Consider the following 56,921-nt stretch of genomic DNA (forward strand, 5'->3'; position numbering starts at 1 on the left):
TCAATCACCAATCTCCAATCACCATTCACCATTCACCAATCACCATTCACCATTCACATTATGGCTTAGTCGCAGGTTCACTGTTGCCTTGCTGCTGGTCATTGTTTTCACGGTTGCGCTTCCCTCCAAACACACGGTTAAAAATATTCTGTCTTGGCTTTTGTTCCGCCTGACCCTGGTTTGGTGACTGGCCTGATGATGGGTCGGTTTTCTTTTCTACTTTGGCGCCGCCCACTGCAGGCTGGTTGCTGGTAGCACGGTCCATTGTATCGCTTTCTCCGCCTATTTCAGGTATCGAAGGAACGGCTTCATGAAGGAAAGGATCTTCAAAGCCTTCAATCTGTATCACAGAATCCGGCACAGGATCAAATACCCAGTCATAGAAGATAGACCTGTTATCGCTGTAGTATTCATTAAATGTAAGCGTATCTGTAATGCCTGTTTGCTTATCTTTCGTTGCTTTTTCATAGAAATATGCCCAGACAGGCATCGCCAGCCTGGAACCCTGGCCGGAAGTATTGCTTGATATTCTTATAAACCTGTCGTCGCAGCCCGTCCATACACCTGCGATCAGTTGCGGCGAGTAGCCAATATACCAGGCATCACTGTTGTCGTTGGTAGTACCTGTTTTTCCCGCGAGCTCGCCCTTTACCCCATAGCCCCAGATACCTCTGGCCGTACCTGAATTTACCACCTGCTGCATCATGGTAACGGTTTGTGTAGCTGCCATATCACTCACTACCTCTGTACGTTTAGGTGTATTTTGAAACAATACGGTGCCGTTGGAAGATTCAATCCTGGTCACCAGCATGGGGGCTACATTAAAACCTCTTCCCGGGAATATGCTGTACGCCTGCATCATTTCATACAATGAAATCTCTGCCGCTCCCAAAGCAATAGACGGGTATGGCTCCAGCTTTGATTTAATGCCGCAAAGCTTCAGGAAGTTTACAAACATTTTGGCTCCCTCATTTCTTTCAGGGTTCAACTGTTTCATGATGTAAGCCGTGGCACAGTTTCTGGACCATGCCAGTGCACTGGTCATACTCACTGTTCTGCCGGTACAGGTACTGCCTGTTGCAGGCACGGCGCCAAAGCCTTTAAAATATTGCTGCACATCCTGCACGCTGGTAGAAGGTGTAAAGCCTCCCTGGTCAATAGCCAGGCAATATAACAATGGCTTGATGGTAGATCCCACCTGCCTTTTGGTTTTTACATTCACGTGGTCGAAGCCGTAAGTTTTAAAATCAATACCGCCCACCCATGCTTTTACCGCTCCGCTGAGGGGTTCCATAGCCATGAAGCCTACCTGCAACATCTGCCGGTGGTATTTGATGGAGTCAAGCGGCGTCATTTCCACTCTTTCGCTCCTGTCTTTATTCCAGGCAAAAACGGTCATGGGTACTTTTACGGTAAAAGTTTTGGCATTATCTGCATCGCTCATGCCCCGGTCTTTGTTATTGCGCCAGCGTTCACTACGCTTCATCCAGTGGTCCAGTGTTCTTTTGCCTACGGATGTTTTCCATACGGAGCCGCTTTTGATATTTTGCTGGCTGTTGAGTATCTTCTGAGCGTAACTTAAATGTTTACTCACCGCCTCTTCTGCATACAACTGTAGCTTAGGGTTGATGGTGGTATAGATCTTAAGCCCGTCTTTGTAAACGTCATAGTTGGTGCCGTCTCCTTTCTTATGGGTGGCACACCATTCATTTACTTCGTTCAATAGCACTACCCTGAAGTAAGGAGCGATACCAGTAGCATCCGTTATTTTTTTATAACGGCTCATGTCTATGGGTTTAGATTTAAACTTATCGGCTTCCGCTTCGGTGATGTATTTATTGCGTGCCATCTGGTTGATCACCGTGTTTCTCCTGCGTAAAGAATTTTCAGGGTTCTTTCTCGGGTTGTAGTAAGTTGAGGCTTTGAGCATACCGATAAGTACCGCTGATTCGTCTATAGATAGCCTGTCGGGATTTTTCTGGTAAAAAGTACGGGCTGCGTTCCTGATGCCGTATACATTATCACCAAAAGGTACTGTATTTAAGTAAAGTGTAATAATCTCTTCCTTAGTAAAATTCCTTTCCAGTTTTATAGCAATGATGGCTTCTTTTATTTTCTGAATAAGCCTGGTAATTGTTTTTGTGCTATAATCGGTGAAGAGGTTCTTGGCTGTCTGCATGGTGATAGTACTACCACCGCCTTCTCTTCCGAGCGAGAACAAAGCTCTAGCCAGCGAACGCATGTCTATGCCGCTGTGATCGAAGAAGCGCTCATCTTCTGTTGCTATTAGAGATTGAATCACATATGGGCTGATCTCCTTGAAATCTACATTCACCCTGTCCTGCCGGTAAAATTTCCCCATCAGTGTACCGTCGTCTGCCAGTACCTGGCTGGCCTCTGATGCTTTTGGATTCTGCAATTCTTCAATGGATGGCATGCTGCCGAATGCGCCGAAATTTGCCAAAAGCAGTAACAGTATTACCGAGATAATACCTATAAAGAAAAGTTTCCACAACCACGATACAGCTTTGTTCGAACTGGTGGAGTTCTCCCTCAATTCATGCTTCATCTCTTTTGCCAAAGAATTTATTTTATGTGTAAAAATACGAACCTAACCGCAAAAATATCAATAAAATACCAGCCGCAAAGATAGAACTTAGTTTTTAAGAAAACATTGTTGCGCTATTATATGGCTTTAATTATAAATTGTTGACATACAGGTGCGATCGTACTATTTTACGAGAAAATACGCGCAAAAATTTGCCGGAACAAAATTAATCTTATATTTGCAGCCCGAATTACCGTTCGGACAGGTTCTTTACCAGGCGGATGTGGCGAAATTGGTAGACGCACTAGACTTAGGATCTAGCGCCGCGAGGCGTGCGGGTTCGACTCCCTCCATCCGCACTTACACATAGGGCTTCTCTAAAGAGAGGCCTTTTTTATAGCTCCAGCCAAATTTATCTTACTGATTATTACCAATTTTAATGGTTGCAGAATCACTCAATTCAATTCTTACATCCTCTGCAGGTTTTAAAATTTTTTGAAATTTGTTATTGCTGATTACCACGTTCCTCACTTTTTCAAAAAAGAACAGGTGCTTATTCCAGTGAAAAGGCGCAAATTCTTTGTTGTAAACAATAGTGTTGTTCTCAAAACGCAGGCCATTCGTAGACTTTGCATACAGAACCGGGCGGTCAAACATATCAAATTTGTTGTCTTTGATCACAATGCCTGAGTGGAAGTATTTTCGCTGGTTTTTTAAATCCGGTATTTCAGGATAAATAGAGATCACCGCATTGGTAAACTGATAATTTGCCGTAAGTGCATTGATAAACGTATTATTGCTGATCTCCACATCCTTACACGCGCCCGTCTCAAACCAGCCGTTGCAGTCGCCGCAAAGCAGTATGGCCGTACCGTGTGTATGATCAAAAATATTATCACTGCAAACCACTTTCTTAGGTGTACTGAACAGCGCTCCGCGTGCCCTGTTGTTTCTGATAATGTTGTTGGTAAAATAAACCTCAGGCGTCCAGGCAAGGTTTTCCAAACCGTATGTGCCATCTGCTGAAACCTGTGCAGGCAGAGGTTTTTCAAATACTATTTCAAATTCCCTGGCGCCAAAGTCGTCGGGCTTATCCAAGGGTTTTATGATTTTTATTTTATTGGTATAGTTATCTCCTACCAGTTCCATTTTTGCTGACTCTATAAATTGCACGTTATCTCCTGCTTCGCCCCATTTAAAGCCCCATGCCTGGGGGTGCATATACCTGGCATGAAGTGTATGGCCGTTTACTATTTTTACTACCCGCAGGTAGGTGCCGTGCACATTAATGGCATCATCTGCCATGCCTTCGTACAAACCATTCCTGGAAATGATCTTTCCCTTACAAGCAGAAAAATGGGTAGCATCTGCCTGTGTAGTAAAATAGCGCGGATCATCCTTTCCTTTCAGGGCTACTGCAAAACTATCCAGTGTAATGTTCTCACTCATTTGCGCGAGCATCCCCATACCTTCAGCGTAGTGTACTTTTACATTGTGCAAAGTAATGTCTTTGCTTTCGCTGACAAATATCCCCGGCGTTGGCCGGTAATAGGTGCGCAGTACATAGCGCTCACCGGGAGAGGTGAATGCGGCTTCCTTCCAGCCACTGATCTTCAGTACATCCGGCCTGACCTCCTCAACCGTGCGCGGTGAAAAACCTACATCCCTGCGTATGTAAGTGAGCCGTTTATTTTCATTGAAAGCCATTGCCACTGAGGGCTCAAATTCATAGCCCTCTCCCAGGACCACCAGCTTATTGTTTTTAATCTGGTAGTTGGCTTTGGGGTAAATCTCTGCAATTACTTCGCCCGTATTTTTATTTGCTTCCAATACATTCAGCTGCCGGAGCGCCGGCAGTTCAAAATCAAAAGAAATATTTTTTATGGTAATGTTCCGGCTATGCAGAATAGCCAGTGGTATCATGCGCCCGTGAAAGATAAATGTAGAGCCGTTCCCGTCTATCGTAATATTTTTTAATTGCTTCAGTTCTATACCAACTTTTTTAGGATTGTCCTGGTCATGATTGGAAATGTAGTATTCTCTTACCAACGCATCTGTCTCATAAAAATGATAAACACCTTTGGGAACATGAACGGTTAATGGTCCGGCATCTTTATGCGATTGCAAGAACTGCACCAGCTTTGCGGCGGCAACGGCAGTATTTTGCCTGCTGTCCGGCATCGCACCGAAATCTTTCAAATAAACCACATTGGCGGTTTTACAACCCGCAAGCAAAAACAACAGGAATATTAACCCGGAAAAAATATTCTTTAAAACGTGCATGAGCGCTAAATTATTAAGACATAGAATGAGCCGCAAAGATAATGGTTTATTAAAACTTGTGCCCGAAACTGAAAAACCCGCGCCATCCGCCAATAGCATTGGAATAGCTGAAATTTAATTTTACAGGGCCGATGATAGACAGATAGCCGAAATCAATGCTCTCGCCCGTGATACGGTAATCGTACTCACCGGAAAGCAATAGAAGATAGCAAAGGATAATTTTTGAGCGCATTCTGATGGCTTGTTACAATGTTTTGCAAAAATATGCGATAACTGCAATTACACAAGCATGTTTTAGCCTTCCGTTTTATTCGTATGTATTTGTCTGAATTAAAACATTTCTTATATTTGCACCGAAATCAAATAACATGCTTTCCAAAACCTGTGAATATGCCCTCAGGGCCATGATATACCTGGCACAGCATTCCAAAGACGGCAACATGGTAAACATTAAGGAGATATCAGAGAATATTGACTCGCCGGAACTTTTTATAGGGAAAATTTTACAGGGCTTGAGTAAAAAAGGTTTCCTTCAGTCGTCAAAAGGCAGGTATGGAGGATTTTATGTTAATGAAGAAAATGCCAAAGCTTCCCTTGCAGATATAATTATAGCTATCGACGGGGATAAGATATTCAAAGGTTGCGGCGTTGGCCTCAATTATTGTTCTGAGAAGAACCCGTGCCCCATACACCATGAGTACAAACACACCCGCAGGGAATTGTATAACATTTATAAGAAGGCAAATCTAAACCAGTTTAAATCAGGTCTGGAAAACGCAAAATTATTTTTGAAAAGGCAATAAAAAATTTTTTGAATTAAAATAGGACAAAAGGATACGAATATATAAATTTAAAGAAAATGTACAATTTTCAACCGCTCCATATATTACTGATATTATTGCTGATAGTAATAATCCTGATCGCATTGTGGATGCAGCAAAAAACAAAGAAAATGACTGATATGGCCAAAAAAGCACGTAAAGGTTTTGATGACCGCACATTCAAAAACCAGTTGGCAAAAATGGATGCAGATCAGGTAAATAAACTGCTGGCCTCAGTCAAACGTAAAAAACATGACCGGTCACATACAGCATCCATTTGGCTATTGCTTACGGGCATATTGGCTGCTTCCATACCGGCCTCTGCCCAGGCAACACAAGATACAAAGCCATTGCTATCAGAAACGGGCATACTTATCACGATATTTTTACTGATAATTCCGGTATTATTCGCGCTGATATTCATGGCCATTAAAATAAAGAAAGTAGCAGCCAGGCATAATGCAGACATCAATGAAAGAAAGGCGCGCAAGCTGGCAGAATATTTAGATTCCCTGCCGGCGGTGGAAATAGAGCAGGAAGCAGCAAAACGAAACGCTGCCATCAGCTACCGGCTTTCTCATAAAGAACTCTCCGGCGAACTGGCACCGGAAGACAGTAAAGGCTTAATCAGCATCCAGGAAGAAAAAGGTCTGCCGTTCGTTGCCATCAAAAGAAAAGCTGCATTACGTACAGCAGTGGCGCCTGAACTGAGCAGGCTGGTGATCTGGTACCTGATCACAGCTACCTTCTGGCTGATATTCGGTACCACGGTAGGTGAATACCTCGGGATAAAGTTTGTAGCGCCTGACGCTGACAGCCTTAGCTGGCTTAGCTTCGGGCGGTTGCGGCCGGTACACACAAACACGGTTTTCTGGGGGTGGGCGTCGCTGGGCATGCTGGGACTGGGATACTATTCCGTACCGCGGGTGGGCAATAAACCTTTATTTAGTTACAAGCTTGGCTGGTATGCCTTATACCTCATCAATGCCACAGTATTATTGGGAAACATTGCGCTGATGGCCGGCATCAACAATGGCGGCGGCGAGTACCGGGAATATATCTGGCCAATCATGTTGCTGTTCGGCATAGCGCTGGCGCTTACGCTGTACAACTTTTTAAAAACAATTGCACGCAGGGAAACCAAAGAGATTTACATTTCCAACTGGTATATTGTAGCAGCCATTATGTTCGGCATAACCATTGCAATCGTGGCTTATGTGCCTGCGTGGCAAAACGGGTTGGGAGAAACCATTATCCAGGGATACTACATGCACCAGGGCGTAGGCATGTGGTTTATGATGTTCACGCTTGGATTAGTGTATTACTATCTTCCACAGCAGCTAAACAAGCCGATCTATTCTTACAGCCTCGGTATTCTTGCATTCTGGACACAGATACTTTTCTATACGCTGATAGGCACGCACCATTTCGTTTTCAGCTCAATCCCCTGGTGGCTGCAGACAGTAGCTATCTTCGGAAGCGTAGGCATGGTAATACCTGTAGCAGCCGGCACCACCAACTTCCTGATGACGCTGAAAAGCGGCTGGTACCAGTTAGCCGACAGCTACACATTGCCTTTCTTCCTGGTAGGTACCATTTTTTACTTCACCGGTTCCATGCAGGGCACAGCAGAAGCATTCCGTTCCACAAATCTCCTGTGGCACTTCACAGACTTTACGGTAGCACATTCGCACCTGACCATGTACGGCATTATCAGCTTCTTCCTGTGGGCTGCCATCTATACTCTACTACCGCGCCTTACCAGGAATGAAGCGCCGCAGATCACCGTGGGTGCACACTTCTGGTTGGCGCTTATCGGCTTGCTGTTTTATACAGTGCCGCTGATGTACGGTAGTACCATCAGGGGAAAAATGTGGATGGAAGGCTTACCGTTTATTGATAGTGTGGTATTAATGGCGCCTCACTGGCTTTGGCGTGCTATCGGCGGCACACTGATGTGGATATCCCACTTCTTCTTTGCCTACAATCTCTATAAGATGATGCCTTCTACGCAGATAGTGGATGTAAACGAAAAAGCAATTGAAATATTACAGACAGAAAATAATTCTTCAAATTCTAAAACAATGGGGTAATGGAATGGTTCAATGATCATAAAAAATTATTTATAACAACAATTTTATTCTTTTTATTCTTAACTGTATTTGTTGCCATTCTTCCCGCACTCAACAATGAAAAAATAAACAGGCCTTTGCCCGGCGCCGAGCCATTAAGCAAAGAAGCTGTTGCAGGGAAAAAAATATACATCGCCAACGGTTGTGTAGCATGCCATACACAACAGGTGCGCAACGTGGATATGGATAAAGTATGGGGGCAGAGGCCTAGCGTGGCTGCCGACTATGCAGCCATTACCAGGACTGATTTATGGAGCAATACGGCAACACTCATGGGCACTGAACGTACCGGTCCTGACCTGACAGATGTAGGCAACAGGCAGGGAAGCCTGGAATGGAACCTGACGCATCTGTTCAACCCACGTATCTTGGTGAAAGAATCTATAATGCCAGCCTACTCCTGGCTGTTTGAAATTAAAAAAGAACCTGCTCCTGATGACGTTGTGGTGAATGTACCGGCGGGATATATAAAAGGCGAAGGAAAGGTGGTAGCCAAAAAAGAAGCGTTGCAGCTTGTTGCTTACCTGCAATCATTAAAGCAAACAAAGCTGCCCGACGGCAATGCAATACCTGAATTTCTTTACAAGCGGAAACCAAAAGCGGCAGCAGGCGAAAGCGGCGAAGCGCCCGCACTGGATGGCAGCGTGCTATACACCACACATTGCCAGGCCTGCCACCAGGCCGGCGGCGAAGGATTGCCCGGCGCATTTCCGCCATTAAAAGGCAGTAAAGTAGTAGTGGCTGACAGCATTGAAGTATTTGTAGACATCATACTCAACGGCTACAATGCCAGGGCAGGCGAAGGCTATGGCGCTATGCCGCCCGTAGGCACCACAGCTAACCTTACTGCAGAAGAAATTACCGCCATCATGAACCACGAAAGGACCAGCTGGGGCAACAGCGCGAAAAAAGTAACGGTGGAAGAAGTTAAAAAAATTATGGAATTTATAAAATCTCAACCTGCTAAAACAAAATAAAATGAAACAATTATTCCTACTTTTCCTACTGGCATGCGCACACACAGCCGGCTATGCCTGTAGCGCCTGTGAAAAACAGCAACCGAAAATGTTGCAGGGCATCACCCATGGCACCGGGCCGCAAAGCAACTGGGATTATGTAATCATCTGGTCAATAGCAATCATTGTGCTGATAACACTTTTTTATTCGCTGAAATTCCTGATCAGCCCGGGAGAAAAATCCGCAGACCATATTAAAAGATTAATGCTTAAAAAGGATAACAATGGACTCCAGTGAAGTAATCATATTTATAGACGATGATAAAGCGCCGATAGCACAATTGAAAGCGCCGGTAAACTTTGAGCTGGACACCCGTAAGCTGGTGGATGGCAAACATATGCTGCGCGTTGTAAGCAAAGATGCCACCGGTAAGGAAGGCATAAGGCTGATACCGTTCGAAGTCAGAAACGGGCCGGCCATTTCGGTGGAAGGCATAAAAGACAATGCAATTGTAAACGGTGTAGTGCCGATTATGGTGAATGCCTACAGCAAAGGCGATACAGAAAAATTCTACATCAGCGGGAGCGAAACGCCGCAAAGCATTCCAACCTGGATATGGGTAATCATCATTCTATTTACCGGCTGGGGGCTTTTTTTCCTGATCAGGTACTGGAGCATTACAGGAATTCAATAAATCCATAAGCAAAGAAATAAAACATATAGACATGCAAATAAAAATTCATGATATAGAATGGAAAACGGGCAAGGTAAAAGGCTTCCTGGCAAAAGAATTATTAAACCTTGAGAATGGCAGCCTGAAGCTGATCAGCGCAGAGCCGGGCAACAGCTATCCCATGCATACTCATCCGGATAAAACGGAGTTTGCTTATGTGCTGGAAGGCCACCCGCAATTTAAGATCGGTAGTAGCACCTACGAATCTTCACCGGGAGACTGCTTTATATTTCCTCAAAAAGAACATCATGCAATTATAAATCACACAGGCGGTAATTGTCTGATGCTTATAGGCGCTATCAAATCGGTATAACATTCACTTAATTTCATAACTTAAAAATTTAAAAAAATGGCAACAATAGGTACACTGAATGTAACAGTCATAGAACCAAGACTGAAACATCCGACTATCTTTAAACACTTCGATGAGCTGGAACCCGGCGAAGGCTTTGTAATCGAAAACGACCATGACCCGAAACCCTTGTACTATCAGCTTCTGGGCGAACGCGGTACGATCTTTACCTGGGAATATTTAGAGCAGGGCCCTCAATGGTGGAAAGTGCGCATAGCCAGGAAACAACAGGAGGCAAACGCAGAAACTGTAGGAGAGATCGCCGCAAAAGATATTCGCAAAGCGGAAATCTTTAAACAAAAAGGAATCGATTTTTGCTGCGGCGGCGATAAAACACTCAAAGAAGCCGGTGAAGAAGCAGGCATCAGTGAAGAAGAATTAAAAGCTGCCCTGCAAGCAGTAGAAGACAAGCCGCTCTCTGCTTCCCAGGACTACAACAAATGGGAGCTCGACTTCCTCGCAGATTATATTGTGAATACACATCACCGCTATGTAAAAGATAATGCCCAAACCATCAGCGGGCTGGCTGAAAAAGTAGCGCAACATCACGGCGAAAACCACCCGGAACTAAAAAAAGTAGCCCAGGCTGTAAATCATTTCCTGCAGGACCTGATCAACCATACTGAAAAGGAAGAGAAAGTCCTGTTTCCTGCCATTAAGGAAGCGGTAGCCGGGAAACGCAATGGCAGCAATGGCGCAGCACAAGACTCCATCAAACAGCCGATACTGATGATGCAGAAAGAACATGAAATAGCGGGCGAAGACCTTACGTATTTCCGCAAGCTTACCAACGACTATGCATTACCGGCAGATGCATGCAACTCCTACAATTACCTGTTTGAGAAAATGAAAGAGTTTGAAGCCGACCTGCATCAGCACATTCATCTGGAAAACAACATCCTTTTCCCCAAAGCTGCAGCGCTCGAAGCCAAATGATACAAATCAAACGCGTTTACGAGCAGGCAGAAAATAATGATGGCTACAGGGTTTTAGTTGACAGGCTCTGGCCGCGCGGGATGAAAAAAAGTGAGGTATCAGCAGATGAGTGGCTGAAAGACATAGCACCATCTGCTTCACTCCGCCAATGGTTTAACCATGATCCTGCCAAGTGGAAAGAATTCAAGAAGCGGTATAAAGCAGAATTGAAAAACAACGAAGCAACCAAACGCCTGAAGCAGATCATTAAAGAGCAACCCGTTGTAACACTGGTGTATGCTGCAAAAGATACAATACACAACCAGGCAGCAGTGTTGCAACACCTGTATACATTTGAAGATTAAATAAAATCCATATGGAGATTAATAGCAATACCAAAATATCCGAGCTCATCAAAGCCAACAAAGCAAGCATAGAGGCTATTGCGCGCATAGCCAAACCGCTGGAACGTTTAAAAAATCCTATTCTGCGGAAGGTGATGGCATCGCGGGTGACCATTGCTGAAGCTGCAAAAATGGGCGGCACCACAGAGGAAAAAATAGCAGAAGCATTGGAAAACATCGGCTTTATATTTGAGAAATCCGCAGATAATATTTCCGCTCAAAACCCCAAGCCTGCATGGCTGTTGCAGGCCGGAAGCGATGATATCATCAGGTTTGACGTAAGGCCGATCATAGAGAACGGCACAGACCCGCTGAAAGAAATTCTGCACCAATTCAAGGAAACGCCGGATGGAAAAATATTGTGCATCATCAACAGCTTTGTGCCTACGCCGCTGATACACCTGCTGGAGAAAGAAAAAGCAGCAGGCAGCTATGTTGAAACTATCTCAAACAATGAGTTTCACACATATTTCTTAAAGAAACAAAAGCATGCCCAAACACAAACGGCAGATGATGATGTAATGATGGATGATGCTCAAAGTTTTGAAAAAATATGCAGCAGGTTCCCCCGGGAAAAAATCAAAGAAATTGATGTGCGCCATCTGGAGATGCCACTGCCTATGCAAACCATTTTAGGTAAACTGGAAATACTGCCCGGCGGCGAAGCCTTGTACGTGCATCACAAGCGTGTACCAGTGTACCTACTGGAAGAATTAGCGGATAAAAATTTCCGGATACATGTGCACAACATCAGTGAGGGAAATGTAAAGATGCTTATATTTAAAAATTAATCAGAACGCAGAAACTCCATTATGAGCCATATAGACATCGGCAAGGCGCCGCCGGGCACTGCAGTATTACCTTTTTACTTCACAGGTGCATTGGCATTTTTTATACTGTGCCTGTTGATGTTCCTGAGCGCTGAAAGCCTTACAGCACATTATTTCAATCCTCACTTGCTCACCATGGTACATACAGCAGCTATCGGCTGGGGAACCATGGTCATATTCGGTGCGGCGCATCAATTGCTGCCCGTGATCTGTGAGCGCGACCTGTATAGCCCGTCAGCCGCGGGCTTTAGCTGGTATACACTTGCCACCGGAGCTGCCTTGCTCGGATTTTCATTCTGGAACTTTACCACAGGCTGGCTGATGATATTGGGCGGCAGCCTGGTTGTTTGTTCATCCCTGCTCTATTGTGTAAATGTGTTTTTTACAACCCGTATCTGCAAAAAATATTCTGTACAGAAGCTGTTCCTAATTTCATCGGCAGTGTGGCTGCTGTTTACCACCACAGTGGGCCTGCTCTTAGCCATAAACCTGAGTAATTCTTTTTTCGAAAAAAATCATTTAGACATTTTGAAACTGCACGCCCATGCGGGTTTAGCAGGTTGGTTCCTGCAGTTGATAGCCGGTGTAAGCAGCAAGCTGGTGCCGATGTTCCTATTGGGCAAATCAGGCAAAGAAAAGTTATTGATCTATGCTTTTGTATTGCAGAATGCCGGACTTTCAGCTTTTTTATTGGACGGCTATTTCTCAGCAAGCAGCGCGCGCTTCATGGTATATGCGCTGATTGTGCTGGCCGGCATTGCCTGCTGGATGGCCTACCTCGCAGATACTTATAAAAACAGGATCAAAAAGAAAACAGACATACAGATGAAGCATACTTTTATATCTATGCTTTGCCTGCTTGCAGCTGTCTTGCTAATACCGGTGATACATTTCTTTAAAGGCAACCAATGGACAATACTGTACGGCACACTTTTATTTATGGGATGGATCACTGCTATCATACTCGGCAAAACCTTTAAAACATTGCCTTTCATTGTGTGGAACGAACATTACAAAAACCTTTCGGGCAAAGTAAAAGTGCCGCTGCCTAAGCACCTGTACAATGAAAAGCTGGTAGCAATCCAGTTCCGGCTGTTTATAGCGGCATTGCTTTCGCTTGCAGCAGGCATTGTATTCAATCATATTTTTGTAATACGTTGCTCGCTGGCAATATGGATAGCGGTATCTGTTTTATATTTGTATAATGTTGTAAAGACTTTAATGCACAAAACAACTACGACGGATTTATAAACAAAACTAAGATGGTAATACTGCCGACAGATAAACACTTCAACGAGAAAAACAAAGCCCTGGAAGCGCTCTACAAAGTAATCGACCCGGAGCTGTTCATTAATATTGTAGACCTGGGACTGATCTATGACATTGAATTTAAAGATGAAAAGAATATCGTGGTAACAATGACTTTATCTACACCTCACTGCCCGATGGGCGAAGCTATTACAAACGGTGTAAAGAATGCCCTGGAAATTGCCTTTCCGGCCATGACGCCGGAAATTAACTTAACCTTCGATCCGCTGTGGAGCTTTGAAATGCTTACACCGGAAGGCAGGGAACAATTGGGCATGTAACTATCTGTTTAAGAAAATTATCATGTAAAATTCAAAACAGGGGAACGATGTAAGCTGGAACTCAGAAGCCGGAAGGCTTCCAGGAAAATCATCAAAGTGCATACAAAAAATTTCAGGTATAAAGGCTACCACCCTCTCGCCAGTGAGGAAGATCAGCAGTATGAAATTAAAAGCCACAAGTCAGATCACATTGCCGCACACAAAGCCAGAGCGCTCACCAAATTAGCAAAGGAGGATTAAAATTTGTTCGCCCAACGAAAAAAGGTGTCTCATCCGTTGTGGTACAATTTTGATAAGGCACCTTTGAAATTATACAGAACTACAATTAGAAATTCCCTGGATTGGCAAAAACGATCCGCAACACTTCAGATGTGCGAGCTGCCACGTTCTGTCGGATATTTACTTCTTCCTGAGCTATGAGGTTAAACATGCCGTTCATAGCCTGTTGCGCCACGAATTCAGAAAGATCAGTAGAAATTTTTGCGTTGCCGATCGGCAATGCGTTAATGGTATTAGCTATCCTGGAATAAGTTGTCAGTGCTTCGCTGTTGCCAAGCTTTTCAGACACAATCGGCAAAAAAGCCTGTATTAACTGGCCGGAAGTTTTCTGCCTGAAAAAGTTTGTGATGGAATGTTGGCCCCCATTCACCAGTTGGATGGCATCTGCGATAGTGATGTTCTGGATGGCGTTTTTAAAAATAGGTTCAGCGGCATTGATAGCCATTTTAGCTCCCTCGTTGATCTGTGAAACTACGTTGTTGACAAGGCTGCCCATACCAAGCTGCTCCAGGGTATTTACTACGTTCGCCAGGTCTTTGGGCAGGAAGAGCTTATACAATTCATTAGAGTTTCCGTTGTAGGAGGTAATACCTCTTAACACACCGTTTAAAAGCACTTCACGGATAGCTCTTGAAGCTAATGATTCTTTACTTTGCCCCAGTACAGAGCCTAAAATACCCGGATTATTCATAGTGCCGCAAGAGGTCACTGCCAACATAGAGACAAGCGAAAGGCCTACTAATAACTTTTTCATGACGTTGTTTTTTGTTTTTAATGGCCATATGTAACGTGTAACAGATGCCGGTAACGCGCAGGCAGCCGCAACAGGCGTTTCATATGCTGTTTAAAGGGTTAATTTTCTATTCATTGACAATGTCAATTATTGAAAGATTAAACATTAATCGTGCCATTAAATACACATTCTGCAGGGCCGCAAAGGCGGATATTGGTAAAACGATTATCTGATTTTACAAACTCTATAGCAAGGCTGCCTCCTAAAGTTTCCACGTACACTCTGCTGAAGCCCTTTGTATGTGGCTGAAACGTAAGCGCTGCCGCAGTTACACCAGTGCCGCAGCTAAGTGTTTCATCTTCTACACCACGCTCATAAGTCCTTACGAATATAGCGTTATCACTGATTACTTTTACAAAATTTACATTTGCTCCTTCGGGAGCCACAGCATCACTGTATCTTATACTTCTCCCTTCATCAAAAACCTTGTATTGGCGCAGGTCCTCTTCCACAATCCGCACGTAGTGCGGGCTGCCGGTATCCAGTATAAAATCATTTCCCGCATTTTTAACCGATTCTACATCATTCATTTTTAAATTTATCCAGCGTGTTTCATGGTCAATGGCAGCAATATGCTCACCGTCTATGGCCCAAAAATGATATTCCTGTTTCTGAATCCCCAGCTGCCTTGCAAACTGTACGGCACACCTGCCGCCGTTTCCACACATGCTGCGTGAGCCGTCGCGGTTGATGTAGTCCATTTCAAAGTCGTAACCATCTTTATTTTTCAGAATGATGATACCATCTGCACCAATGCCAAATTTGCGGTCGCATAGTTTTGAGACCTGTTCTTTACTAAGCGCTATCTCCCGCTCCCTGCCATCAATCATTACAAAATCATTGCCTGTGCCCTGGTACTTGCTGAAATTAATTGTCATCGTGTTTGAAATAATTTACCTTTAGATAGCCGCTAAAATACTTAAAACGTACTGAATAGTTTTATCTACAGAAGCTTTTCCGTCTTTAGAGAATGTTTTACTTACACGGTTAGCCACCACGGTATTTATGCTCAGGCACTGGTGGCCCAAGAGTTTGCCAAGGCCGTAAATAGCGCTGGTTTCCATTTCAAAGTTCGCGATCCTGTGCTGGCCATAGCGGAAGGTGGTGAGCGAATCCACTAACTTAGGATAGTGGAGGCCTAAACGCAATACCCTGCCCTGCGGCCCGTAGAAACCGGGGCAGGTGACTGTAATGCCATGATGGAAGCCTTCTACAAAGTGCTTCAATACAGATGAGCCTGCTGAAGAAATGTATGGCCGGGAATTGCCGTCTAGCTGCGTAAAAGCCAGGAAATGCTGCAAGAGCTCTTTTTCTTCATCATTATTTTCCATGCGGTAATAATTTAGCAGGTTATCAATGCCCAGGCCGTGTGTGCCAACAACCATGCTGTCTACAGGAATATCTTCCTGGAGGGAACCGCATGTACCTATCCGCAAAATGGTGAGCGCTGTAAGCTTTTCTTTCACTACACGGTCTTCAAAATCTATATTCTTCAGTGCATCCAGCTCGTTCATTACAATATCAATATTATCCGGACCAATGCCTGTACCCACACAGCTGATCCGTTTGCCTTTTACGGTGCCGGTATGTGTCACGAACTCGCGGTGCTGTCTTTTCACCTCCACCTGGTCGAAATATTTGCTCACTTCTGCTACACGGTCAGGGTCGCCAACGGTAATTATGGTATCTGCCAGTTCTTCCGGCCGCACGTCAAGATGATAGATCGCGCCGCGGCTGTTGATGATCAGTTCACTTTCAGGAATAGCCTGTGTCATATTGTTTATTTTTAATTACGCTAATTTAAATCAATAAATAAACATTGCCAATTTGATAAATTTTTATTATTTTTGCCGTCCAATATTTGGCTCTGTGGCCGAGGGGTTAGGCAGAGCTCTGCAAAAGCTTGCACAGCGGTTCGAATCCGCTCGGAGCCTCAAAAAATCCTGTCATAATCTGGCAGGATTTTTTATTTTTACTCTCATGGAAAAAATTATACTCGCGTCTCAATCGCCGCGCAGGAAACAATTACTGGAAATGGCAGAAATACCTTTCGAGGTATGTGCTGCTGAAACTGATGAGACCTTTCCTGACAATCTATCATTGTATGAAATACCGGAATACATTGCGTTGCAGAAAGCATTGGCTGTACAACAAAATAATCCGGGCAAGATCATCCTTGCCGCAGATACCATTGTAACCATTCATAATAAAATCATCGGCAAACCCACAGACAGCGAAGATGCTATAAACATACTCAGCAGGCTGAGCGGCCACACACACCTGGTGATTTCCGGTGTCGTGATCCTTGCAGCAGAACATAAGATAAGCTTTCATGAAGTGACAGAAGTAAGTTTTCATGAATTAACTAAAGACCAGATTATTCATTACGTAGAGAAGTACAAACCGTTTGATAAAGCCGGGGCGTACGCCATACAGGAATGGATCGGCGCTGTAGGCATCGGGTCTATCAACGGAGATTATTACAACGTTGTGGGGCTGCCTGTAAGCAAGGTGGTGAAAGAGTTACAGAAGCTAAATTTATAAGAATGTAAATCAACCTTGTTATTATCTTTTAAATTTTTTATTATTTCCTTATGTAGTTTTTTAGTTGCTTAAAGTAGTAACTTTAATTAAACAGAACTGCTATGAAAAAAGAATTTTTCACAAAAATACTTTCTTCTGCTTTCTTATTGCTTTTTAGTACCGGTGCACAAGCACAGTTTCAAGGCGATAGCCTTTTTTGGATAGATGGTAGTGTGGGGCTGGTATTGCATGACCCTGGTCTTATATCGAATATTATTGGCGCCAACTACCAACACGACAAGTGGATTTACAGGGGACGCTATGGCAACTATACCGACTATGCACTAATGGGAGAAAATCAGTTTAACCTGCATGAATTTTCAGCAATGGCCGGCAAAAGACAACTGAACAGGCTTTCACACCTGTATGGTAGCGCGGGACTTGGTTTTCTTACAGGAAAAATCACAGACCAAATGGTAACCAATAGCGGTGGCACAACCACCACAATACTTATTGTTCAAAAAATTTCTACGGTTTGCATCCCGTTTGAATGTGAGTATATGTTTATACCTGCAAAATTTACCGGCATAGGCATCGGCATCAACGGCAACCTGAACCTGAAAAGGCCATTGATAGGTGTACAATTAAAATTCAGCTTAGGCAAAGTAAGGTAACAAAAAATCCCGGTTAGCGCCGGAATTTTCATTATACAATTTATTCAACTTTTATTCTGCATTGCTTTGAGCAGACGCATCCTGGGTTTCTTTGTTACTCTCCACATCAAAGATTATTTTTCCCTGCTCTTTATCAAAGTGGGCAATGATCTTATCGCCTTCGGTAATGGTATTGTTCAGGATTTCTTCAGCCAAAGGATCTTCCAGGTATTTCTGGATCGCGCGGTGTAGCGGCCTTGCACCAAATTGTACATCATAGCCTTTTTCAGCAATATAATCTTTGGCTTCATCGGATATTTCCAGCGTGTAACCCAGGCCATGCATACGTTTGTACACGCCCTTCATAATAATATCAATGATCTGGAATATGTCTTCCTTGGTAAGGGAATTAAAGATTACCACATCATCAATACGGTTAAGGAATTCAGGAGAGAATGTACGTTTCAGCGCTTTTTCAATCACCGCTTTATTATTTTCTTCCTGGCTCTGCACTTTTGCCTGTGTTGCGAAGCCAACACCATCACCAAACTCCTTCAACTGGCGCACACCAATGTTGGAAGTCATGATGATCAATGTATTTTTAAAATCCACCTTTCTGCCCATGCCGTCTGTAAGCTGCCCGTCGTCCAATACCTGCAATAAAATGTTGTAGATATCAGGATGTGCTTTTTCTATCTCGTCAAACAAAATTACGCTGTAAGGTTTCCTGCGTACGCGCTCTGTAAGCTGGCCGCCTTCTTCATAGCCTACATACCCCGGAGGTGCACCTATGAGGCGGGATACAGAGAATTTCTCCATGTACTCACTCATATCAATACGTACCAGCGCATCTTCGCTGTCGAAAATATTGCGCGCCAAGGCACGTGCCAATTCGGTTTTTCCTACACCTGTAGGACCGAGGAAGATAAATGTTCCGATTGGTTTTTTCGGATCTTTCAGGCCCACCCTGTTGCGCTGTATGGCTTTTACAACTTTGGAAATAGCTTCATCCTGCCCGATAACCATGCCGCGCATGGCGTCGCCCATTTTCCTGAGTTTTTGATTCTCTGCTTCTACCATTCGTTTTACGGGTATGCCCGTCATCATGCTGATCACTTCCGCAATGGCCTCTTCATCAATGGGGTAGCGCGTGTGCTTGCTTTCTTCTTCCCATTTTTCCTTGGCTGTTTCCAGCTCCTGCTGCAGTTTCTTTTCGGTGTCCCGCAATGCGGCAGCTTCTTCAAAACGCTGGTTTTTTACAACCTTGTTTTTTTCTTCTTTTATTTCTTCAATATTCTTTTCCAGGTCAAGAATATTTTGGGGCACATGTATATTTTTCAGGTGCACCCGCGCGCCCACTTCGTCCATTACATCAATTGCCTTATCAGGCAAAAGCCGGTCTGTCATGTAGCGGTCGCTGAGTTTTACGCAGGCGTCAATGGCATCATTTGAGTAGGTAACGCTATGGTACTCTTCGTATTTTGGTTTGATGTTGTTGAGTATCTGTATGGTTTCGTCTACGGTAGGCGGTTCTATCAGCACTTTCTGGAAGCGCCGGTCTAAAGCGCCGTCTTTCTCGATATGCATGCGGTATTCATCCAGTGTGCTGGCGCCGATACATTGTAATTCTCCTCTTGCCAAAGCAGGTTTGAAAATGTTGCTGGCATCCAGTGAGCCGCTGGCGCCGCCTGCTCCCACGATGGTGTGGATCTCATCAATGAAGAGGATCACATCACGGTTTTTCTCCAGCTCATTCATAATGGCTTTCATGCGTTCTTCAAACTGGCCACGGTATTTTGTACCGGCAACCAGCGCCGCAAGGTCAAGAGAGATCACTCTTTTATCAAACAATACACGGCTCACTTTACGCTCAACAATACGCAAGGCCAGGCCTTCTACAATAGCGGTTTTACCCACGCCCGGCTCACCGATGAGTATAGGATTGTTCTTTTTCCTGCGTGAAAGGATCTGAGATACACGCTCAATTTCTTTCTCCCTTCCAACAATAGGATCCAGGTTACCGGCCTCAGCTATCTTGGTAATGTCCCGTCCGAAGCTGTCCAGTACGGGTGTTTTACTTTTAGATGCGCCTGTGCCGCGTGCCTGCCTTTGCTGAGACTGGCGTGCCTGCTCTTCAAAATCATCTTCACCCTCGTCTGAATATTCCGCAGTGAAATCATTCTTTGTTACGCCTACATTGTTTAAAAAATTTTCGTAATCAACGTCAAGCTGGTTCAATATCTGGGTAGCGGCGTTCTCATTGTTTTTGAGAATGGACAGCATTAGATGTTCGGCTTCAATCTGTGAGCTCTTGAGTGATTTGGCTTCCAGCACGGTAATGCGTATCACTCTTTCTGCCTGTTTGGTCAGCGGTAAGCTGTGAATGTTCATAATGTTCCTGCCGCTTCTGTCTTTCACTGCATCTTCCACCCTGTCGCGCAGGTTGGTAACGTCTACATCCATTTGCTCCAATATCTTTACAGCCGAATTTTGCTTTTCTTTGATAATGCCCAGCAGGAGGTGTTCAATCCCGATGAAATCATTTCCCAGCCTCAATGCCTCTTCCCTGCTGAAGGAGATCACCTCTTTTAATTGTAATGAAAAATTATTATCCATGAAGTATTTTTCCTTTTTTATTTAGATGCTTTTAGGAAGTATTAATTTAATTTTGACTAAGGTAACCGAATAGGATTATTTTAGCAGAATTATTTATCAGAAAATTACATTAATACAATAACAAGCTATGCAAATCAAAATTGATACCAAAGAGAAATTCAATGTTTTAACACCACTGAACGATGATTTTACTGACAATATAGCATATGAATTAAATGAAAAAGTGGAGGAAATACTCCGGTCAGGCAATAAAAATATCATTATTGACCTTAAAAATGTACTAACAACCGGAAGCGAAAAATTAAATACCCTGGCCGAAATGCATAGCAAGGTTTATGCACAAAACGCTTCTATGGTAATCTGCAATATACAACCGGAAATAAAAAGACAATTGACCCATGCAGATTTATGGGATAATTTAAATATTACGCCGACCGAAAGCGAGGCATGGGATATGGTGCAGATGGAAGAAATGGAAAGGGAAATGTTTGCTGAAGATGAAGAATAAGCCAGCGCGTTTCAGAAAAAATTTACTCTCCTGGAATGAAACCTCCAACAAACGCTCAATGCCGTGGAAAGGTGTAAAAGACCCCTATAAAATCTGGCTGAGCGAAATTATACTGCAACAAACCCGCGTAGAACAAGGCCGCAAATACTATGAAAGTTTCCTGGAAGCATTCCCCGCCATTGGCGACCTGGCAAAAGCCGGTGATGAAAGCGTATTCAAACTCTGGGAAGGCCTGGGCTACTACAACCGCTGCAAAAACCTGCTGAAAACCGCACGCGAAATCTATTTTGAAAAAGGAGGCATCTTCCCTGATGCTTATGAAGATATCATTCAACTTAAAGGTATAGGGCCTTATACGGCTGCTGCTATGTTGTCTTTTGCATTCAACAAGCCTTATGCAGTTGTAGATGGCAATGTGTTCAGGGTACTGGCAAGAATTTACGGCATTGATACACCTATAGACAGTACGGAAGGAAAAAAATATTTCACTGATCTGGCACACCAGAACCTGGACAAAAAATTGCCGGGAGTTTACAACCAGGCAATCATGGACTTTGGGGCAACAGTTTGCAAGCCTGCTAAGCCCGAGTGCAACAATTGTATAATGAATAGCTTTTGCGCAGCCTACCTGAATGGCCTGGTCAATCACCTGCCCGTAAAAGACAATATTATCCGGAAGAAGATCAGGCACCTGACCTGGTTAAAAATAAGCGCAGGCAATAAAGTGCTGATCTATAAAAGAACAGCAAACGATATATGGCAAAACCTCTATGAATTTTACCTGGTAGAAAAAGAGGAGAAGACCGACTGGAATATTGAGTCTGTGAAAGATTTCTGTAACCATGTTTTTAGCATGAACCCGCAGCAAATAAATATTCTTCCTAAAACAGAACAGCAGCTTACACATCAAAAGATCAAAGCGCAGATCATAGAAATTGATTTTACAGAGGCGCCAGGTACACTACATGCGCAACAATGGGTGGAAGAAGATGTGCTGAAACAGTTTGCTTTTCCCAAACTATTGGCTGCCTACCTCGATGAGCCATGATTGTTTGCGGCTTACGCCTTTCTTATGCTGGAAATGATTAAATTTGCAACGTATGCAAACAGTTAAAAATTACCTGTCTTTAGTAAAATTCTCACACACTATTTTCGCGATGCCTTTTGCGATGATAGGTTTTACTTTGGGCGTAATGCAGCCGGTAGCCAAAACTTATACTACTACGGAGATCGTTGTGAAACTGTTGCTGGTATTGGCTTGTATGGTTACAGCCAGGAGCGCTGCGATGGGTTTTAACCGTTATCTCGACCGCAGCTTTGATGAAAAAAATCCAAGGACAGCCATTCGCGAAATACCTAAAGGCATTATCTCTCCCAACAACGCATTGCGTTTTGTGATCATCAACTGCCTGCTGTTTACGACTGCTACTTTTTTTATCAATAAAATGTGTTTTTATCTGTCGCCTGTAGCCTTATTTGTGATATTGTTTTACAGCTATACCAAAAGATTCACTTCGCTTTGCCACCTGGTACTGGGACTGGGGCTTTCACTTGCACCCATAGGCGCTTTCCTGGCCGTGACAGGAAGTTGGGAAAATAGTTTTATTCCTGTGCTGCTTTCCTTTGCCGTTATATTCTGGGTAAGCGGATTCGATATTATTTACGCTATGCAGGATGTGGACTTTGACCAGTCGCAGCAACTGCATTCCATACCCACAGCATTGGGCAAAAGGAGTGCATTAAATTTTTCAATATTATTACATATATTATCAGCGGCATGTGTGGTTGTGATAGGTTTTTTTGCAAATGTACACTGGCTCTACTGGATTGGTGTAGCGGTGTTTACAGGTATGCTTGTCTACCAGCATTCACTGGTAAAACCAAATGACCTGCGCAAAGTAAATATTGCATTCATGACTGCCAACGGCATCGCCAGCATTGTTTTTGCTGCGTTTGTAATCGCAGACCTGGTAATGCTCTCTTAAATCTTCATTCATTACACAAGAAACTATGGCGCGGATAATTTGTATTGATTATGGCGGAAAACGCACCGGCATTGCGGTTACAGACCCGTTGAAAATAATAGCCTCAGCGCTAAGAACTATTGAAACAAGAAATTTCATACCGTTCTTGAAACAATATTTTGCTGAAAATGAAGTGGAATTGATCCTGATAGGCGAGCCTAAAAACTGGGACGACAGCGATACCCATGCCACGCCGCTGGTAAAAAAAGCAGTGGAACAATTGAAGAAAAATTTCCCGCAGATTCCGGTTGAAAAAGTAGACGAGCGGTACACTTCCAAACTGGCTTCGCAGGCAATGGTGGAAATGGGCATGAAGAAAAAGAACCGGCAAAAGAAAGAGAATGTAGACCAGATCGCAGCCACCATTATGTTGCAGGAATACCTGAATAAGATATAATCACAGGTCACTATGGCATACCCTACAAGCCTTGCAGAAAAAGTGAGGACATATCTAGCAGAGTTGCCTGGCATAAAAATTACAGAAAAGAAAATGTTTGGCCGCCTGGCATTTTTGGTAAACAGTAAATGTGCATCAACATAGGAAAAAACAGTTCATGTGCCGCTTTGATCCTGCATTGCAGGCTGAAGTTGCAAAAAGAAAAAGCTACCTCCTTATGATCATGAACAACCGCATGTATAAAGGATACTGCTATGTTACAGCCGAAAGATGGAGAGCAAGAAAAGATTTTGAATATTGTTGACTAATTCCCAGGATTATAATGCCCAGGCGCGTTCGTATAAAAAGAAATAACTTTCGTATTTTTGTAAGTCAAATTTGATGTATGATTTTACCAATTACTGCCTACGGCATGCCCGTTTTGCGGAAAGTGTGTCGGGATATTTCGCCTGACTACCCGGATCTGGAAAAGTTGATTGAAGATATGTGGGAAACGCTGTATTATAGCAATGGCGTGGGTTTGGCAGCACCACAGGTGAACAGGGATATCAGGCTTTTCCTGGTTGACAGTACACAGGTGTTCGACAATAATGAAGATGATGATGAAGTGCAGCATTACCCTGACAAACCCGGCATTAAAAAAGTTTTTATCAACGCGAAAATTCTGAATTACGAAGGAAGGGAATGGGCTTATAATGAAGGCTGCCTGAGCATACCGAAAGTGCGCGAAGATATCAATCGCCCGGAAACCATCGTGATAGAGTACTACGATGAGGCATTTAATAAACACACAGAAACCTTCAACGGGCTTACGGCACGCGTGATCCAGCATGAATACGACCACATAGAAGGCAAATTATTTATTGACTACCTGAAACCCTTGCGCAAAAAAATGCTGCAAAGAAAACTCAACGACATCAGCAAAGGCAAGGTGAGCGTGGATTACAGGATGATGTTCCCGAAATAACAACTATAACTTAATCTGCATCCGACATCAGCAATACAACAAAAAATATCATAATCATAGGCCCGGCCTATCCTTTACGCGGCGGGCTTGCTTCTTTTAATGAGCGCATGGCCCTTCAGTTTCAGAAGGAAGCTGATGAAGTAAAAATTTATACCTTTTCACTGCAATACCCGTCTTTTTTATTTCCCGGCAAAACCCAGTATTCATTGGGCATTCCGCCGAAAGGTGTCGATATAAAAGTTGCTGTTAATTCCGTCAACCCGGTCAATTGGCTCATGGTTGGCAATGAAATAAAAAAGCTATGCCCGGACATAGTTATCATACGTTACTGGATGCCTTTTATGGGCCCTTGCCTGGGCACTATTTCGCGGATTATAAAAAGGAATAAACATACAAAACTGGTGTGCCTGGTAGATAACCTTATTCCCCATGAAAAACGGATGGGCGATGAAATGCTCACCAGGTATTTTGTGAAGCCGTTTGACGGCTTTATTACCATGAGCCAAACGGTGATGAACGATACTGAAAAAGTTACCAATGCACCGGTAGTATTGCATGAACACCCGTTGATAGACAACTTCGGCGACCCGGTAAGCAAGCAGGAAGCGCGCAAATACCTGGGCCTCGAGCCTGACGAAAAATATATTCTTTTCTTTGGCTTTATCAGGAAATACAAAGGCTTGGACCTGTTGCTGGATGCAATAAAAATATTAAAGGATAGAAACGCATCGCTTCCGAAGCTGATAATAGCCGGTGAGTTTTATGGCAATGCGGAAGCTTACCATGAACAAATAAAAACATTGGGTATAGAAGATGCATTGGTATTGCGCACAGACTTTATTCCCAACGAAGAAGTAAAATATTACCTGTCTGCCTGCGACTTCCTGATACAGCCTTACCGCGATGCCACCCAAAGCGGCGTAACTCCGCTTGCCTACCATTTTGAAAAACCAATGCTGGTAACCAATGTAGGCGGCCTGGCCGACATTGTACCCGACGGAAAAGCCGGTGTGGTTACAGAGGCCGAACCTGCTGCAATTGCTGCGGGTATTGAAAGGCTCTACACCATGGATGAGGCATTGCTTATTGCAAACGTAAAGCAGGAAAAAGAAAAATTCAGCTGGGAAAGCTTCACGGATGCCATCAGGAAACTGGCTGATTTTTAAGATATTTGCAGATTGCAAATTGCAAATTACAGATTGGGATTGCATCAGGTGTTGAGAAAATAAATTTCTTCGATGCCATGTCAGGTGTTTTCAGCTGACATTCCTCATTTCTCTGTGGAATTTTGTGCTTCTTCGATGCCATGTCAGGTGTTTTCACCTGACATTCTTCATTTCTTTGTGGAACTTTGTACCCTTTGTATCGATCGTGGTTGAAAGATGCCTCCACATCATTAATTGTATCGTTACAAAAACACCAAGTCAAAAAACACAAGGCACACGTAGGTTACACAAGGCGCATTTTCACCATTCTGGTGTCAGTATTAAGGGTTTTAATGCAATGTCAGGTGTTTTCAGCTGACATTCTTCGCATTGTGGTTTAATAATCAAAAAAAATGCCGGCGAAAATCACCGGCACAATTATCATGTAAATAGTATACTATTACCTGTTTTCCATTTCCACAAAATCTCTCTTCACGGCTCCCTGGTAAACCTGTCTGGGCCTTCCGATTGGGTCTTCGTGCAGGCGATGCTCTGTCCATTGAGCTATCCAACCGGGCAGACGGCCCAAAGCAAACAATACCGTAAACATCTCTGTGGGTATGCCCATGGCACGGTAAATGATACCGGAATAGAAGTCCACATTCGGGTATAATTTTCTTTCAATAAAGTACTCATCTTTCAGCGCTATCTCCTCCAGCTTCAATGCTGTTTCAAGGATTTCATCATGCACATCCAGGTCGTCCAGCACTTCATCCATTACTTTCTTAATGATCTTTCCGCGCGGGTCAAAGTTCCTGTACACCCTGTGGCCGAAGCCCATCAGGCGGAAAGAGCTGTCCTTACTTTTAGCCATGTCTACATATTTCTGTACATTGCCGCCGTCTGCCACTATTTGTTCCAGCATTTCAATTACAGCCTGGTTAGCGCCGCCATGAAGCGGTCCCCAGAGCGCAGACACCCCTGCAGAGATAGATGCAAACAGGCCGGCTCTTGCGGAGCCAACCATTCTTACAGTAGATGCAGAGCAGTTTTGCTCGTGATCGGCGTGTAAGATCAGGATTTTATCCAAAGCATTGATCAGCACCGGGTCTACTTCCAGCTCTTCATTGGGCATCCTGAACATCATGTTGTAAAAATTCTCAACATAGTTCAGTTTATTGTTCCCCTTGATCAAAGGATAGCCGTTCATATTCCTGTATGTCCAGGCACAAAGAATAGCAAACCTTGCAATAAGCAGTTCGGAAGCTTTTTCAACATCGTCGTGCGATTCAATATTTACTGCTTTAGGATTAAAGGCAGTCAGCGCAGAAGTCAATGAAGACAATACACCCATCGGGTGCGCAGAGCGTGGAAAAACTTCCAGCAGGCGTCTCATTTCCTCTGAAACCCAGTTCTGCTTTTTGATCTCTCTTTCAAAATGGTTAAACTGCTCTTTGTTGGGCAGTTCTCCGTTAAGTAAAAGATACATTACTTCCGTAAAGTTTGATTTCTCTGCCAACTGTTCAATGGGATATCCCCTGTAGAACAATTCACCTTTGTCCCCATCAAGGTAAGTGATATTACTGATTGTGGAACCGGTATTTTTATAGCCGATATCAAGAGTGATCAGACCTGTGTCTGATCTTAGTTTAGAAATATCAATACCCCTGTCGCCGAGAGTGCTTTCAATGATAGGATACTGGTACTCCTTTCCGTCATAATTAAAAATAACTTTGTTGTCTGACATAGCCTTAAGATTTCGATAAAAATAAGGAAAAATAGTTTGTTTTCAGGGATTTATTGCGGATTATTTTTAAAAAATTTTTATTAGTAAGCATGCTTTCAAAAAACTGCCAAAAGCATGATATTAACCGGCGAAATCTGACTTAATAAAAAAGCACGGTAATATGCCGCGCTTATAAATAAATAAAAGGTATTTGTATCAATCTCCTATGTTCCCGGTTTTCTTAGCAGAAGATTTTTTCTTTTCTCCGGCATTCTTTGCATCTGCTTCTGCGCTTTTTTTGTCTGCCACTTTTTTTGCCGTGTTTACTTCTGTTTCTACATTTTCTTCTTTAGCTGTTTCCGCTTGCCGGGTTTCTGCAGCTTGTTCTGTCTCAGCTTCTTCACTAACATCCTCGTTTGTTGCCGCAGTTGTTTTTTCAAAATCTATATTGTTGAGTTCAAAAAAACCGTACCAGCGTATCATTTTTTTCATATCGCTGCCGTAGACTCTTTCAAAATCAAGTTCAGGAAAAACTTTCTCAAAATAGCTTTTTACCGCTTTGGCATCTTTATGATCGGGTATGGGTTCGGCGCTGTTTTTCATTGCCTTAAAAACTTCCACCAGGTTTACATTTTCTTTTACGGTGTACACTTCTATACTTTCAAGGTGCGAAAATTGGTGCGAACGCGATGATACAAACTTGGTAGATTTATCTTCCAGGGAGCGCACAATAGCTCCATCTGATTTGCTCCCAACCAGTTCGTATAGGCCGCCCATTCCTGTAACAGAAATCAATTTACTATATTCCATAAATTTATTAATTAAGGCGTCAAAGATAAGCCAAAACACATGAGTTAAAAATAATAAACAGGGAAAATCTATATAACTTTGCAGGCACTGAAATGAACAGAATATCTTTTTTGTCTAAGCTGGCAATTATCTTCAATGCCTTATATGCAGCTGATTTTTTACTGCGCACAAAAATTATTGCCAATGCTTCCGGCAAGGCATTTATATCGTTATCCGGCGGCTGGATCATTTCTCCCTTACTCAACCTGGTACTGATCTTTAGCCTGATGATGATTAAAAAAGAAAACACGCCATTGCCCGTACCGAAATGGATCTGGGCTACCTGCATGTTTTTCCTGGTTTTCCAGGTAATTGCTTTCCTGTTTATGTAAATAAGTAGCCATGAAATAACCATAAAGATTAGGAATCTATACCAACCGGGAATGAGTATTGAATCTAAAAAAAATGGTTATTCCATGTGGCAACTAAAAAATAATACACACATGAAATAGCCATAAACAAAGTTGCATACCAACCTCGGATGAATAAAGGCTATTCCATGCGACCATAAAGAAAAAACAAATAAATACACATGAAATAGCAATAAGCAAAGGTGCATACCAACCGCGGATGAATAAAGGCTATTCCATGTGACCATTAAAAACAGCCGCAAAGCGGCGAACTAAAATTTATACACATGAAATAACCATAAAGATTAGGAATCTTTACCAACCGGGAATGATAATAAAGATTAAGGTTTTGGTTATTCCATGTGGCAAACAGAAAAAATTAAATATTAACACATGAAATAACCATAAAGATTAGGAATCTATACCAACCGTGAATGAATATTGAATCTAAAAAAAATGGTTATTCCATGTGGCAACTGAAAAACAAATAAATATACACACATGAAATAACCATAAAGATTAGGAATCTATACCAACCGTGAATGAGTATGAATCTAAAAAGCTGGTTATTCCATGTGGCAAACAGAAAAAATTAATTATACACACATGAAAATCTATCTCATAGCCGGGCTGGGCACAGACAAAAGAATATTTAATAACATCAACCTGCCTCAAAATTATGAGCCTGTGCATCTTGAGTGGATAGAACCTTACCTAACAGAGAGCATCGAACAATATGCCCGCAGATTAGCAGCATATATTGACGATAAGCAAGACTTTATACTGCTTGGCTTGTCGCTCGGCGGCATGATCGCATCTGAAATCAACAAAATCATTCAGCCTAAAAAAACAATCATTATTTCCGGAGCCGCTACCTCTCAACAGCTCCCTTTGTGGATAAGGCTTGCAGGTAAATTAAAACTGCAAAAGGCTGCACCTTACCTGGTGAATAAAAACAGGAACCGCTTTATAGCTGCTTTTATCGGCGCACACTCTGAAGAAGACAGAAAGGCGCTGGCAGACATGCGCAAAGATTCTTCGCGCCAGTTCAGCATCTGGGCCTTGAAGGCTGTAGCTTCCTGGAAAAACAACCAAGAGCCTGGCAACCTTGTATACATTCACGGCGACAAAGACCGTTTACTTTCCTGTCCTAAAGGCAATGGCGCTATCATTATCAGCGGCGGCACACATTTTATGGTTTACAACAGGGCTGCAGACATCAATAAAGCACTCCGGCAAATTCTGTAATACTTCATTTAACAAAAGATATTTGTACTTAGTTTTTATTGTTTTAATAAATTGCTACTTTTAGTATCTGTATTAAAAAAATAATTACATGCACATCACTTTCCATGGCGCAGCGCGCACCGTCACCGGTTCAAAACACCTGATCACCCTTAAAAATGGCTATAAAATTTTACTGGATTGCGGGCTGTTCCAGGGAATGGGTAAGGAGACTTTTGCGTTAAACGAAAATTTCGGCTTTAATGCCGCAGATATAGATGTGCTGATACTTTCACACGCACACATAGACCATTCAGGGCTTATTCCCAAGCTGGTGGGCGATGGCTTTACAGGAAAAATATATTGCACACCTGCTACGGTAGACCTGGCCAAAATACTGCTGGAAGACTCCGCCGGTATACAGGAAAGCGACACGGAGTTTGTAAATAAAAGACGAGCTAAAGAAGGCTTACCGCCTTATGAGCCGCTGTATACGGTTGCAGATGCGAGAAGTGTATGCCCTTTATTTGTAGAAACTCCTTACAACCACTGGATGCAGATCAATGATGATGTAAAGCTTTTATTTACAGATGCAGGCCATATCATCGGCAGCGCCTGTGTGCATCTGGCGATCAGGGAGGAAGGCAAAGAACAACGCATCAGCTTTAGCGGAGACATCGGCAGGTATAAGGATGTAATACTGAAATCACCGGAAGTATTCCCGCAGGCCGACTACCTGATCATGGAAAGCACCTATGGCGACAGCCTGCATGAAGGCGTGTTTGACACGGCAGAGACTTTGCTCTACTGGGTTACCAAAACCTGTATGGAAAAGAAAGGCAAACTCATTATCCCCGCATTCAGCGTGGGGCGCACCCAGGAGCTGTTATATTTTCTCAACCAGCTTAGCCTCGAAAGATCGCTCCCCAAAGTGCCGGTCTATGTAGACAGCCCGCTAAGCTACGAAGCTACACAGGTGGTAAAAAGCCACCCGCAGAATTTTAATAACCGGCTGAAAAAAATATTGCAGTACGACCATGACCCGTTTGATTTCGACAACCTGCTGTTTATCGGCTCTGTGGAGGAAAGCAAGGCATTGAATGCAGACCGCAGGCCGATGGTGATTATTTCTGCCAGCGGCATGGCAGACGCCGGGCGTGTGAAGCACCACATCATGAACAATATTTCAGACGAAAGAAATTCCATACTCATCGTGGGCTATTGCGAACCAAATTCGCTGGGAGGCAGGCTGATGAACGGTCAAAAGCAGGTGCGTATATTCCGGGAAGAGTTTGATGTGGTTGCAGAGGTTGGCGTTATGCGCAGCATGAGCGCTCACGGCGATTATGACGATCTCTGCCAGTTCCTGGCCTGCCAGAACCCGGCAGAAATCAAATCCCTATTCCTTGTGCACGGGGAGTATGATGTACAGCTGCATTTTCGTGAAAAGCTTATGAAGAAAGGATATAGAGAAGTCATTATTCCCGAACAGCACGAACGCATTCATTTACAATAATGGCAACTTAAGCTACCCTAATTCAACTTATCGGGGCATACCATGATAAATTCAGGGATAGCTACTTCGAACTGTTCATAACTGTGCTGATTTTCCATGATGTAAAACCCGTGCATTTTACCCACGTCTGTGCGCAGGCTGCAACCGCTTACATATTGAAAATGCTCATCGGGCTGTATCACCGGCTGCTGGCCTATTACGCCTTCGCCTTCCACATTTTCAAGCGATGCATTACTATCGTGGATAAACCATTTACGGGATAATAATTTTATGGGAAAACCGTTGTAATTATCAATGGTAATGCGGTAAGCAAACATGTACTCATTCATCAGCGGATTGCTGTATTCCCGCTGATAAAATGTCTCAACGCTGATCTGGATGCCTTTGGTAATTAATTTAGTCATAGCCGCAATGCTAAAAGTTGATTTAAATAAAGATAAGGAAATATTTTTACCCTCCTGTTTGCCTGCCGTTATTCTATCAAAAAAAAGACCACAATTGATTGCAGTCTTTTATTATCGCTGTGCCGGGTGTTTTCACCGACAACAATATATCAGAAAGGCCACAATTATTTGCGGCCCTTCATTAACTCTATCACGTAACTCTATCACGATCGGAATATTTTATTTTTCCAGGGGAGATTTTTTACCGGCAAGCAGTTTTTCCACGGTAGCCTCCAGCCTTCTCTGCTTTACATCTGCACGCTTAGCTCCTGTGATCCAGGTAACGTATTGCTTCTGGTTGTTGGGCGACAGGGAGGCAAAAAACTCTTTAGCTTCAACCTGCTTATTAAATAAGGTAGAAAGCTCCACTGGTATAATGGACAGTTTTTTTTCAAACTTAGCTGAAGTAGGTGCAGAAACCGTATCTGATTTTTTAGCTTCCTTCATAATTTCTGCATCGCCTGTAAACTCTCTCACAAAATTGATGGCAGACCACACAGTGTCCATTTCAATATCTTCTTTAGATTCAAAGCCGCTGTCTTTCAGCACAGACCAGGAGCAATCCCTGTTCAGGTCGCTGACGATCTTGCTGGCAGGCTTGGGATAAGCGATCCACAATCTGGCATTGATGTTGAGTGCCGGGAACACATCTTTGAGAATATTGCAAAGCTGGCTGTTGCTCAATGCAAAAATTAAAGCAAAGTCTATCTTCTTTATTTTCAGTAAGGGTGTTACGTTTTTAGAAAAGCTGATTTTAGAGAAATGTTTTTCGACGGATGATGGTAGTCCCTGTATCAAGATATTCTTTTCACTACCGAGTTGTAATTTTTCTAACAAACTTTGGCTGGCCATTCTCACTTCTAAATTTATGGTTAAAAATTAGTTCGGAAATGCAAAGTTACGAAAAAATAAGGAATTATCTCTAACAAAAAACCCAAAGCGTTAGTTAAATTATATATTTTGATCCTGCTTAGTGATTGATATTCATGAGCATGGGTACAAAAACAAATTCTTCAAAGCGCTCTTCTTCCCAGGTGCCATCGTCGTTTTTTGTAATGCGCATCATGATCTGGCGTTCGTCCGCATCCTGAACAGGAGCAACCATTACTCCGCCTATCCTGAGTTGTGCCATCAGTTTTTCCGGTATAAACGGTGGCGCTGCCGTAATGATGATCTTATCAAAAGGCGCTTCTTCGGGCACGCCCAGGTATCCGTCGCCCAGGTAAAAATGTATATCCGGATGATTGAAGAATTCCTGGCGTTTGCGCTTTTTCTCCTGTGCATCAAACAACTTTTTCTGGCGCTCAATCGTATGTACTTCTGCCCCTAATTGTGCCAGTACCAGCGCCTGGTATACGCTGCCTGTACCCACCTCCAAAATCTTATCACCCTGCTGTACATTCAAAAGCTCTGTCTGGTAAGCTACGGTATAGGGCTGTGAAATGGTCTGCCCTTCACCGATAGGGAAAGGCCTGTTTTCATAAGCAATTTTGTCGAAGGCAGAATCTAAAAAGAAATGCCTCGGAATATTATTGATCACATCCAGAACGCGCTGGTCTTTTATACCCTGCTCTTTCAGTTGTGCTACCAATTTCTTCCTTAGGCCTTTATGCAAATAAGTATCTTCAAACTTTCTCATGGGGCTGCAAGATACAAAAAAAAGTAGCCGCCATTTATCCGGCAGCTACCTGATTATTTATTCATCTAAAAAAGATCGCGGTTAAGCGTTTATGTTTTCGTAAGACTCTTTGCCTTCATTGATCAGCTTTAAGACTCTTTCGCGAACATCGTCTTTAAGGCCAACCACTTCTTTGGCAAATACATTTTTCAGGTCTTCAAGTTCTTCGATTGAGCTGCTTGTCCAGTTACGCACTTTTCTTTTTACTTCGTCTGTCTTGTCTGAGATCTGCTGGCGGGTTTCTTCTCCCGATTGTGGAGCCAGCAAAATACCTGCTACTGCTCCGGCAACCACGCCGGCTACGGTTCCGATTAAAATTTGTTTAGCACTCATTTGTTTATAGTTTTAAGTTATTAAATATATTCCTTAGTAAAGTTAATCAATTATTGATAAAAAATTCATTTACAACTATGTATAACATTTCACAAACAATATTTTAGCAATAAATTAAATTTTAAAAAACACTTCCGAAGATGTAACTTCGCGTGTAAATTTTTGCCCGAGTTATGAGTAATACCATTTTAATTATAGACGATGAGAAAGCTATCCGGAAAACACTTGCTGAGATATTGTCTTTTGAAAAATACAAAGTCCAGGAAGCTGCTGATGGCGAAGAAGGATGGAAATTGTTTACTCAAAATGTTTACTCCGCTGTATTGTGCGATATAAAAATGCCCAAGATGGACGGCATGGAATTTCTTAAAAAAGCCTCTGTCTACAATCCCGATGTACCCATCATTCTCATCAGCGGCCACGGCACCATTGAAAGCGCTGTAGATGCTGTAAAAGAAGGCGCGTACGACTATATTTCCAAGCCACCGGATCTGAACCGCTTGCTCATAACGGTAAGAAACGCGCTTGACAGGCATTCCCTTTCTAAGGAAACCAAGGTACTGAAGAAAAAAATTGATAAATCCGTGGAGATGATCGGTGAGTCGGAACCTATTCTTAAGATCAAAGCTACCATCGATAAAGTTGCAGCTACTGATGCCCGCGTGCTTATTACCGGTGAAAATGGCGTAGGTAAAGAACTGGTTGCGAGGTCTATACACGCACACAGCAACAGGTCTTCATCCCCGCTCATTGAAGTGAACTGTGCGGCCATACCGAGTGAGCTGATAGAAAGTGAATTATTTGGCCATGAAAAAGGTTCATTTACTTCTGCCGTAAAGCAGCGCATTGGTAAATTTGAACAAGCCAACGGAGGTACGCTGTTCCTGGACGAGATCGGCGATATGAGCATAGATGCGCAGGCCAAAGTATTGCGTGCCTTGCAGGAAGGAAAGATCACCCGTGTGGGCGGAGAAAAAGAAATATCGGTAGACGTGCGCGTAATAGCCGCTACGAACAAGGATCTGCTGGAGGAAGTGGAAAATAAAAATTTCAGGCTTGACCTGTATCACCGATTAAGTGTGATCCTGATAAAAGTACCTTCCCTCAATGAAAGGATTGAAGACATACCATTGCTGGTAGATAAATTTCTGAAAGATATTGCTGCAGACTACGGCCAGGCACCAAAAAGCATTGACAAAAAAGCCATTGAAAGCCTGCAGGCACACGACTGGACAGGTAATATACGTGAGCTCAGAAACGTGGTGGAAAGACTGGTGATACTTTCGGGCAAAACCATTACTGCCGAAGACGTGGGCAGCTATGTGTTCCAGGATTAAGCGTAAAATCTCCGCTATGCAAAAACCTTTGCTGATAGTGATCGCGGGGCCTACAGCTTCCGGAAAAACGGCGTTGGCTATTGAAGTTGCACGGCATTTTCATACAGAAATATTATCTGCAGATTCACGGCAATGCTACCGTGAACTCAACATTGGCGTAGCAAAGCCTTCTGAAGAAGAACTTAACAGCGCAGCACATCATTTTATAAATTCCCATTCCGTAACAGGCCATGTAAACGCCGGCCTGTTTGAAAGATACGGTCTTGAGGTTCTTGAAAATATTTTTTCAAGAACGAATGTTGCCGTAATGGCGGGCGGCACAGGCCTGTATATTGATGCTTTGCTAAACGGAATAGATCAAATACCGGAAGTGCCTGCTGGTTTAAGAGAAAGCATCTCTGCAGCTTATAAACTTAACGGTATCGAATGGCTTCAAACTCAACTCAAAGAAAAAGATCCTGTTTTTTTCGAAACATCAGAAAAACGAAATCCACACCGGTTGATGCGCGCATTGGAAATAATACAACATACCGGAAAATCTATAAGCCATTTTCGCACAGCCGGCAGGGTTCATAGAAATTTTAAAACGATAAAGATTGCCTTAGACCGGGAGCGCGAAGTTTTATACAACCGCATCAACACCCGGGTAGATGCTATGATGGACCAGGGATTGTTGCAGGAAGCAATATCGTTGCAGCCATATCAACACCTGAATGCCTTACAGACAGTGGGCTACAGGGAATTATTCGCTTACCTGCATGGCAGCCTGCCCCTGGAAGATGCTGTTGAAGAAATTAAGAAAAACACCAGGCGCTATGCCAAGAGGCAGCTCACCTGGTTTAAAAAAGATGCAGATTATAAATGGTTTGCTCCTGAAAATACTGCAGAAATCCTGCAATATATTTCAGGCATTACAAATGAATAAGCTAACTTCGTTAAAAGTTGTCTGATGTTTCCCGGTATTCTATTTTATAAATTGTTTTTATGGCTCTATTCCGCCGGAGCAAAAATCCTTTCCTTATTCAACCGAAAAGCAAAGCTGTGGGTAAACGGAAGGAAGCATATTTTCAAACAACTCAGGCATGCTTTTGCAGCAAATACATCGCCTGTAGCTTGGTTTCACTGTGCTTCTCTCGGAGAGTTTGAACAGGGACGCCCGTTGATAGAAAAACTTAAAAAAGACTATCCGAACTACCGCATACTGGTAACCTTCTTCTCCCCTTCCGGTTACGAGGTCAGGAAAAATTACAACCAGGCAGACTGGGTTTTTTATCTGCCGCTTGATGGCCGGCGCCATGCCAGAAAGTTCCTGAAAATCACTAAACCTTCCATTGTATTTTTTATAAAATACGAGTTCTGGCATTATTACCTGCAGGAAATACATCGCGCTGAAACACCGCTGTTCCTTGTTTCCGGGCTGTTCAGGGCATCGCAACCTTTCTTTAAATGGTATGGCGGGCTGAACCGTAAAACACTTTCTTATTTCACTCATTTTTTTGTACAGAAAAAATCCTCAGAAGATTTATTGCACACAATCGGTATAGAGCATGTAACAGTGACCGGAGATACCAGGTTCGACCGTGTGCTTGCCACCAAAAATAACTGGAGCGCGGTAGATAAAATTGCGGCATTCTGCGGCAATAAAAGAGTATTTGTAGCAGGCAGCACCTGGGAAGCAGACGACCTGGTAATAAAACATTTTGCAAAGGTACATCCTGAAATGTGCTTCATCATTGCGCCACACGAAGTTGAAAAAGACAGGATTGAAGAATGCCTGAAAATTTATGAGCACGCGGTAGCTTATGCAAACTATGATCCGCAGGACAAACAATCCGGCGTAAATGTACTTGTAATAGACAACATTGGCATGCTCAGCCGGCTCTACAACTACGCGTACATAAGCTATGTAGGCGGTGCATTCGGCGATGACGGTATACACAATGTGCTGGAACCCCTCGTATTCGGCAGTCCTGTGGTGTTCGGACCGGCGTATGAAAAATTTCCGGAAGCGGTAGACCTGGTAGAACGTGGAATCGGCTTCCCGGTAGAAAATGCGCTGGAATTTGAACAAACAATGGACTGGTTGCTTAGTGATGATGCGTTGATATCCAGGGTAAAAAGCGCTGCCGGAATCTACGTGCAGGAAAACATCGGCGCTACTGAAAAAATATTTTCTTCCATTGAAAAATATCTCACCCACGCTTAAAGTTTCTTTGCAATATGTTATTTTTACTATATGCAAAAAGAACAGAAGCAACTAAAACCTACGCTTTCACTGCTTGACGCTACCATGATCGTAGCCGGAAGCATGATCGGTTCCGGAATATTTATTGTAACTGCAGACATGACCAGGAACGTGGGTTCGGCAGGCTGGCTGATCCTGATCTGGCTGATCACCGGCATTATGACCATCTTTGCGGCAGTGAGTTACGGCGAACTTTCATCCATGTTTCCAAAAGCAGGCGGGCAATACATTTACCTGAAAGAAGCGTACAACCCGCTGACGGGTTTTTTATACGGGTGGAGTTTCTTTTCTGTGATACAAACGGGTACCATTGCGGCTGTTGGCGTTGCTTTCAGCAAGTTTGCCGGCTATTTCTTCCCGGCGCTGGCGATGACGGAAGACAACATTCTATTCCGGCTGGGAGACTGGTTCAGGCTATATCCCGCGCAACTGGTCTCTATTGCACTGATCATTTTCCTGACCTATATGAATTCCCGCGGCGTAAAGGAAGGCAAGCTGATACAGCAGTTCTTTACCGGCACGAAGTTATTGTCCCTGTTCGCTTTGATCGTCTTCGGGCTGGTACTGGGCACTAAGGCTGAAGTCTGGAATGCCAACTGGTCCAATGCTTTTGATTTTTCTTTTACGCAACCTGTAAAAGATGCAGCAGGCCATCAGACCGGCTGGTCGGCTTTTATGGCCGCAGATAATATTTACCTCATCATCGGGTTGATATCAGCGGCAATGGTGGGCTCTGTGTTTAGCAGCGTTGCCTGGGAAAATGTAACCTATATAGCCGGTGAAATTAAAAATCCTAAAAGAAATGTAGGGCTTAGTTTGTTCTTTGGTACAACCATCGTGGTAGTCATTTATTTATTCACCAACCTCATGTACACAGCCGTACTGCCCCTGGTACCGGCAATGCCGGCAAGCGGCATATATCCCCTGGAATCTGCTGACAGCATAGCTTTTGCCACACAAGACCGCGTAGCCACCGTGGCATCTACACAGATCTTCGGTGCTATAGGCACATACATCATTGCTGCCATGATCATGATCTCCACCTTTGGCTGCAACAATGGATTGATACTTTCAGGGGCAAGAGTATACTATACCATGGCTCATGATAAACTCTTCTTTAAGGGAGCAAAAAAACTAAATAAAAACCATGTGCCGGGACACGCCTTGTGGATACAGTGCTTGTGGGCCTCTGTGTTGTGCCTGAGCGGAAAGTACGGCTTGCTGCTGGACTATGTAGTATTCGTTACACTGGTATTTTATATACTGACCATCTGGGGAATTTTCAGGCTGCGCAGAAGCCGGCCGGATGCGGAAAGGTCTTATAAAGCGTTTGGCTACCCCGTGATACCCATCATCTACTTCCTGCTGGCAGGCACCATGGCGCTGGGCTTGCTGATCTATAAATGGCAGACATCCGTGCTGGGTATTGTCATTGTGCTCACAGGCATACCCATCTATTTTATGTATAAGAAAAAGCATGCACAAGCATTGCAATAGCATTCCGTGTTCTTTGCGCTGCATGGCCTGAAACCAAATGCCACGGCGTGTTCTGGTTAATAAGGCAATCTTTGTACATAAAATACAGCTCTCTCCTGCTTTTCAGGTCGGGATACTCACGCAGTTCGTCCTTTTGCCAGGGAATATCTATATCTGTAAACAAATACAGGTCGTATTTTCGTAAAACGATCTGTTCCAGGATGTAGAAGGGGCAACGGTTATACACATATTCACTCCATACCTTCATGATGTACATGTCTGTATCAATAAAAAGGAAGTCTTTATTTTCTGATATGGATCTGTGTATGTAAGATTCTTCTAACGCCACCTGTCCTTTGGCAATAATTTCAAGATCGTCATAATCATATTCCCTGCCATGCATCAGCAGGTACTCTCTCGCAAATTCCGGGCACCAGTGTACCTGGTAATGCGCTGCCAGGTCCTGGCAAAGGTGTGTTTTACCGGTACTTTCAGCGCCTATGATAGCTATTTTCTTCAACACTATTTCACAAACTGTATTTTATCTAAATAGCGCAATGCATAAAAAACAGTGGTCAGATGCATGGATTGTACAATCCGTTTTTCATCTACAAGTTCCATCAACTCATCCAGGGAAATTTCTTCAACAATGATCTGCTCGTTCTCGTCCAATTGCTGAATGTCTGTTTTCCTGCCGCCCAGTGCAATAAACATGTGCATGAGGTTGGAGTTGGTAGACGGATTTGCTGACGTGCGGCCGAGATAGTGCACCGACTCAAACGTATAGCCTGTCTCTTCCAGCAGTTCGCGGCGGATAGCATCTTCATTGGTTTCATCTGTGCTGTCTACACAGCCGCCCGGCAGCTCAATGCATACTTCGCCCAGTGCATGGCGATATTGCTTTACGATCAATACCTTATTGTCTTCCGTTAAAGCAAGCGCTGTAGCCCACTCCGGAAATTCAAAAACATAATATGGCTCTATTATTTTACCATCTGCTCGTTCGCAGCTGTCTTTCCTTACTGTAAACCATTGCTCTTTGAACAAATACTCCGAAGAGAGTTTTGTCCATTTAAGTTTTTCTTCCATCAATTATTTTTAAAATTATGCTATGCAAATTTCCTGGCATCTTCCAGGAACTTTGCCAGCCCTGAATCAGTCAGCGGGTGCTTCAGCAAACCTAAAATCGGTTCCAGGGGAGAAGTCACCACGTCGGCGCCGGCCTGTGCACATTGAATGATATGATTGCTGCTACGGATAGAAGCCGCGAGTATTTGGGTATCGTAGCCCTGAACGCCATAGATATCAGCGATCTGTTCTATGAGTTGTACGCCTTCCCAGCCGCTGTCATCAATCCTGCCGATGAACGGGGAAACATAAGTGGCGCCAGCCTTTGCCGCCAGTATTGCCTGGCCTGCTGAAAACACAAGCGTACAGTTGGTTTTAATACCATTGTCTGTAAACCATTTGATGGCTTTGATGCCTTCTCTGATCATCGGAACTTTTACAACGATGTTGCCGTGAATGGCTGCGAGTTTTTTTCCTTCTTCCACAATTTCCTTAAACTCGGTAGACACTACTTCGGCGCTGATGTCGCCGTCAACCATTTCGCAAATTGTTTTGTAATGCTGGTAAACAGCCTCACTACCTTTAATACCCACTTTCGCCATCAGCGAAGGGTTGGTTGTAACGCCGTCAAGTATGCCCAGGTCGTTGGCTTCCCTGATCTGGGAAAGATCGGCAGTATCAATAAAAAATTTCATTAGTCAGTAATTAAATGTTTATGCCAATAAAGATACATTGAACCGCTTAAACAGGCAAAAGATTATAAATAAAAGTAAAGGGGAAAAATAAAAAAGGCAGGCTGATTACATCGCACCGCTACAACCGCCTACTCTTGCTACCTTCCGATCCTGGGAGATTCAGCAGGAGCTGGTCGTGTAAGACCTGCCGGCTGCAAAGATACTCTTTATTTTTGATTATGAAAATAATATCGTGATTTCACCCCAATTATCGATGCTTAAGCTTATCGTAAAAATCTTACTTTTGCAAATAGAAAAAAAATGTTATACCCTTCCGGAAATGAAAATAGCATATGATGCCAAGAGAGCCTTTCACAATTCACGCGGGCTGGGAACCTATAGCCGGGAAGTGATCAGGCTGATGAATGCTTATTTCCCGGATAATGATTATTACCTGTTTAACCCCAAAAGAAAAAATGCCATCGAGCTTGCGCCGGGTGCCAACAATACAATTCTATATCCGGAATCTTTGTGGCACAGGAAGTTTCCCGCACTCTGGCGTACATTTGGCATAAGCAGAGAGCTGCAAAAGCTGAAAGCGGATGTGTATCACGGTCTCAGCCAGGAGCTGCCTGCACGTATACAAAAGACAGGTGTAAAATCTGTGGTAACCATGCATGACGCGATCTTTATGCGCTACCCGCATTTATACCCGAAGGTATACAGGAAAATTTTTATTGAAAAAAATAAATATGCCTGCATGGTTGCAGACAAGATCATTGCTATAAGCTTACAAACGAAAAAAGATATTGTGCATTATTTCCAGGCTGATGAAAACAAAATTGAAATTGTATACCAGGGATGCAGCAATATCTTCAGGCAGCAAATAAATGAGGAAGAAAAGGTACGGGTGCGTGAGAAATACAGCTTGCCACAGCAATACCTGCTGAATGTAGGCGCTGTGGAAAAAAGAAAAAATATTGAGCTCATTATTAAAGCCCTGCATCATGGTAAAATAAATATACCTCTGGTAGTGGTCGGGAAGGCCACCGCTTATATGCAAGAGCTTAAGCAATTGCTTACTCAGTTTGGCCTTGAAGGAAGCGTGATATTTATACAGGATGCAGCAACTACCGATCTTCCAGCAATATATACCCTGGCAGAGATTTTTATTTACCCTTCTGTGTTCGAGGGCTTTGGCATCCCTGTTCTGGAAGCATTGTGTACAGCTACTCCTGTAATTGCCGCTACAGGAAGCTGCCTCGAAGAAAGCGGAGGCCCTTCATCCCTGTACGTAGATCCTTATGATGTTGCAGCAATGTCGGCAGCTATTAACATCATACTGGCAGATGGCCATTTACAAATAAAAATGAAAGCTGATGGGTTGAAATATGCTGAAAAATTTTCCGATGAAAATATCGCTAACAACCTGATGCGTGTATATAAAAATTTGCTACCATAAAGATGAACATTGTAAGAATAAATTCAGGGCTGGGAAACCAGATGTTTCAGTACGCTTTCAGTTGTGCGCTAAAACAGTGCGAACCTGACACAAAAATAGACGTATCCGAATTTTTGTACAGGAAGCACCACAATGGTTACGAGCTTGATAAAATTTTTACAATTAACCCCTCATATGCCTCTCAGAAGGAATGCAATAAACTGGCTGATGTATCTAAAAGTTTCTGTGCAGAAATAAGAAGGAATTTTTTTAAAATAAAAAGGAAAACACAGGGAATTGTGGTATCTGAATATGAGCTGCCAACAAAGTATAGCCCAGAAGTATTGGAAGTAAAAAATGCCTATTTTATTGGCTTCTGGCAGACTGAAAAATACTTTGCAGACATTGCCCCGCTGATTCATAAAGAATTTATGTTCAGAAAACCACTTGACAAATACAACGAAAAAATAGCGAATGAAATTCAACAGTGCCATGCCGTATCTATTCATTTCCGGAGAGGGGATTATTTAAAGAAGAAAAGGTTGCACAGTACAGGTTCTGTTTGTAGCCTTGACTATTATAAAAATGCTATAGAATTAATACATCAACAGGTGGCCAGTCCGCATTTCTTTATTTTCTCAGACGACATTGCCTGGGTAAAAGAAAATTTTGTTTGGCCAAACGCAACCTACATAGATCATAACAAGAAGAAAAACAGTTTTAAAGACATGCAGCTCATGTCGCTGTGTAAGCACAACATTATTGCCAACAGCAGTTTTAGCTGGTGGGGCGCCTGGCTCAACAGGTACGAAAAAAAAATTGTCTGTGCCCCCGAAGTATGGGTGCGCGGTGTGGATCTGCCGGACATCATACCCGATAGCTGGATAAAAATTCCCATTGAATAAACCTGCCGACTTTAATACCTTTATTACCTTATTCACATCCGATCTAAACTGCTATATGAACCGCATACATCACCAGCCACAGGCAAAGCCGCTTATAAGCATTATTGTACCAGCTTATAATGTAGAAGCATATATAGATAAATGCCTTGCATCGCTGCACTCGCAAACATTGCAGGATATAGAAGTTATTGTTATTAACGATGGATCTACAGACAACACAGGCGCTGTCTGCGAAGCATGGAAAGCTAAGGATAACAGGTTGCATATAATTCACCAGGAAAATAAAGGTATTTCCGAAACACGCAATATTGGATTGGCAGCAAGCAAGGGGCATTTCATAGGTTTTGTTGACGGAGATGACTGGGTTGAACCGCAAATGTTCGAAAGACTGTACAATGCTGTGCAAAATTACAGCGCAGACATCGCCATGTGCGGAGCCATACTGGATGAGGCCGACAAGACTATTAAAATTCATGACCATGCACAAAAGGAACAACGCCTGGATGCCTGCACTGCGCTGATAAAATTGTTGTGGGATAAGTATGTAAGAAGCTACTGCTGGAATAAAATTTTCCGTGCCTCGCTCTTTAAAGACATCTTCTTTCCCCCCGGAAGAATTTTTGAAGATTACAGTACGGTCTATAAGCTTTTTGCCAAAGCCAATGCAGTGGTGCACACCGGCACAAACGACTATCACTACATTCAGCGGCCCGGCAGCATCCTTTCTTCCCTTAATCCTAAAAAAGAAGTAGACTTTTTTCTGGCCAACTACGAACGTTACGGCTTCATAGCTTCGTACAAAGGTTTTACAAGGATTCAACGCAAACTTTTACTGATCAAAACAATCAAGCGCATGCTGAGAACTAACCTGAAGCTGAAAAACCTTTCCGGTGAAAATGAATTTCTGCAGGAAAAAGCATTCATGGATGCCCAGCTCCGGGATTTATTCCGCAAAGATTATAAAGCCGAAAACTATAAAAACTATAAGCTGCTGTTGAATATAAAACAGTATTTAGCCAGGTTTGGTTTGTAAAAAATAAATCATGAGCAAGGAACACGATAAAAAAATTTCAGTTGTTATAAACACCTACAATGCCGAAGAGTTTCTGGCACAGACTTTAGATTCTGTGCGCGGCTTTGATGAAATTGTTATATGCGATATGCACAGCACAGACAGCACACTGCAAATAGCGGAGCAATATGGCTGTAAGATCGTATTTCACAGGAAAGAACCTATCGTAGAGCCGGCACGCAATTTTGCCATACAGTCGGCTACGTATAATTGGATACTATTGTTGGATGCTGATGAAACCATTACCAAAGAAATGAAAACATACCTGCAGGACTTTATCAGCAGAGCACACACCTATAAAGCCATCCGCATGGCACGGAGAAATTTTTTTATGGGCAGGTTCATGCACGGCAGTTATCCCGACAGGATCATTCGTTTCTTCAGAAAAGATGCCGTGCATTGGGGAGAGCATGTACATGCTATTCCTGAAATTGACGGCGACATCTACAACCTCACTACTACAGAACCAAAGCTGGCCATTAACCACCTGCCGCAGGAATCTGTGGAGACAATCATTGCCAAGCTGAACAGGTACAGTTCTGAATCTGTGATCCACAAACAAAAGAAATACAGCATATTTGCGCTCTTTACCAAACCCTTCTTTCATTTTTTCAAACCCTATATTTTAAAAAAAGGTTTTCTGGATGGTAAAGCAGGGTTGATATTTGCTGCATTAAAATCACAAAACGCACTGATGCAGGTTTTAAAAACCTGGGAAAAAGACAGTAAAACAAAATGATTCAGTAACCCTGAAGACGTTTTTGCCTGTTGGCTTGACAAATACACATCCATTCGCTATTACAGAATATACTTATTAAAAAACGAGGGCAATTCTTTGCAGAAATGCCCTCATTAATTTTACGGAAACAATCAGCTTCTCCTGTTGTAAAGCATGATGTAATAAAGCAAAGTAGCTATAGAACTGATAGCAGCCACCACATAAGTCCTGGCTGCCCATTTCAATGCGTCCTTGGCGCCTCTGTGTTCTTCAGGATTGGTCATATTGGTTCTTTCCAGCCAGGCCAATGCCCGGTTACTGGCATTGTACTCAACCGGCAAGGTAACCAGAGAAAACAATGTGCTGAAAGCAAATAAAAGTATACCAATCAGAAATACCGTATTACCCAAAGCTGAACCAGCCATCAGCACCAGCCCTGCAATGATTACATAATTGGACAATTTCGTACTGATGTTTACAAGCGGCACCAACTGGCTTCTCAATTGCAGCATGCTGTAAGCAGTGGCGTGTTGTACCGCATGGCCGGTCTCGTGCGCCGCTACTGCTGCTGCGGCAATGCTTCTGCCGGCGTATACTTCAGGGCTCAGGTTAATGGTTTTGTTAGCGGGATTATAATGGTCTGATAAATGTCCTTGTACCGAAACCACAGCTACATCGTTTATACCATTATCGCGCAACATTTTTTCTGCTATTTCCTTCCCGCTTAAACCGGATGAAACGGGTATCTGGCTGTATTTTTTGAACTTGGCATTGAGCGTTCCGCTTACAATAGATCCAACGATCATCATTACAACCGCGATTAAAATATATCCTGTCATAGTTGTTTGTTTTATTAGGTATGTTCAATTTTCTTGCCAAGCTGGTGTGGCACGTTGCCTGTACCTTAATGTCAGCCTGCAGCGCAAAAGCCTGACATAAATGCATATACACAAGGCATTTTGTATATAGCCTTAGAGATCATACCTTTCACCTAATTAAATCACCTATTAACCGATTATTATCGAAAGCTACAAACACACCCGTTAGATTTGTATAAAATGTATATTTTCATGAAATTGAAGGTTTTCATAGTAATACTTTTTTTATTGCCTGTTTATGTTTTCGCGCAGCACACTTCCAACGTTGCAGGCATTGTGGCTGACTCTGCCGGCATTCCGCTGGAGCATGCTTCCATCAGTATCCTGCAATTGAAAGACTCAACTGTTGCGCACCGTGCTTTATCCGATGCAACGGGCTTTTACGCATTCACATCTGTTATGCCCGGAAATTACCGCATACAATTTTCTTATGAAGGCTACCAAAATACAACGAGATTGTTTTCACTTACAGACAGTACAGAAAACTTTATTATCGATACAATTAAAATGTACACTACCGCCAGCGAACTAAATGAAGTAGTTGTAGTGTCTACTGCAAAGCCTATCACTATCCGGGGAGATACCACTGAGTTTAATGTATCGCAGATTGGAGTAAAGCCCAATGCAACCGCAGAAGATGTACTTAAAAAACTTGCCGGCATTGAGGTAGAGAAAGACGGCAGCATTAAAGCGCAGGGCGAAAGAGTGCGCAGGGTGTATGTAGATGGCAAACGTTTCTTCGGTGATGATCCCAAGATGGCCACCCAGAACCTTCCCTCTGACGTTATAGAAAAAGTACAGATCATTGATGCAAGCAGCGACCAGGCGGAGTTTTCCGGATTTGATGATGGCAACCGGGTCAGGACCATCAATATCGTCACCAAACAGGAAGTGAAAAATGGCGGCTACTTTGGTAAGGGTACAGCAGCTATCGGCACGCGCGGCCTGCATGCCTTGGGAGGAAATATTTACCGCTTCCGGGGAGATGAACAGATCTCAGTATTAGGGCAGTGGAACAACAATAACCAGCAAATGTTCAGCCTGCCATCAGATATGGGCGGCGGCAGGCGCGGCTTCCAGGGCAACAACAACACCGGCCAGACCCGGGCGATTGCAGGAGGCATGAATTATCGCAATACTTTCGGCAAAACACAACTTTACGGAAATTATTTTTACAACAATACCGATCTGGACATTCAGCAGGACAGGCTGCGCCAGAACTTATTGCAGGGAGATACGGTTCAGAATAATTTTTCTGATTCCTACTCTAACCGCAAAAGAGAAAACCACAACTTTAATTTCAATATTGAAACGCAATTTGATTCACTCAACTCTTTGATTGTACGCCCGAGATTTTCTTACCAGCAAGCTGAAAACACATCCATCTCGTCCAGTGAGATCTGGCGTGCAGTACTTGCAGATTCTACCGGCATCAGCCGAAGCAACCGCACCAATACCAGCAACAATGATGGCATAGACGGCGGGCTTGAGCTCACATACAGGCACCGGTTTGCCAAAGCCGGAAGAACCTTATCGCTCAATACCCATGTTTCGGCCGGAAGGAACCAGGGCTACGGGGAAAGCCTGAATAATGTTTTTACTTACAGCAACAACAGGAACAGAACCACGAATCAGCATTATACATCCGGCTCGGAAAATAATGCCATCAATGCAACACTTTCTTACACAGATGCAATAGCAAAAAATCACCAGCTGGAATTAAATTTCAACTATTCATACAGCACGAACAACTCGGAAAGGATTACCTATAACTTTGACAGCACCACCATGGATTATACAGATGTGGACTCAACACTTACCAACAAATATGAGAATACGTATGCTTCGCAAAGAGCCACTTTAAATTACCGCTATTTCAGGGGAAAGATAAACCTTACTGCCGGCAGCGGTGTGCAATTCGGCCAGCGTGAAAGCAACAACATCAGTAAAGATCTGCATCTTAAACAGGATTACATTAATTTGTTCCCCACTGCAAATCTTTCTTACCGCATTTCAACTACCAAAAACCTGCGCTTGAGCTACAGCGGCAGAACAAGCCAGCCGAGCATTTCGCAGCTGCAGCCCGTGCTTGACAACTCAGATCAATTGTACATAATAGATGGCAACCCTGACCTGCGCCAGTCTTTCAATAATAATTTCAATATAAGGTATACTTCATTCGACAGGGAAAAAAGCATCAATATGTTTATTTTGCTCAGCGGTTCTGTTACCAGCAATGCCATTGTGAATTCTGTAACCCAGTTGAGTAATGGCGGCCAATACGTGCAACCTGTGAACATGAATGGCGTATATACACTCAACGGATTCTTCAACTATGGGTTTCCCGTTAAAAAGCCCAAGTCCAATGTGAACCTTTCAACAGAATTATCCAACGGCAGAACCGTAAGCCTGGTAGACGGCAGGAAGAACTTTACTACCACAACCACCATAGGCCAGCGGGTGCGCTGGAATACTAACCTGAAGGAGACATTTGATATAAACTTTGCCACTAAACCGATGTATAATTTTGCAAAATACACGGTAAATAAAAAACTCGACGGCAACTATTATTCACAATCTATTTCCCTGGATGCCACATGGTATACCAAATCCGGCTGGATTACTTCTGTTGACTTTGACTATACTTTTTTCAGAGGATTGAGCGAAGGATTTAACACAAGCATCCCGTTGCTGCAGGCAAGTGTGGCAAAACAATTGTTTAAAAATAAAGCCGGCGAACTGCGGCTTACCGTGTTTGATGTTTTAAATCAAAATAAATCCATCATCAATACGCGCACTGATAACTATATTCAGCAGACAAGAAGCAACGTATTGCAACGATACGCTATGCTGTCATTTACCTACAATGTAAGGAATTTTGCCGGACGCAGTTCAGGCTCAGAGCAGAGACAGCGCGGGGAGTTCAGAAACAGGGGTCCACGCGGCGGCGGCAGAGGATAAGCCGGGATGATGTATTAAGGTACTCAAATATTTTTTGAGCAACTCTGTGCACCTGATGTTTTCAGTTTTAAACTTCAACAGATGTAAAGCTTCACAAAAGAAAATTTCATGCCTTGGTGTCTTTATGACGAGTATAACGCACCTTGTGAAACCTTTGTGCCGCTTTATGTTTCAGGCTTCTTGTTTAAGCACAATGTACACCAAGAATACATTAAGCTCACAAAGAGAACCTTTTGTCTTCTTGTCTTTGCAGCAACGCATTCCCTAATTTTTCAGCTTAAACTCCACCCCTCTCAGCGATTGAAAAATCTGCGCTGCTTCGGTGATTTTTGCAGCGGGCAACCTGCACTCAATGGTACAAAACAACTGCATATCCTGTGCAACAATTTCTGCTTCAAAATGCTTCAGCCAGCGCATCACATCATTCATCTGGGTATAATCAAAAGTAATGGAAGCAGGCGTCATCACCATCTTGCGCATTGTAGGCGTGAGCTGCAAAGCCAGTGAAGTTGCCGTTTTATAAGCATTGATAAGGCCAGGCACGCCCAGCAGTGTACCTCCAAAATAGCGCACTACAACTACCAGCACATCTGTAAGCGCTTTGCTGTCTATCTGTCCTAAGATAGGGCGGCCCGCGGTTCCGGATGGTTCACCGTCATCGCTGGCGCGAAAATTATTGCCGTCAATACCCAGCCTGTAGGCAAAGCAATGATGCACAGCCTTTGGATGTTCGGCTTTCAGTAGTTGCAGCTTTTCTTTAAAATCCTCAACTGAACTAATGGGGTAAGCATAGGCCAGGAATTTACTACCGCGGTCTTTGTACTCCGCAACCGAAGGCGACTGAATCGTTTGAAAATATTGCTGCTCTGTATCGCTCATAACTATGCTTTTTTATAATAGTCTATCCTGTCTGAAAAGATCTCTTCAGAACGTAATAATACCGCTTCTTTCAGCGCGGGCGCTTTGATGCCTGCAAATGCCTGCAAAGCAGTATTGGTGATCAAGCGGCACTCATCCCAATAACCTGCATGAATGAACGACTGTAAAAATTTGGCACCGCCTTCAATGATGATGCTTTGAATTTTTTTCTCAAAGCAATAAGTCAGTATGCGCTCTTCCACATCTTTCTCAAAAAATATTTTAGCATAATCTGTTTTTGCATCACTCAGGTTTTTTGTTGCGTTGAAGATAACGGTAGCTGTTTCATTATTCAATAAATTTGCCTGTTGTTTTAGGCTCAGGTGCCTGTCAACAAACATTCTCAGCGGATTTTTTCCAAAATAATACCTGTTGGTCAGTGATGGATCGTCTATTAAAGCAGTGTTAGTGCCTACAATAATGGCTGCCTCTTCGCTGCGCCATTTATGTGTAAGCCTGTTTGTGATGTCATTGGTAATAAACAATCTTTTGCTGTCGCTGCCGATGAATCCGTCCATCGACTGCGCCCATTTTAAAATAATGTAAGGCCGGCGTTTCTCATGAAAAGTAAAGAATCTTTTATTCAGCTCTCTGCATGCTTCTTCGCACAGGCCCGTGAACACTTCAATGCCGGCATCGCGCAACTTTCTTATACCTGCACCGTTTACTTGGGCAAAACTATCGCTGCAGCCTATAACTACTTTTTTTATGCCTTGTTTTATAATGAGGTCGGCACAAGGCGGAGTTTTGCCGTAGTGTGCACAGGGTTCCAGGGATACATACATAGTGGACGATGCAATATAATTCCTATCCTCTTCTTTTACGCTGCTGATGCAGTTCACCTCTGCATGTGCTTCTCCGTAGCGCCGGTGGTAACCCTCGCCTATTACCCTGCCATTATACACCAAAACCGCGCCTACCATGGGGTTGGGCGCTACTGCACCGGCACCCAGCAAGGCGAGGTCAATACATCTGTTTATAAAAAACGCATCATTCATTCGCAATAAAAATAGCCTTTAATTAGAAAAATATAAAAAGAATTTTTGCATCATAATTTTTGTATTTTGCAATATGACTTTTGAAGAAGCCGGGCAAGCAGCCAAAGAAAATCTCTATAGCATTTACGAAGAAAATGAAGCCGGCAATATTGCTGAACTTCTGTTAGCACATGTCACACAACTTAATCGTGCAGCCCGCTTGCGACAAAAGGACAGCATGCTGACTAGTGCACAACAAGAGCTTTTTACAAACTGCCTCAACAGGCTGCTGCTTTATGAACCGGTACAGTATGTACTGCAAGAAGCATGGTTTTGCGGACACAGGTTTTTAGTGAACAGCCATGTGCTGATACCCAGGCCTGAAACGGAGGAGTTAGCCTATTGGATAAAAACTTCTGCCAAACCCGGTGCACGTATCCTGGACATTGGCACAGGAAGCGGGTGCATAGCCATTGCACTGAAAAAATACTTACCGGACGCAGATGTGAGCGCAATTGATATTTCCCCGGAAGCCCTGGAAGTGGCTCAGACAAATGCAGAAGATCTAAAAACTGAAATACATTTTAAGCTTACAGATATACTTGATAGCAACCAGTGGGACTTCAGTAATGAGAATTTCGATATTATTGTGAGCAACCCGCCCTACATCAAAGAAACAGAGAAGCAACAGATGAGAGACAATGTATTGCTTTTTGAACCTTTTACTGCGCTTTTTGTACAAGATAAGGACCCGCTTATCTTTTACCGGCACATTATCTTATTCTCTAAAAAATATTTAAAGTTGCATGGCCGGTTGTATTTCGAAATAAACGAAGCTTTGGGAAAAGAAGTCGTAGCATTGCTTATGAAAGAAGGTTTCGAAGAAATAGTTTTAAAAAAAGACATGCAGGGAAAAGACCGTATGGTAAGCGCTGGCCTTAAAAGCAATTATTAAGTTTTTATTTACACTATTTTCCATATTTTTAAAAAAACCAAACAACGCAACTTTTAAAATGTTTAACCAGATCATTCCATTAAAATATGCAGCGCCTTTGTATCTGTTATCGGTGTTGTTGTTTGGGTGTGTTGAACAAAAAAAACATAGTTCTATGAGTGAAAATATTGCCAATGGAGATGTGGCTTTCACAGACACTGCCACTTTCGGCACCGGCTGTTTCTGGTGCACAGAAGCCCTATTTGAAAGGCTCGAAGGCGTTACCAATGTGGTAAGCGGCTATGCGGGCAGCAAAGTCCCAAACCCAAGCTATGAAGAGGTGACCTCAGGTACTACCGGCGCTGCGGAAGTATGCCAGATAACTTTTGATCCCAACGTGATCAGCTACCAGGACCTGCTGAAAGTTTTCTGGGAAGTACATGACCCTACTACTTTGAACCGGCAGGGAAATGATGTAGGCCCGCAATACAGGAGCGTAATATTTTTTCACGATAAAGAACAGGAAGCACTGGCAAAAGAATTTAAAAGACGCCTCAACGAAAGCGGCGCATGGGATAAACCGGTTGTGACAGCTATAGAACCTCTCAGCAATTTTTATGCGGCTGAAAACTACCACCAGGATTATTATATCAACAATATACGTCAGCCGTATTGCCAGTACGTGATAAAGCCTAAGATGGAAAAATTCGAGCGTGTGTTTAAAGATAAACTAAAAGCAGATTAATAATTTCCTGGTTTGTCAGCAGTTTCTTCTTCAGGGTTGCCGTCTTCTATCCTCCTCATTTTTCTTGCGTCCTGGAAGAAGTCTGATGCGAAGATAAAATCATTGAGCAGTTCATCTTCACTGTAGAAAATTTCCTTGTTATTACCTTCCCACTGTACACGGCCCTGATGCAGGTATATGATATGATCGCCCATCTCCATCAGGCTGTTCATATCGTGCGTAACCACTACAGTTGTGGTGTGGTATTCTTCGGTGATCTCACGGATCAGTTTGTCTATCAGCAAAGATGTTTGCGGATCAAGGCCGGAATTAGGCTCATCGCAAAACAAATATTTAGGATTTAATATCAGCGAGCGTGCTATGCCAACTCTCTTCTTCATTCCGCCACTGATCTCTGCCGGCAGCTTTTTGTGGGCGTCTACCAGGTTTACTTTTTCCAACACATAATCTACTTTTTCCTGTTTCTCTGCTTTGGAAAGATCGGAAAACATGTCGAGCGGGAAGCGTACATTCTGCTCCACTGTCATAGAATCAAAAAGAGCAGACCCCTGGAACAGCATGCCAATGGACTGCCGGAGCTCCGCACGTTCTTTGGTGTTCATCTTTACCATGTCTTCTCCCTCGTAGAGAATCTCTCCTTCTTCGGGTGTAAATAACCCCACAATGCACTTGAGCAAAACACTTTTTCCGCTGCCGCTTGTGCCGATGATCAGGTTGCATTTGCCAGGCTCAATGTCCATGCTTACGCCTTTCAACACTTCTTTATCGTCAAACCTTTTCTTTACATTTTTTAAAGTAATCATGAGTGTATGATTAATAGTTTTAAATTACAGCACCTCAACCTGGTTTTTCAGCAGATCCTCAAAAGTATCTCTCTTCCTGATCAGTAATTTTTTATCATCGAGCAACAGCACCTCCGCCGGCTTCAACCGCGAATTGAAGTTGCTGCTCATTTCAAAGCCATATGCACCTGCATTTCTGAATACAAGAAAATCGCTCTCGCGCACTTCAGCAATTTTCCTGTCCCAGGCAAAGGTATCTGTTTCGCAAATATTTCCAACCACCGTATAGATCCTGTCGGCTCCGTGGGGGTTGGAAAGGTTTTCAATTTTGTGATAAGCCTCGTAAAACATAGGGCGTATGAGGTGATTAAAGCCCGAATTCACACCGACGAAAACGGTGGCTGTGGTATGCTTTATCACATTGGCTTTTACTATAAAATCGCCCGATTCGCTCACCAGGTATTTACCGGGTTCAAACCACACATCAGGTTTTTTGCCCGTTTCCTGCTCGTATTTATCAAACGTTTCGGCAATTCTTTCCCCCAATGTCTTTACATCGGTTTCCATATCTGTTTCCTGGTAAGGCACTTTAAAGCCGCTGCCCAGGTCTATAAATTCTATGTCAGGAAAACGTGTAGCCACATCCAGCATTACATCCAGGCCTGTAAGAAACACACCGATGTCTTTGATCTCGCTGCCTGTATGCATGTGCAGGCCATTGACGTGCAATCCTGTGGACTTTACTATTCTTTCTATATGCCGCAACTGGTGTATGGAAATGCCAAATTTACTGTCTATGTGGCCTGTGGAGATTTTGTAGTTGCCGCCCGCCATGATGTGCGGATTGAGGCGGATACAAACAGGATATGAGTTGCCAAACCTGTTGCCAAACCTTTCCAGGATGGAAATATTGTCAATGTTGATGTGCACATTTAGCTCCTTGCCTTCCACGATCTCTTCAAAATCCACACAGTTGGGTGTGAACATGATCTGTTCGGGAGCAAAGCCGGCCTTCAATCCTAATTTCACTTCCTGTATGCTTACACAGTCCAGGTTGGCGCCCAGGCTGTGCATGTACTTAAGAATATTAATGTTGGTAAGTGATTTACACGCGTAAAAAAACTTTGCATTGGTATGTTCAAAAGCCGTAGTGAGCTTGTTGTACTGTTCTTTGATCTTATTTGCATCGTACACATACACAGGTGTACCAAACTCTTTTGCTACCGCAATTAACTCCTCGTTCGCTGCCATTTATTTGATAATTAAATTTATGATTAGCGAAAATAAGGAATGTGGCCGAAAAATTACTAATTAGTAGCGCCGCGATTTTTCAGATTACTTTCTTCAGATGCAAGCCTGGCTCTTATAAATCAATGTTATGAATTGGCTGACGAAATTTTTATAGGAAATAATGCTCATTCCGCAACACTTTTAACTGTAAAAATTATAACATATTTAGTATAAAAAGAGGCTATCTCAAAAGTCTGAGATAGCCTCTTTATTAGGGGATTAAGAAAGTTTTGTTTAAGAGATGCTCAATAGTTTATTTTTTACTTTGATATTCTCTTAACAATATTACGCATATATCTTTTCTACAATATTCTGTATCCTAAACCAATCTGCAGGGTTTGCGAAGTCCATTTTTCTTTATCGCTGACGTCGTTTATATTTTGTAAACCTACGTTGTACCTTCCGTACACATTAAAGTTTCTCAGGTTGATCTGCGCACCCAGCACACCGCTAAGGTCCCCGGATTTAAATGCACTTTTAACATTTGTACCTGTAGTCGCATTTTCATTAATCAAAATTCCGAACTGCGGGCCTACATGCAGCGTTACCAGGTTATTGACATTGTAACGCAACAATACCGGTATGTACATATAGTCAAGCTTGGCCTTGGTATCAGGTTTTAAATTATCGTAAGTAACATCAGATGTTGCAGTACGGGTTTGCGTCTGGCTGTAAAGCAACTCCGGCTGTATGCCTATTTTTTCAGTGAAGTCGTAGTGGCCAAAAGCGCCTACATGGTATGAAAGATTAAACCCGTCTTTAAAAGCCTGGCCTGAAATTTTCCCCATGTTCAGACCAGCCTTTACTCCCAGCCCAAAATTCTGTGCAAATAAAAATGTGGATGTAAGCATTAGCACACACACACTCAATAGATATTTTTTCATAAATTAATTATTTAGTTAAAAATTAATACAACAGTACGAATGAAAATCACGTCAAATGTAATGCCAAGGTATAAATAAAATAATATTTACATTATCAAATATCTTCTTTTCTTTGCAGAACTAAATACGACAAATTTGAAAGCTGCGCTAATAAGATTAAACATAGCTGTTTTTTTATGGGGTTTTACAGGAGTGCTGGGCAAAGAAATTTCGCTTAATCCGGGCTGGCTGACCTGGTGGCGCATGCTGATAACGGTTGTAACGTTGTGGGTATTGTTTGGTTTCCAGAACCGCATTCAAAAAATATCAGGCAAGGACTTTATCAGGATCGGGTTTGTAGGTTTTGTGCTGGCACTGCACTGGCTGTGTTTTTATGGAAGCATTAAAATAGCTAATGTGTCCATTGCGCTCACCTGCCTCTCAACGTCTGCGCTGGCATCTGCATTGCTTGAACCGTTGTTTTTTAAAAGAAAAATAAACAGCAGGGAAATTCTGCTGGGGTTGCTTACACTTTTGGGCGTAGGCATTGTGTACTACACCAACCTGCATTTTTCCGCAGGTATCTATATCGGGCTGCTGGCAATGGTTTTAACGGTACTGACCTCCATTCTCAACAAGAAACTGGTAAATGATTACCGGTCAGACACCATTACTATTTACCAGCTCACCGGTGGTTTTTTATGCTTGTCTGTACTGATGCCGCTGTATGAGTATATCTTCCCTGCACAAAATCATATTCCCATAAAGCTCGACTGGCTGTGGCTTGCCGTACTGGCGTGGGTATGTACTATTCTTACTTATTTTTTGTACGTGTCTGCCCTGAGGAAGTTAATGCCCTTTACCATGAACCTGACACTGACGCTTGAGCCTGTGTACGGCATTGTCCTGGCGTTTATTTTATTTCATGAAAATAAAACATTATCGCCTTATTTTTACATAGGGTTATTGCTGATCATGGTTGCCGTATTCGTCCAGACCAGAAGCCTGGTGAAGGAAAACAAAACTCAATCCGGCAATCTTTCCAGTACGTAAAATACAATGGGGCAAAATTCTGCATTCTTCAATGTGATCTTCTTTCTTTTGATGAGCACATCTTCATTGGTGTAAGGAAAACGTGCACAGTCGGAAGGGCGCACATCGTAAATAGAGCAGCAGTTGTCGCTACCCAGGAAGGGGCACGGCGCTGACTTAACCACGTAATCGCCATCCTGGTCCAGGTTTAAATAGGTATCTATAAAAACACTTTCACGCAGGCGAAGGTGTTTGCTTATTCTTTTAATGTCAGGCGTTTTAAACCGCGGGGAATAATTTTTACAGCAGGCCGCGCATTCGAGGCAGTCTATTTTAGAAAAAGCTTCGTTATGGAGTGCAGGCAAAAGTTTCAGCGCTTTGTTTCTATCGGCACGCTCCAGCCTGCGCACATATTTCTTTTTACTTTCCAATGATTTTTTCTGCCAGTTCTTATCCATCGCACGTTGTTGTAGCTGCAAAAATAAATTTCTTATTTATTAAAATAGTATAATCGGTACATTTGAAATGTAAAAAATGGAAGATTTAGAAAGAATTGGTACATTTCTGAAATTAATCAGGCTAAATTATGGGGAATATATTCAAACAATGGCTAATTCTTTTATTGATAGTTATTTTACCTGCATGTAACAATGCTGTGAGCAGGCTATACGGTATCCGAAGCTCTAAATTCCTTGACGATAACGAGATTGCAGCTCTTGCCAATAAGTTCAAAATCAGCGATGGTATTTATACCTTAGATACAAATTTCATTAGCGCTTTAAACAATTTTGAGTATTCAGAACAACTGAAAAACAATCCGGGCCCTCACCCTGTTAAGTACAAATTCAGGCAACCTTTATTAATTGTTGTTTTTAACAATGCTACCGGCAGGCAATTAAGCTTTTTAAATAATTGCTATGCACCCGGCTTCCCCAATCTTAAATGGAGAACAAAGAATAACATGCAACATTTTCCAGCCATTGGAGGTACGCCCACAGATACATTGGTAAACCTCAA

60 protein-coding genes, 2 tRNA genes and 1 other RNA gene (1 of these 63 running past the window's edge) are annotated in these 56,921 nt (G+C 43.0%); 39 read left to right on the forward strand and 24 right to left on the reverse strand.

Annotation, left to right across the window (positions count from 1 at the left end; all coding sequences use genetic code 11):
- Positions 1–58: 58 nt before the first annotated feature.
- Entirely contained in the window at positions 59–2,581 is a 2,523-nt protein-coding gene (locus tag OD355_RS11085) for a transglycosylase domain-containing protein (RefSeq protein WP_263038550.1), read from the reverse strand.
- Between the two features lie 244 nt (positions 2,582–2,825).
- On the opposite strand from OD355_RS11085, the gene OD355_RS11090 reads away from it, so the two are divergent.
- Positions 2,826–2,907: transfer RNA gene (locus OD355_RS11090), tRNA-Leu, on the forward strand.
- A gap of 58 nt (positions 2,908–2,965) precedes the next feature.
- Here the strand turns inward: OD355_RS11090 and OD355_RS11095 are convergent.
- Together OD355_RS11095 and OD355_RS11100 are read right to left on the reverse strand one after the other, a co-directional pair.
- Positions 2,966–4,831, reverse strand: coding sequence for a right-handed parallel beta-helix repeat-containing protein (locus OD355_RS11095; RefSeq protein ID WP_263038551.1), 1,866 nt, complete (start codon positions 4,829–4,831; stop codon positions 2,966–2,968).
- Positions 4,832–4,880: 49 nt separating this feature from the next.
- Positions 4,881–5,063, reverse strand: a complete 183-nt coding sequence (locus OD355_RS11100) for a hypothetical protein (protein WP_263038552.1) — start codon at positions 5,061–5,063, stop codon at positions 4,881–4,883.
- 136 nt (positions 5,064–5,199) lie between these two features.
- Between OD355_RS11100 and OD355_RS11105 the strand changes: the two genes are divergently transcribed.
- The 12 genes from OD355_RS11105 (at position 5,200) to OD355_RS11160 (ending at position 13,804) form a co-directional block, all read left to right on the forward strand.
- Positions 5,200–5,634, forward strand: coding sequence for an RrF2 family transcriptional regulator (locus tag OD355_RS11105; RefSeq protein ID WP_263038553.1), 435 nt, complete (start codon positions 5,200–5,202; stop codon positions 5,632–5,634).
- A gap of 56 nt (positions 5,635–5,690) precedes the next feature.
- A complete protein-coding gene (locus OD355_RS11110) occupies positions 5,691–7,745 on the forward strand; it encodes a cbb3-type cytochrome c oxidase subunit I (protein ID WP_263038554.1) in 2,055 nt (684 codons plus the stop codon).
- Positions 7,745–8,761: a cytochrome c gene (locus tag OD355_RS11115; protein WP_263038555.1), complete on the forward strand. Its 1,017-nt coding sequence runs from the start codon at positions 7,745–7,747 to the stop codon at positions 8,759–8,761. Before OD355_RS11110 ends, OD355_RS11115 begins: the two co-directional genes overlap by 1 nt.
- 1 nt (position 8,762) lies before the next feature.
- Positions 8,763–9,038, forward strand: a complete 276-nt coding sequence (locus OD355_RS11120) for a hypothetical protein (RefSeq protein WP_263038556.1) — start codon at positions 8,763–8,765, stop codon at positions 9,036–9,038.
- Positions 9,025–9,435 carry a cytochrome C gene (locus OD355_RS11125; RefSeq protein WP_263038557.1) on the forward strand — a complete coding sequence of 137 codons (411 nt, stop codon included), beginning with the start codon at positions 9,025–9,027 and terminating at the stop codon, positions 9,433–9,435. Before OD355_RS11120 ends, OD355_RS11125 begins: the two co-directional genes overlap by 14 nt.
- Before the next feature lie 31 nt (positions 9,436–9,466).
- Complete coding sequence (locus tag OD355_RS11130; RefSeq protein WP_263038558.1) at positions 9,467–9,787, forward strand: cupin domain-containing protein; 321 nt, start codon at positions 9,467–9,469, stop codon at positions 9,785–9,787.
- 36 nt (positions 9,788–9,823) lie between these two features.
- The gene (gene ric / locus OD355_RS11135; protein ID WP_263038559.1) at positions 9,824–10,762 is read left to right on the forward strand and encodes an iron-sulfur cluster repair di-iron protein; all 939 of its coding nucleotides are present in this window, start codon (positions 9,824–9,826) and stop codon (positions 10,760–10,762) included.
- Complete coding sequence (locus tag OD355_RS11140; protein ID WP_263038560.1) at positions 10,759–11,106, forward strand: DUF488 domain-containing protein; 348 nt, start codon at positions 10,759–10,761, stop codon at positions 11,104–11,106. Before ric ends, OD355_RS11140 begins: the two co-directional genes overlap by 4 nt.
- Positions 11,107–11,117: 11 nt before the next feature.
- Positions 11,118–11,936 carry a DUF2249 domain-containing protein gene (locus tag OD355_RS11145; RefSeq protein ID WP_263038561.1) on the forward strand — a complete coding sequence of 273 codons (819 nt, stop codon included), beginning with the start codon at positions 11,118–11,120 and terminating at the stop codon, positions 11,934–11,936.
- A 21-nt stretch (positions 11,937–11,957) separates the two neighbouring features.
- A complete protein-coding gene (locus tag OD355_RS11150; protein WP_263038562.1) occupies positions 11,958–13,226 on the forward strand; it encodes a cbb3-type cytochrome c oxidase subunit I in 1,269 nt (422 codons plus the stop codon).
- A gap of 11 nt (positions 13,227–13,237) precedes the next feature.
- Entirely contained in the window at positions 13,238–13,564 is a 327-nt protein-coding gene (locus OD355_RS11155; RefSeq protein ID WP_263038563.1) for a metal-sulfur cluster assembly factor, read from the forward strand.
- Positions 13,565–13,660: 96 nt separating this feature from the next.
- Positions 13,661–13,804 (forward strand): hypervirulence associated TUDOR domain-containing protein, encoded by a 144-nt coding sequence (locus OD355_RS11160; RefSeq protein WP_263038564.1) that lies wholly within the window; start codon positions 13,661–13,663, stop codon positions 13,802–13,804.
- An 85-nt stretch (positions 13,805–13,889) separates the two neighbouring features.
- Here the strand turns inward: OD355_RS11160 and OD355_RS11165 are convergent, their stop codons facing one another.
- The 3 genes from OD355_RS11165 to OD355_RS11175 all read right to left on the reverse strand — a co-directional run bounded on the left by OD355_RS11165 (position 13,890) and on the right by OD355_RS11175 (position 16,411).
- Positions 13,890–14,597, reverse strand: coding sequence for a DUF4197 domain-containing protein (locus OD355_RS11165; RefSeq protein ID WP_263038565.1), 708 nt, complete (start codon positions 14,595–14,597; stop codon positions 13,890–13,892).
- 137 nt (positions 14,598–14,734) lie between these two features.
- Complete coding sequence (dapF, locus tag OD355_RS11170) at positions 14,735–15,514, reverse strand: diaminopimelate epimerase (RefSeq protein ID WP_263038566.1); 780 nt, start codon at positions 15,512–15,514, stop codon at positions 14,735–14,737.
- Positions 15,515–15,535: 21 nt separating this feature from the next.
- On the reverse strand, positions 15,536–16,411 hold the full coding sequence (locus OD355_RS11175; RefSeq protein WP_263038567.1) for a nucleoside phosphorylase: 876 nt from the start codon (positions 16,409–16,411) through the stop codon (positions 15,536–15,538).
- Between the two features lie 88 nt (positions 16,412–16,499).
- On the opposite strand from OD355_RS11175, the gene OD355_RS11180 reads away from it, so the two are divergent.
- From OD355_RS11180 to OD355_RS11190, 3 genes are all read left to right on the forward strand, one after another.
- Positions 16,500–16,570 (forward strand) — tRNA-Cys (locus OD355_RS11180).
- Positions 16,571–16,616: 46 nt separating this feature from the next.
- Positions 16,617–17,180, forward strand: a complete 564-nt coding sequence (locus OD355_RS11185; RefSeq protein WP_263038568.1) for a Maf family protein — start codon at positions 16,617–16,619, stop codon at positions 17,178–17,180.
- 101 nt (positions 17,181–17,281) lie between these two features.
- Entirely contained in the window at positions 17,282–17,833 is a 552-nt protein-coding gene (locus OD355_RS11190; protein ID WP_263038569.1) for a hypothetical protein, read from the forward strand.
- A 51-nt stretch (positions 17,834–17,884) separates the two neighbouring features.
- Here OD355_RS11190 and OD355_RS11195 read toward each other — a convergent pair whose 3' ends face one another.
- Entirely contained in the window at positions 17,885–20,428 is a 2,544-nt protein-coding gene (locus OD355_RS11195; protein ID WP_263038570.1) for an ATP-dependent Clp protease ATP-binding subunit, read from the reverse strand.
- A 127-nt stretch (positions 20,429–20,555) separates the two neighbouring features.
- Here OD355_RS11195 and OD355_RS11200 point away from each other — a divergent pair, with 127 nt between their 5' ends.
- The 7 genes from OD355_RS11200 (at position 20,556) to OD355_RS11230 (ending at position 25,490) form a co-directional block, all read left to right on the forward strand.
- A complete protein-coding gene (locus OD355_RS11200; protein WP_263038571.1) occupies positions 20,556–20,936 on the forward strand; it encodes an STAS domain-containing protein in 381 nt (126 codons plus the stop codon).
- Positions 20,926–21,984, forward strand: a complete 1,059-nt coding sequence (gene mutY, locus OD355_RS11205) for an A/G-specific adenine glycosylase (protein WP_263038572.1) — start codon at positions 20,926–20,928, stop codon at positions 21,982–21,984. The genes OD355_RS11200 and mutY overlap by 11 nt, the downstream gene beginning before the upstream one ends.
- 52 nt (positions 21,985–22,036) lie before the next feature.
- Positions 22,037–22,921 carry a UbiA-like polyprenyltransferase gene (locus OD355_RS11210; RefSeq protein ID WP_263038573.1) on the forward strand — a complete coding sequence of 295 codons (885 nt, stop codon included), beginning with the start codon at positions 22,037–22,039 and terminating at the stop codon, positions 22,919–22,921.
- 25 nt (positions 22,922–22,946) lie between these two features.
- Positions 22,947–23,357, forward strand: coding sequence for a Holliday junction resolvase RuvX (gene ruvX / locus OD355_RS11215; protein WP_263038574.1), 411 nt, complete (start codon positions 22,947–22,949; stop codon positions 23,355–23,357).
- 157 nt (positions 23,358–23,514) lie between these two features.
- Positions 23,515–23,661, forward strand: a complete 147-nt coding sequence (locus OD355_RS11220; protein ID WP_263038575.1) for a hypothetical protein — start codon at positions 23,515–23,517, stop codon at positions 23,659–23,661.
- Between the two features lie 81 nt (positions 23,662–23,742).
- Positions 23,743–24,324 (forward strand): peptide deformylase, encoded by a 582-nt coding sequence (gene def, locus OD355_RS11225; RefSeq protein WP_263038576.1) that lies wholly within the window; start codon positions 23,743–23,745, stop codon positions 24,322–24,324.
- Between the two features lie 107 nt (positions 24,325–24,431).
- A complete protein-coding gene (locus OD355_RS11230) occupies positions 24,432–25,490 on the forward strand; it encodes a glycosyltransferase (protein ID WP_263038577.1) in 1,059 nt (352 codons plus the stop codon).
- Positions 25,491–25,929: 439 nt separating this feature from the next.
- On the opposite strand, the gene OD355_RS11235 is transcribed toward OD355_RS11230, so the two are convergent.
- Both OD355_RS11235 and OD355_RS11240 read right to left on the reverse strand, forming a co-directional pair.
- On the reverse strand, positions 25,930–27,216 hold the full coding sequence (locus tag OD355_RS11235) for a citrate synthase (protein ID WP_263038578.1): 1,287 nt from the start codon (positions 27,214–27,216) through the stop codon (positions 25,930–25,932).
- A 195-nt stretch (positions 27,217–27,411) separates the two neighbouring features.
- On the reverse strand, positions 27,412–28,005 hold the full coding sequence (locus OD355_RS11240) for a DUF5606 family protein (RefSeq protein WP_263038579.1): 594 nt from the start codon (positions 28,003–28,005) through the stop codon (positions 27,412–27,414).
- Positions 28,006–28,097: 92 nt separating this feature from the next.
- On the opposite strand from OD355_RS11240, the gene OD355_RS11245 reads away from it, so the two are divergent.
- From OD355_RS11245 to OD355_RS11255, 3 genes are all read left to right on the forward strand, one after another.
- Positions 28,098–28,376: a hypothetical protein gene (locus OD355_RS11245; protein ID WP_263038580.1), complete on the forward strand. Its 279-nt coding sequence runs from the start codon at positions 28,098–28,100 to the stop codon at positions 28,374–28,376.
- Between the two features lie 624 nt (positions 28,377–29,000).
- The gene (locus OD355_RS11250; RefSeq protein WP_263038581.1) at positions 29,001–29,642 is read left to right on the forward strand and encodes an alpha/beta hydrolase; all 642 of its coding nucleotides are present in this window, start codon (positions 29,001–29,003) and stop codon (positions 29,640–29,642) included.
- An 88-nt stretch (positions 29,643–29,730) separates the two neighbouring features.
- Positions 29,731–31,134 carry an MBL fold metallo-hydrolase gene (locus OD355_RS11255; protein ID WP_263038582.1) on the forward strand — a complete coding sequence of 468 codons (1,404 nt, stop codon included), beginning with the start codon at positions 29,731–29,733 and terminating at the stop codon, positions 31,132–31,134.
- Between the two features lie 17 nt (positions 31,135–31,151).
- Here the strand turns inward: OD355_RS11255 and apaG are convergent, their stop codons facing one another.
- The 4 genes from apaG to OD355_RS11275 all read right to left on the reverse strand — a co-directional run bounded on the left by apaG (position 31,152) and on the right by OD355_RS11275 (position 33,588).
- A complete protein-coding gene (gene apaG, locus OD355_RS11260) occupies positions 31,152–31,538 on the reverse strand; it encodes a Co2+/Mg2+ efflux protein ApaG (protein WP_263038583.1) in 387 nt (128 codons plus the stop codon).
- Between the two features lie 219 nt (positions 31,539–31,757).
- Positions 31,758–32,429, reverse strand: a complete 672-nt coding sequence (locus OD355_RS11265) for a YdeI/OmpD-associated family protein (RefSeq protein ID WP_263038584.1) — start codon at positions 32,427–32,429, stop codon at positions 31,758–31,760.
- 118 nt (positions 32,430–32,547) lie between these two features.
- On the reverse strand, positions 32,548–33,216 hold the full coding sequence (locus OD355_RS11270) for a protein-L-isoaspartate(D-aspartate) O-methyltransferase (protein ID WP_263038585.1): 669 nt from the start codon (positions 33,214–33,216) through the stop codon (positions 32,548–32,550).
- Positions 33,217–33,297: 81 nt separating this feature from the next.
- A complete protein-coding gene (locus OD355_RS11275; protein WP_263038586.1) occupies positions 33,298–33,588 on the reverse strand; it encodes a YtxH domain-containing protein in 291 nt (96 codons plus the stop codon).
- 173 nt (positions 33,589–33,761) lie between these two features.
- On the opposite strand from OD355_RS11275, the gene OD355_RS11280 reads away from it, so the two are divergent.
- Genes OD355_RS11280 through OD355_RS11295 form a run of 4 tightly spaced genes read left to right on the forward strand, consistent with a single transcriptional unit; the run spans position 33,762 to position 38,667 of the window.
- Positions 33,762–34,925, forward strand: a complete 1,164-nt coding sequence (locus tag OD355_RS11280) for a sigma-54-dependent transcriptional regulator (protein WP_263038587.1) — start codon at positions 33,762–33,764, stop codon at positions 34,923–34,925.
- A gap of 16 nt (positions 34,926–34,941) precedes the next feature.
- Positions 34,942–35,850 (forward strand): tRNA (adenosine(37)-N6)-dimethylallyltransferase MiaA, encoded by a 909-nt coding sequence (gene miaA, locus OD355_RS11285; RefSeq protein WP_263038588.1) that lies wholly within the window; start codon positions 34,942–34,944, stop codon positions 35,848–35,850.
- A 24-nt stretch (positions 35,851–35,874) separates the two neighbouring features.
- Positions 35,875–37,131, forward strand: coding sequence for a 3-deoxy-D-manno-octulosonic acid transferase (locus OD355_RS11290; protein WP_263038589.1), 1,257 nt, complete (start codon positions 35,875–35,877; stop codon positions 37,129–37,131).
- A 30-nt stretch (positions 37,132–37,161) separates the two neighbouring features.
- Entirely contained in the window at positions 37,162–38,667 is a 1,506-nt protein-coding gene (locus tag OD355_RS11295; protein WP_263038590.1) for an APC family permease, read from the forward strand.
- Here the strand turns inward: OD355_RS11295 and OD355_RS11300 are convergent.
- From OD355_RS11300 to ffs, 4 genes are all read right to left on the reverse strand, one after another.
- A complete protein-coding gene (locus tag OD355_RS11300) occupies positions 38,630–39,169 on the reverse strand; it encodes an ATP-binding protein (protein ID WP_263038591.1) in 540 nt (179 codons plus the stop codon). The two genes, OD355_RS11295 and OD355_RS11300, sit on opposite strands and share 38 nt — an antisense overlap.
- Positions 39,169–39,735 carry an NUDIX hydrolase gene (locus OD355_RS11305; RefSeq protein ID WP_263038592.1) on the reverse strand — a complete coding sequence of 189 codons (567 nt, stop codon included), beginning with the start codon at positions 39,733–39,735 and terminating at the stop codon, positions 39,169–39,171. The genes OD355_RS11300 and OD355_RS11305 overlap by 1 nt, the downstream gene beginning before the upstream one ends.
- A gap of 20 nt (positions 39,736–39,755) precedes the next feature.
- Positions 39,756–40,409: a fructose-6-phosphate aldolase gene (gene fsa, locus OD355_RS11310; RefSeq protein WP_263038593.1), complete on the reverse strand. Its 654-nt coding sequence runs from the start codon at positions 40,407–40,409 to the stop codon at positions 39,756–39,758.
- Positions 40,410–40,500: 91 nt separating this feature from the next.
- An RNA gene (gene ffs, locus OD355_RS11315) (signal recognition particle sRNA small type) lies at positions 40,501–40,599 on the reverse strand.
- Positions 40,600–40,728: 129 nt separating this feature from the next.
- On the opposite strand from ffs, the gene OD355_RS11320 reads away from it, so the two are divergent.
- The 4 genes from OD355_RS11320 to OD355_RS11335 are packed head-to-tail and all read left to right on the forward strand — an operon-like array spanning position 40,729 to position 44,545.
- Positions 40,729–41,850 carry a glycosyltransferase family 4 protein gene (locus OD355_RS11320; protein ID WP_263038594.1) on the forward strand — a complete coding sequence of 374 codons (1,122 nt, stop codon included), beginning with the start codon at positions 40,729–40,731 and terminating at the stop codon, positions 41,848–41,850.
- A gap of 2 nt (positions 41,851–41,852) precedes the next feature.
- Positions 41,853–42,734 carry an alpha-1,2-fucosyltransferase gene (locus OD355_RS11325; RefSeq protein ID WP_263038595.1) on the forward strand — a complete coding sequence of 294 codons (882 nt, stop codon included), beginning with the start codon at positions 41,853–41,855 and terminating at the stop codon, positions 42,732–42,734.
- Between the two features lie 55 nt (positions 42,735–42,789).
- Entirely contained in the window at positions 42,790–43,767 is a 978-nt protein-coding gene (locus OD355_RS11330) for a glycosyltransferase family 2 protein (RefSeq protein WP_263038596.1), read from the forward strand.
- 10 nt (positions 43,768–43,777) lie between these two features.
- Entirely contained in the window at positions 43,778–44,545 is a 768-nt protein-coding gene (locus OD355_RS11335; RefSeq protein ID WP_263038597.1) for a glycosyltransferase family 2 protein, read from the forward strand.
- Positions 44,546–44,676: 131 nt separating this feature from the next.
- Here OD355_RS11335 and OD355_RS11340 read toward each other — a convergent pair whose 3' ends face one another.
- On the reverse strand, positions 44,677–45,363 hold the full coding sequence (locus OD355_RS11340) for a zinc metallopeptidase (RefSeq protein WP_263038598.1): 687 nt from the start codon (positions 45,361–45,363) through the stop codon (positions 44,677–44,679).
- A 231-nt stretch (positions 45,364–45,594) separates the two neighbouring features.
- Here OD355_RS11340 and OD355_RS11345 point away from each other — a divergent pair, with 231 nt between their 5' ends.
- Complete coding sequence (locus tag OD355_RS11345; protein ID WP_263038599.1) at positions 45,595–48,363, forward strand: TonB dependent receptor; 2,769 nt, start codon at positions 45,595–45,597, stop codon at positions 48,361–48,363.
- 264 nt (positions 48,364–48,627) lie between these two features.
- Here the strand turns inward: OD355_RS11345 and OD355_RS11350 are convergent, their stop codons facing one another.
- Positions 48,628–49,242 (reverse strand): IMPACT family protein, encoded by a 615-nt coding sequence (locus OD355_RS11350; RefSeq protein WP_263038600.1) that lies wholly within the window; start codon positions 49,240–49,242, stop codon positions 48,628–48,630.
- 2 nt (positions 49,243–49,244) lie between these two features.
- Positions 49,245–50,279, reverse strand: a complete 1,035-nt coding sequence (gene ribD / locus OD355_RS11355; protein WP_263038601.1) for a bifunctional diaminohydroxyphosphoribosylaminopyrimidine deaminase/5-amino-6-(5-phosphoribosylamino)uracil reductase RibD — start codon at positions 50,277–50,279, stop codon at positions 49,245–49,247.
- A 73-nt stretch (positions 50,280–50,352) separates the two neighbouring features.
- Between ribD and prmC the strand changes: the two genes are divergently transcribed.
- Together prmC and msrA are read left to right on the forward strand one after the other, a co-directional pair.
- A complete protein-coding gene (gene prmC / locus OD355_RS11360; protein ID WP_263038602.1) occupies positions 50,353–51,213 on the forward strand; it encodes a peptide chain release factor N(5)-glutamine methyltransferase in 861 nt (286 codons plus the stop codon).
- Positions 51,214–51,367: 154 nt separating this feature from the next.
- Complete coding sequence (gene msrA, locus OD355_RS11365) at positions 51,368–51,937, forward strand: peptide-methionine (S)-S-oxide reductase MsrA (protein WP_263038603.1); 570 nt, start codon at positions 51,368–51,370, stop codon at positions 51,935–51,937.
- On the opposite strand, the gene OD355_RS11370 is transcribed toward msrA, so the two are convergent.
- From OD355_RS11370 to OD355_RS11380, 3 genes are all read right to left on the reverse strand, one after another.
- Positions 51,934–52,740 (reverse strand): ABC transporter ATP-binding protein, encoded by an 807-nt coding sequence (locus OD355_RS11370; RefSeq protein WP_263038604.1) that lies wholly within the window; start codon positions 52,738–52,740, stop codon positions 51,934–51,936. The genes msrA and OD355_RS11370 overlap by 4 nt on opposite strands.
- A 24-nt stretch (positions 52,741–52,764) precedes the next feature.
- The gene (gene lysA, locus OD355_RS11375; protein ID WP_263038605.1) at positions 52,765–53,970 is read right to left on the reverse strand and encodes a diaminopimelate decarboxylase; all 1,206 of its coding nucleotides are present in this window, start codon (positions 53,968–53,970) and stop codon (positions 52,765–52,767) included.
- A 341-nt stretch (positions 53,971–54,311) separates the two neighbouring features.
- Positions 54,312–54,893, reverse strand: coding sequence for a porin family protein (locus OD355_RS11380; protein ID WP_263038606.1), 582 nt, complete (start codon positions 54,891–54,893; stop codon positions 54,312–54,314).
- A gap of 135 nt (positions 54,894–55,028) precedes the next feature.
- Here OD355_RS11380 and OD355_RS11385 point away from each other — a divergent pair, with 135 nt between their 5' ends.
- Positions 55,029–55,925 (forward strand): DMT family transporter, encoded by an 897-nt coding sequence (locus OD355_RS11385; protein ID WP_263038607.1) that lies wholly within the window; start codon positions 55,029–55,031, stop codon positions 55,923–55,925.
- On the opposite strand, the gene OD355_RS11390 is transcribed toward OD355_RS11385, so the two are convergent.
- On the reverse strand, positions 55,898–56,383 hold the full coding sequence (locus OD355_RS11390) for a YkgJ family cysteine cluster protein (RefSeq protein WP_263038608.1): 486 nt from the start codon (positions 56,381–56,383) through the stop codon (positions 55,898–55,900). The genes OD355_RS11385 and OD355_RS11390 overlap by 28 nt on opposite strands.
- Before the next feature lie 107 nt (positions 56,384–56,490).
- Here OD355_RS11390 and OD355_RS11395 point away from each other — a divergent pair, with 107 nt between their 5' ends.
- Positions 56,491–56,921 carry the 5' portion of a hypothetical protein gene (locus OD355_RS11395; RefSeq protein ID WP_263038609.1) on the forward strand. The gene runs 217 nt beyond the window's last position, so 431 of the gene's 648 nt are visible here — the first part of the coding sequence; its start codon is at positions 56,491–56,493; its stop codon lies off the right edge, out of view.

Source organism: Haoranjiania flava (assembly GCF_025631005.1).
In the GTDB taxonomy this organism is placed as follows: domain Bacteria; phylum Bacteroidota; class Bacteroidia; order Chitinophagales; family Chitinophagaceae; genus Haoranjiania; species Haoranjiania flava.

Excerpts from the sequence above, each read along its gene's own strand:
- OD355_RS11265 (WP_263038584.1), bottom strand. The coding sequence starts at position 32,429 with ATGGCCAGCCAAAGTTTGTTAGAAAAATTACAACTCGGTAGTGAAAAG.
- OD355_RS11270 (WP_263038585.1), bottom strand. The coding sequence starts at position 33,216 with ATGAGAAAGTTTGAAGATACTTATTTGCATAAAGGCCTAAGGAAGAAA.
- ribD (WP_263038601.1), bottom strand. The coding sequence starts at position 50,279 with ATGAATGATGCGTTTTTTATAAACAGATGTATTGACCTCGCCTTGCTG.
- OD355_RS11275 (WP_263038586.1), bottom strand. The coding sequence starts at position 33,588 with ATGAGTGCTAAACAAATTTTAATCGGAACCGTAGCCGGCGTGGTTGCC.
- OD355_RS11130 (WP_263038558.1), top strand. The coding sequence starts at position 9,467 with ATGCAAATAAAAATTCATGATATAGAATGGAAAACGGGCAAGGTAAAA.
- OD355_RS11145 (WP_263038561.1), top strand. The coding sequence starts at position 11,118 with ATGGAGATTAATAGCAATACCAAAATATCCGAGCTCATCAAAGCCAAC.
- OD355_RS11245 (WP_263038580.1), top strand. The coding sequence starts at position 28,098 with ATGAACAGAATATCTTTTTTGTCTAAGCTGGCAATTATCTTCAATGCC.
- OD355_RS11150 (WP_263038562.1), top strand. The coding sequence starts at position 11,958 with ATGAGCCATATAGACATCGGCAAGGCGCCGCCGGGCACTGCAGTATTA.
- OD355_RS11345 (WP_263038599.1), top strand. The coding sequence starts at position 45,595 with ATGAAATTGAAGGTTTTCATAGTAATACTTTTTTTATTGCCTGTTTAT.
- OD355_RS11320 (WP_263038594.1), top strand. The coding sequence starts at position 40,729 with ATGAAAATAGCATATGATGCCAAGAGAGCCTTTCACAATTCACGCGGG.
- OD355_RS11110 (WP_263038554.1), top strand. The coding sequence starts at position 5,691 with ATGTACAATTTTCAACCGCTCCATATATTACTGATATTATTGCTGATA.
- OD355_RS11305 (WP_263038592.1), bottom strand. The coding sequence starts at position 39,735 with ATGGAAGAAAAACTTAAATGGACAAAACTCTCTTCGGAGTATTTGTTC.
- OD355_RS11220 (WP_263038575.1), top strand. The coding sequence starts at position 23,515 with ATGTGCCGCTTTGATCCTGCATTGCAGGCTGAAGTTGCAAAAAGAAAA.
- prmC (WP_263038602.1), top strand. The coding sequence starts at position 50,353 with ATGACTTTTGAAGAAGCCGGGCAAGCAGCCAAAGAAAATCTCTATAGC.
- OD355_RS11105 (WP_263038553.1), top strand. The coding sequence starts at position 5,200 with ATGCTTTCCAAAACCTGTGAATATGCCCTCAGGGCCATGATATACCTG.
- OD355_RS11370 (WP_263038604.1), bottom strand. The coding sequence starts at position 52,740 with ATGATTACTTTAAAAAATGTAAAGAAAAGGTTTGACGATAAAGAAGTG.
- OD355_RS11195 (WP_263038570.1), bottom strand. The coding sequence starts at position 20,428 with ATGGATAATAATTTTTCATTACAATTAAAAGAGGTGATCTCCTTCAGC.
- OD355_RS11335 (WP_263038597.1), top strand. The coding sequence starts at position 43,778 with ATGAGCAAGGAACACGATAAAAAAATTTCAGTTGTTATAAACACCTAC.
- OD355_RS11185 (WP_263038568.1), top strand. The coding sequence starts at position 16,617 with ATGGAAAAAATTATACTCGCGTCTCAATCGCCGCGCAGGAAACAATTA.
- ruvX (WP_263038574.1), top strand. The coding sequence starts at position 22,947 with ATGGCGCGGATAATTTGTATTGATTATGGCGGAAAACGCACCGGCATT.
- OD355_RS11350 (WP_263038600.1), bottom strand. The coding sequence starts at position 49,242 with ATGAGCGATACAGAGCAGCAATATTTTCAAACGATTCAGTCGCCTTCG.
- OD355_RS11255 (WP_263038582.1), top strand. The coding sequence starts at position 29,731 with ATGCACATCACTTTCCATGGCGCAGCGCGCACCGTCACCGGTTCAAAA.
- fsa (WP_263038593.1), bottom strand. The coding sequence starts at position 40,409 with ATGAAATTTTTTATTGATACTGCCGATCTTTCCCAGATCAGGGAAGCC.
- lysA (WP_263038605.1), bottom strand. The coding sequence starts at position 53,970 with ATGGCAGCGAACGAGGAGTTAATTGCGGTAGCAAAAGAGTTTGGTACA.
- msrA (WP_263038603.1), top strand. The coding sequence starts at position 51,368 with ATGAGTGAAAATATTGCCAATGGAGATGTGGCTTTCACAGACACTGCC.
- dapF (WP_263038566.1), bottom strand. The coding sequence starts at position 15,514 with ATGACAATTAATTTCAGCAAGTACCAGGGCACAGGCAATGATTTTGTA.
- OD355_RS11280 (WP_263038587.1), top strand. The coding sequence starts at position 33,762 with ATGAGTAATACCATTTTAATTATAGACGATGAGAAAGCTATCCGGAAA.
- mutY (WP_263038572.1), top strand. The coding sequence starts at position 20,926 with ATGAAGAATAAGCCAGCGCGTTTCAGAAAAAATTTACTCTCCTGGAAT.
- OD355_RS11380 (WP_263038606.1), bottom strand. The coding sequence starts at position 54,893 with ATGAAAAAATATCTATTGAGTGTGTGTGTGCTAATGCTTACATCCACA.
- OD355_RS11250 (WP_263038581.1), top strand. The coding sequence starts at position 29,001 with ATGAAAATCTATCTCATAGCCGGGCTGGGCACAGACAAAAGAATATTT.
- OD355_RS11095 (WP_263038551.1), bottom strand. The coding sequence starts at position 4,831 with ATGCACGTTTTAAAGAATATTTTTTCCGGGTTAATATTCCTGTTGTTT.
- OD355_RS11190 (WP_263038569.1), top strand. The coding sequence starts at position 17,282 with ATGAAAAAAGAATTTTTCACAAAAATACTTTCTTCTGCTTTCTTATTG.
- OD355_RS11290 (WP_263038589.1), top strand. The coding sequence starts at position 35,875 with ATGTTTCCCGGTATTCTATTTTATAAATTGTTTTTATGGCTCTATTCC.
- OD355_RS11210 (WP_263038573.1), top strand. The coding sequence starts at position 22,037 with ATGCAAACAGTTAAAAATTACCTGTCTTTAGTAAAATTCTCACACACT.
- OD355_RS11330 (WP_263038596.1), top strand. The coding sequence starts at position 42,790 with ATGAACCGCATACATCACCAGCCACAGGCAAAGCCGCTTATAAGCATT.
- OD355_RS11115 (WP_263038555.1), top strand. The coding sequence starts at position 7,745 with ATGGAATGGTTCAATGATCATAAAAAATTATTTATAACAACAATTTTA.
- apaG (WP_263038583.1), bottom strand. The coding sequence starts at position 31,538 with ATGACTAAATTAATTACCAAAGGCATCCAGATCAGCGTTGAGACATTT.
- OD355_RS11200 (WP_263038571.1), top strand. The coding sequence starts at position 20,556 with ATGCAAATCAAAATTGATACCAAAGAGAAATTCAATGTTTTAACACCA.
- OD355_RS11240 (WP_263038579.1), bottom strand. The coding sequence starts at position 28,005 with ATGGAATATAGTAAATTGATTTCTGTTACAGGAATGGGCGGCCTATAC.
- OD355_RS11230 (WP_263038577.1), top strand. The coding sequence starts at position 24,432 with ATGGCCCTTCAGTTTCAGAAGGAAGCTGATGAAGTAAAAATTTATACC.
- ric (WP_263038559.1), top strand. The coding sequence starts at position 9,824 with ATGGCAACAATAGGTACACTGAATGTAACAGTCATAGAACCAAGACTG.
- OD355_RS11325 (WP_263038595.1), top strand. The coding sequence starts at position 41,853 with ATGAACATTGTAAGAATAAATTCAGGGCTGGGAAACCAGATGTTTCAG.
- def (WP_263038576.1), top strand. The coding sequence starts at position 23,743 with ATGATTTTACCAATTACTGCCTACGGCATGCCCGTTTTGCGGAAAGTG.
- OD355_RS11100 (WP_263038552.1), bottom strand. The coding sequence starts at position 5,063 with ATGCGCTCAAAAATTATCCTTTGCTATCTTCTATTGCTTTCCGGTGAG.
- OD355_RS11125 (WP_263038557.1), top strand. The coding sequence starts at position 9,025 with ATGGACTCCAGTGAAGTAATCATATTTATAGACGATGATAAAGCGCCG.
- OD355_RS11295 (WP_263038590.1), top strand. The coding sequence starts at position 37,162 with ATGCAAAAAGAACAGAAGCAACTAAAACCTACGCTTTCACTGCTTGAC.
- OD355_RS11155 (WP_263038563.1), top strand. The coding sequence starts at position 13,238 with ATGGTAATACTGCCGACAGATAAACACTTCAACGAGAAAAACAAAGCC.
- OD355_RS11120 (WP_263038556.1), top strand. The coding sequence starts at position 8,763 with ATGAAACAATTATTCCTACTTTTCCTACTGGCATGCGCACACACAGCC.
- OD355_RS11235 (WP_263038578.1), bottom strand. The coding sequence starts at position 27,216 with ATGTCAGACAACAAAGTTATTTTTAATTATGACGGAAAGGAGTACCAG.
- OD355_RS11140 (WP_263038560.1), top strand. The coding sequence starts at position 10,759 with ATGATACAAATCAAACGCGTTTACGAGCAGGCAGAAAATAATGATGGC.
- OD355_RS11340 (WP_263038598.1), bottom strand. The coding sequence starts at position 45,363 with ATGACAGGATATATTTTAATCGCGGTTGTAATGATGATCGTTGGATCT.
- OD355_RS11175 (WP_263038567.1), bottom strand. The coding sequence starts at position 16,411 with ATGACACAGGCTATTCCTGAAAGTGAACTGATCATCAACAGCCGCGGC.
- OD355_RS11165 (WP_263038565.1), bottom strand. The coding sequence starts at position 14,597 with ATGAAAAAGTTATTAGTAGGCCTTTCGCTTGTCTCTATGTTGGCAGTG.
- miaA (WP_263038588.1), top strand. The coding sequence starts at position 34,942 with ATGCAAAAACCTTTGCTGATAGTGATCGCGGGGCCTACAGCTTCCGGA.